Source organism: Maricaulis sp. B-26 (genome assembly GCF_056857855.1).
Genome location: NZ_JBSXNX010000013.1, coordinates 57,672 through 106,188 on the forward strand (window position 1 = coordinate 57,672; position 48,517 = coordinate 106,188).

At 63.7% G+C, this 48,517-nt stretch carries 43 protein-coding genes, 1 tRNA gene and 1 riboswitch (1 of these 45 running past the window's edge); of the genes, 25 read left to right on the plus strand and 19 right to left on the minus strand.

What is annotated here, in order from left to right; translation table 11 throughout:
* Positions 1 to 468, plus strand: the final stretch of a protein-coding gene (gene gltB / locus AC13HB_RS02460; RefSeq protein ID WP_482948132.1) for a glutamate synthase large subunit. 4,062 nt of this gene lie to the left of the window's left edge; the window shows 468 of its 4,530 coding nt (coding positions 4,063-4,530); its start codon lies beyond the left edge, outside the window; the stop codon is at positions 466 to 468.
* 103 nt (positions 469 to 571) lie between these two features.
* A complete protein-coding gene (gene ppa / locus AC13HB_RS02465; RefSeq protein ID WP_482948133.1) occupies positions 572 to 1,099 on the plus strand; it encodes an inorganic diphosphatase in 528 nt (175 codons plus the stop codon).
* Between the two features lie 121 nt (positions 1,100 to 1,220).
* Here the strand turns inward: ppa and AC13HB_RS02470 are convergent, their stop codons facing one another.
* The 7 genes from AC13HB_RS02470 to AC13HB_RS02500 are packed head-to-tail and all read right to left on the minus strand — an operon-like array spanning position 1,221 to position 7,034.
* Positions 1,221 to 1,685: a nickel-binding protein gene (locus AC13HB_RS02470; RefSeq protein ID WP_482948134.1), complete on the minus strand. Its 465-nt coding sequence runs from the start codon at positions 1,683 to 1,685 to the stop codon at positions 1,221 to 1,223.
* Between the two features lie 11 nt (positions 1,686 to 1,696).
* On the minus strand, positions 1,697 to 3,322 hold the full coding sequence (locus AC13HB_RS02475; RefSeq protein WP_482948135.1) for a phytoene desaturase family protein: 1,626 nt from the start codon (positions 3,320 to 3,322) through the stop codon (positions 1,697 to 1,699).
* A gap of 54 nt (positions 3,323 to 3,376) precedes the next feature.
* On the minus strand, positions 3,377 to 3,757 hold the full coding sequence (locus AC13HB_RS02480; RefSeq protein ID WP_482948136.1) for a hotdog family protein: 381 nt from the start codon (positions 3,755 to 3,757) through the stop codon (positions 3,377 to 3,379).
* A complete protein-coding gene (locus AC13HB_RS02485) occupies positions 3,754 to 4,125 on the minus strand; it encodes a MaoC/PaaZ C-terminal domain-containing protein (RefSeq protein ID WP_482948137.1) in 372 nt (123 codons plus the stop codon). The genes AC13HB_RS02480 and AC13HB_RS02485 overlap by 4 nt, the downstream gene beginning before the upstream one ends.
* Positions 4,122 to 5,615, minus strand: coding sequence for an acyl-CoA synthetase (locus AC13HB_RS02490; RefSeq protein WP_482948138.1), 1,494 nt, complete (start codon positions 5,613 to 5,615; stop codon positions 4,122 to 4,124). Before AC13HB_RS02490 ends, AC13HB_RS02485 begins: the two co-directional genes overlap by 4 nt.
* A gap of 31 nt (positions 5,616 to 5,646) precedes the next feature.
* A complete protein-coding gene (locus AC13HB_RS02495; RefSeq protein WP_482948139.1) occupies positions 5,647 to 6,429 on the minus strand; it encodes an enoyl-CoA hydratase/isomerase family protein in 783 nt (260 codons plus the stop codon).
* Complete coding sequence (locus AC13HB_RS02500) at positions 6,426 to 7,034, minus strand: TetR/AcrR family transcriptional regulator (RefSeq protein ID WP_482948140.1); 609 nt, start codon at positions 7,032 to 7,034, stop codon at positions 6,426 to 6,428. The genes AC13HB_RS02495 and AC13HB_RS02500 overlap by 4 nt, the downstream gene beginning before the upstream one ends.
* 81 nt (positions 7,035 to 7,115) lie before the next feature.
* Between AC13HB_RS02500 and AC13HB_RS02505 the strand changes: the two genes are divergently transcribed.
* The 3 genes from AC13HB_RS02505 to AC13HB_RS02515 all read left to right on the plus strand — a co-directional run bounded on the left by AC13HB_RS02505 (position 7,116) and on the right by AC13HB_RS02515 (position 11,400).
* On the plus strand, positions 7,116 to 8,027 hold the full coding sequence (locus AC13HB_RS02505) for an alpha/beta fold hydrolase (RefSeq protein ID WP_482948141.1): 912 nt from the start codon (positions 7,116 to 7,118) through the stop codon (positions 8,025 to 8,027).
* Positions 8,024 to 10,342: a TonB-dependent receptor gene (locus AC13HB_RS02510; protein ID WP_482948142.1), complete on the plus strand. Its 2,319-nt coding sequence runs from the start codon at positions 8,024 to 8,026 to the stop codon at positions 10,340 to 10,342. The genes AC13HB_RS02505 and AC13HB_RS02510 overlap by 4 nt, the downstream gene beginning before the upstream one ends.
* Before the next feature lie 113 nt (positions 10,343 to 10,455).
* Positions 10,456 to 11,400, plus strand: coding sequence for an alpha/beta fold hydrolase (locus tag AC13HB_RS02515; protein WP_482948143.1), 945 nt, complete (start codon positions 10,456 to 10,458; stop codon positions 11,398 to 11,400).
* Positions 11,401 to 11,406: 6 nt separating this feature from the next.
* Here AC13HB_RS02515 and AC13HB_RS02520 read toward each other — a convergent pair whose 3' ends face one another.
* Positions 11,407 to 11,790, minus strand: coding sequence for a BlaI/MecI/CopY family transcriptional regulator (locus tag AC13HB_RS02520; protein ID WP_482948144.1), 384 nt, complete (start codon positions 11,788 to 11,790; stop codon positions 11,407 to 11,409).
* 163 nt (positions 11,791 to 11,953) lie between these two features.
* On the opposite strand from AC13HB_RS02520, the gene AC13HB_RS02525 reads away from it, so the two are divergent.
* On the plus strand, positions 11,954 to 12,733 hold the full coding sequence (locus AC13HB_RS02525; RefSeq protein WP_482948145.1) for a DUF1295 domain-containing protein: 780 nt from the start codon (positions 11,954 to 11,956) through the stop codon (positions 12,731 to 12,733).
* Positions 12,734 to 12,809: 76 nt separating this feature from the next.
* Here AC13HB_RS02525 and AC13HB_RS02530 read toward each other — a convergent pair whose 3' ends face one another.
* Complete coding sequence (locus AC13HB_RS02530; RefSeq protein WP_482948146.1) at positions 12,810 to 14,150, minus strand: MFS transporter; 1,341 nt, start codon at positions 14,148 to 14,150, stop codon at positions 12,810 to 12,812.
* A gap of 138 nt (positions 14,151 to 14,288) precedes the next feature.
* Between AC13HB_RS02530 and motA the strand changes: the two genes are divergently transcribed.
* The 3 genes from motA (at position 14,289) to mnmC2 (ending at position 17,589) form a co-directional block, all read left to right on the plus strand.
* Positions 14,289 to 15,161: a flagellar motor stator protein MotA gene (gene motA, locus AC13HB_RS02535; RefSeq protein ID WP_482948147.1), complete on the plus strand. Its 873-nt coding sequence runs from the start codon at positions 14,289 to 14,291 to the stop codon at positions 15,159 to 15,161.
* Between the two features lie 128 nt (positions 15,162 to 15,289).
* Positions 15,290 to 15,841: an RBBP9/YdeN family alpha/beta hydrolase gene (locus AC13HB_RS02540; protein WP_482948148.1), complete on the plus strand. Its 552-nt coding sequence runs from the start codon at positions 15,290 to 15,292 to the stop codon at positions 15,839 to 15,841.
* A complete protein-coding gene (gene mnmC2 / locus AC13HB_RS02545) occupies positions 15,841 to 17,589 on the plus strand; it encodes a tRNA (5-methylaminomethyl-2-thiouridine)(34)-methyltransferase MnmC2 (RefSeq protein ID WP_482948149.1) in 1,749 nt (582 codons plus the stop codon). Before AC13HB_RS02540 ends, mnmC2 begins: the two co-directional genes overlap by 1 nt.
* Positions 17,590 to 17,598: 9 nt before the next feature.
* Here the strand turns inward: mnmC2 and AC13HB_RS02550 are convergent, their stop codons facing one another.
* Positions 17,599 to 17,838 (minus strand): hypothetical protein, encoded by a 240-nt coding sequence (locus AC13HB_RS02550; protein WP_482948150.1) that lies wholly within the window; start codon positions 17,836 to 17,838, stop codon positions 17,599 to 17,601.
* 149 nt (positions 17,839 to 17,987) lie between these two features.
* Between AC13HB_RS02550 and AC13HB_RS02555 the strand changes: the two genes are divergently transcribed.
* The 5 genes from AC13HB_RS02555 to AC13HB_RS02575 all read left to right on the plus strand — a co-directional run bounded on the left by AC13HB_RS02555 (position 17,988) and on the right by AC13HB_RS02575 (position 23,688).
* Positions 17,988 to 18,872 carry a WecB/TagA/CpsF family glycosyltransferase gene (locus AC13HB_RS02555; RefSeq protein ID WP_482948151.1) on the plus strand — a complete coding sequence of 295 codons (885 nt, stop codon included), beginning with the start codon at positions 17,988 to 17,990 and terminating at the stop codon, positions 18,870 to 18,872.
* Between the two features lie 44 nt (positions 18,873 to 18,916).
* Positions 18,917 to 19,125, plus strand: a riboswitch (cobalamin riboswitch).
* Positions 19,126 to 19,234: 109 nt separating this feature from the next.
* A complete protein-coding gene (locus tag AC13HB_RS02560) occupies positions 19,235 to 21,130 on the plus strand; it encodes a TonB-dependent receptor plug domain-containing protein (protein ID WP_482948152.1) in 1,896 nt (631 codons plus the stop codon).
* A complete protein-coding gene (locus AC13HB_RS02565; RefSeq protein ID WP_482948153.1) occupies positions 21,066 to 21,947 on the plus strand; it encodes an ABC transporter substrate-binding protein in 882 nt (293 codons plus the stop codon). Before AC13HB_RS02560 ends, AC13HB_RS02565 begins: the two co-directional genes overlap by 65 nt.
* Positions 21,944 to 22,933 (plus strand): FecCD family ABC transporter permease, encoded by a 990-nt coding sequence (locus AC13HB_RS02570; RefSeq protein ID WP_482948154.1) that lies wholly within the window; start codon positions 21,944 to 21,946, stop codon positions 22,931 to 22,933. The genes AC13HB_RS02565 and AC13HB_RS02570 overlap by 4 nt, the downstream gene beginning before the upstream one ends.
* Positions 22,930 to 23,688 (plus strand): ABC transporter ATP-binding protein, encoded by a 759-nt coding sequence (locus AC13HB_RS02575; RefSeq protein ID WP_482948156.1) that lies wholly within the window; start codon positions 22,930 to 22,932, stop codon positions 23,686 to 23,688. Before AC13HB_RS02570 ends, AC13HB_RS02575 begins: the two co-directional genes overlap by 4 nt.
* Here AC13HB_RS02575 and AC13HB_RS02580 read toward each other — a convergent pair.
* The 3 genes from AC13HB_RS02580 to AC13HB_RS02590 form a co-directional block, all read right to left on the minus strand.
* On the minus strand, positions 23,685 to 24,773 hold the full coding sequence (locus tag AC13HB_RS02580; protein WP_482948157.1) for an Mrp/NBP35 family ATP-binding protein: 1,089 nt from the start codon (positions 24,771 to 24,773) through the stop codon (positions 23,685 to 23,687). The genes AC13HB_RS02575 and AC13HB_RS02580 overlap by 4 nt on opposite strands.
* An 84-nt stretch (positions 24,774 to 24,857) precedes the next feature.
* The gene (locus tag AC13HB_RS02585; protein ID WP_482948158.1) at positions 24,858 to 25,772 is read right to left on the minus strand and encodes a Stf0 family sulfotransferase; all 915 of its coding nucleotides are present in this window, start codon (positions 25,770 to 25,772) and stop codon (positions 24,858 to 24,860) included.
* 17 nt (positions 25,773 to 25,789) lie between these two features.
* Positions 25,790 to 25,864 (minus strand) — tRNA-Val (locus AC13HB_RS02590).
* 337 nt (positions 25,865 to 26,201) lie between these two features.
* Between AC13HB_RS02590 and AC13HB_RS02595 the strand changes: the two genes are divergently transcribed.
* On the plus strand, positions 26,202 to 29,231 hold the full coding sequence (locus tag AC13HB_RS02595; protein WP_482948159.1) for a TonB-dependent receptor domain-containing protein: 3,030 nt from the start codon (positions 26,202 to 26,204) through the stop codon (positions 29,229 to 29,231).
* A gap of 141 nt (positions 29,232 to 29,372) precedes the next feature.
* On the opposite strand, the gene cpdR is transcribed toward AC13HB_RS02595, so the two are convergent.
* Positions 29,373 to 29,738: a cell cycle two-component system response regulator CpdR gene (gene cpdR / locus AC13HB_RS02600; protein ID WP_482948160.1), complete on the minus strand. Its 366-nt coding sequence runs from the start codon at positions 29,736 to 29,738 to the stop codon at positions 29,373 to 29,375.
* 117 nt (positions 29,739 to 29,855) lie between these two features.
* On the opposite strand from cpdR, the gene AC13HB_RS02605 reads away from it, so the two are divergent.
* The 3 genes from AC13HB_RS02605 to hisN all read left to right on the plus strand — a co-directional run bounded on the left by AC13HB_RS02605 (position 29,856) and on the right by hisN (position 32,131).
* Positions 29,856 to 30,749, plus strand: coding sequence for an N-formylglutamate amidohydrolase (locus tag AC13HB_RS02605; protein ID WP_482948161.1), 894 nt, complete (start codon positions 29,856 to 29,858; stop codon positions 30,747 to 30,749).
* Positions 30,750 to 30,873: 124 nt separating this feature from the next.
* Entirely contained in the window at positions 30,874 to 31,260 is a 387-nt protein-coding gene (locus AC13HB_RS02610) for a helix-turn-helix domain-containing protein (RefSeq protein WP_482948162.1), read from the plus strand.
* Positions 31,261 to 31,330: 70 nt separating this feature from the next.
* Complete coding sequence (hisN, locus tag AC13HB_RS02615) at positions 31,331 to 32,131, plus strand: histidinol-phosphatase (protein WP_482948163.1); 801 nt, start codon at positions 31,331 to 31,333, stop codon at positions 32,129 to 32,131.
* On the opposite strand, the gene AC13HB_RS02620 is transcribed toward hisN, so the two are convergent.
* Both AC13HB_RS02620 and AC13HB_RS02625 read right to left on the minus strand, forming a co-directional pair.
* Positions 32,128 to 32,844, minus strand: a complete 717-nt coding sequence (locus tag AC13HB_RS02620) for a hypothetical protein (protein WP_482948164.1) — start codon at positions 32,842 to 32,844, stop codon at positions 32,128 to 32,130. The two genes, hisN and AC13HB_RS02620, sit on opposite strands and share 4 nt — an antisense overlap.
* The gene (locus AC13HB_RS02625; RefSeq protein WP_482948165.1) at positions 32,841 to 33,809 is read right to left on the minus strand and encodes a class I SAM-dependent methyltransferase; all 969 of its coding nucleotides are present in this window, start codon (positions 33,807 to 33,809) and stop codon (positions 32,841 to 32,843) included. Before AC13HB_RS02625 ends, AC13HB_RS02620 begins: the two co-directional genes overlap by 4 nt.
* A 220-nt stretch (positions 33,810 to 34,029) precedes the next feature.
* Here AC13HB_RS02625 and AC13HB_RS02630 point away from each other — a divergent pair, with 220 nt between their 5' ends.
* The gene (locus AC13HB_RS02630; RefSeq protein ID WP_482948166.1) at positions 34,030 to 34,506 is read left to right on the plus strand and encodes an Hsp20 family protein; all 477 of its coding nucleotides are present in this window, start codon (positions 34,030 to 34,032) and stop codon (positions 34,504 to 34,506) included.
* Positions 34,507 to 34,598: 92 nt separating this feature from the next.
* Here AC13HB_RS02630 and AC13HB_RS02635 read toward each other — a convergent pair whose 3' ends face one another.
* From AC13HB_RS02635 to gpmA, 3 genes are all read right to left on the minus strand, one after another.
* A complete protein-coding gene (locus tag AC13HB_RS02635) occupies positions 34,599 to 35,846 on the minus strand; it encodes a pentapeptide repeat-containing protein (protein WP_482948167.1) in 1,248 nt (415 codons plus the stop codon).
* 108 nt (positions 35,847 to 35,954) lie between these two features.
* Positions 35,955 to 36,608 (minus strand): bifunctional diaminohydroxyphosphoribosylaminopyrimidine deaminase/5-amino-6-(5-phosphoribosylamino)uracil reductase RibD, encoded by a 654-nt coding sequence (ribD, locus tag AC13HB_RS02640; protein WP_482948168.1) that lies wholly within the window; start codon positions 36,606 to 36,608, stop codon positions 35,955 to 35,957.
* Positions 36,609 to 36,617: 9 nt separating this feature from the next.
* A complete protein-coding gene (gpmA, locus tag AC13HB_RS02645; RefSeq protein ID WP_482948169.1) occupies positions 36,618 to 37,343 on the minus strand; it encodes a 2,3-diphosphoglycerate-dependent phosphoglycerate mutase in 726 nt (241 codons plus the stop codon).
* A gap of 415 nt (positions 37,344 to 37,758) precedes the next feature.
* Between gpmA and AC13HB_RS02650 the strand changes: the two genes are divergently transcribed.
* From AC13HB_RS02650 to AC13HB_RS02675, 6 genes are all read left to right on the plus strand, one after another.
* Positions 37,759 to 38,727 carry a KpsF/GutQ family sugar-phosphate isomerase gene (locus AC13HB_RS02650; protein ID WP_482948170.1) on the plus strand — a complete coding sequence of 323 codons (969 nt, stop codon included), beginning with the start codon at positions 37,759 to 37,761 and terminating at the stop codon, positions 38,725 to 38,727.
* Positions 38,728 to 38,910: 183 nt separating this feature from the next.
* Complete coding sequence (locus AC13HB_RS02655; protein WP_482948171.1) at positions 38,911 to 40,599, plus strand: type I secretion system permease/ATPase; 1,689 nt, start codon at positions 38,911 to 38,913, stop codon at positions 40,597 to 40,599.
* Complete coding sequence (locus AC13HB_RS02660) at positions 40,596 to 41,918, plus strand: HlyD family type I secretion periplasmic adaptor subunit (protein ID WP_482948172.1); 1,323 nt, start codon at positions 40,596 to 40,598, stop codon at positions 41,916 to 41,918. Before AC13HB_RS02655 ends, AC13HB_RS02660 begins: the two co-directional genes overlap by 4 nt.
* A gap of 11 nt (positions 41,919 to 41,929) precedes the next feature.
* Positions 41,930 to 43,273 (plus strand): TolC family protein, encoded by a 1,344-nt coding sequence (locus tag AC13HB_RS02665; RefSeq protein ID WP_482948173.1) that lies wholly within the window; start codon positions 41,930 to 41,932, stop codon positions 43,271 to 43,273.
* A 189-nt stretch (positions 43,274 to 43,462) separates the two neighbouring features.
* On the plus strand, positions 43,463 to 47,128 hold the full coding sequence (locus AC13HB_RS02670; RefSeq protein WP_482948174.1) for a cadherin domain-containing protein: 3,666 nt from the start codon (positions 43,463 to 43,465) through the stop codon (positions 47,126 to 47,128).
* Positions 47,129 to 47,250: 122 nt separating this feature from the next.
* Positions 47,251 to 48,225: an NAD-dependent epimerase/dehydratase family protein gene (locus AC13HB_RS02675; RefSeq protein WP_482948175.1), complete on the plus strand. Its 975-nt coding sequence runs from the start codon at positions 47,251 to 47,253 to the stop codon at positions 48,223 to 48,225.
* Positions 48,226 to 48,517 lie beyond the last annotated feature (292 nt).

A 48,517-nucleotide genomic window follows, 5' to 3' on the forward strand; every position in this document is an offset into this window, starting at 1 on the left:
GGCAATACCTGTCTTTACGGGGCGACGTCGGGCCGGCTCTACGCCGCCGGACGCGCCGGTCAGCGCTTCGCGGTCCGCAATTCCGGTGCGGAGACCGTGATCGAGGGTTGCGGCACGAATGGCTGCGAATACATGACTGGCGGCGCTGCGGTGATCCTCGGTGCTGTCGGCGACAATTTCGCGGCGGGCATGACCGGCGGCGATGTTTTCGTCTATGATCCCGATCGACGTCTCGATGCCCGGCTCAATCGGGAAAGCGTGCTGGCCTTCGATCTCGAGGGCGAGGCCGAGCGCCGCTGCCTCGACATGATCGAGGCCCATGCATCCGTGACGGGCTCCGTCGTGGCCCGGCGCCTGCTGGCATCATGGGCAGTGGAGCGAGCCCATTTCGTGCACCTTCGCGGTGCCGAACTCGTACAGCGTGAACGGACCATTCCGGAGCCGGCCAACGAGTCCCGTTCGGCCTGAGCGGGATCGACCGCAAAATCGCATATTGCGGTGCAGCAAGGCGATTGGCGGAACGGGCGGAAACGCGTAAGAGGGCGCAGGTCTCAGCCGGAAGGAGCGCATCATGCGGATCGACAGAATTTCCGCGGGTGAAAACCCGCCCGAAGACATCAATGTCATCATCGAGGTTCCGGTGGGCGGCCAGCCGGTCAAGTACGAGATGGACAAGGATGCCGGCACGCTCTTCGTCGACCGCTATCTGCACACGCCGATGAGCTATCCCTGCAATTACGGCTTTACGCCGCATACGCTGTCCGAGGACGGCGATCCGATCGACGTCATGATTATCGGCCACACCACGCTGGTACCGGGATGCGTCGTGCGCGCCCGCCCGATCGGCGTGCTGCTGATGGAAGACGAGAGCGGCATGGACGAGAAAATCCTCGCCGTGCCCCATCACAAGCTCTCGCCGCTCTATGACGAGATCAGGGAATATGGCGATGTCGCCCAACCGCAGCTAATGCGCATCAAGCACTTCTTCGAGCACTACAAGGATCTTGAGCCCAACAAGTGGGTGAAGGTCACCGGCTGGGGCGACAGCGCCAAGGCTCGCGAACTGATCCAGGAATCGATCGAGCGCGTGAACAAGTAGGCGCCAAGTTCCTGCTGACTAACAAAAAGACCGGTGGAAATCTCCACCGGTCTTTTTTGTCGGCTACGGCCGGCGCATTTTAGTGCGAGTTGTGGATTCGCCGATCGAAACGGCGCTGACTCTAGACGTCTGCCGGCTCGCGGGTTCGGGTTTTCGACGTTCCTGAGGCCCTAGCAGGGTCGCGGGTGGAATCGACTTCAAGCACGAACTCGCAATCGATGCCGGCCTTTTTGTGGTGCTTGTGAACGGCTTCGATGTTCGGTGCGTCAAGCACGCAATAAATCCTGTCTTCCTTCTCGTTGTACAGGATATCGTGATGCGTTACCCCGAATTCGTCCGGCGGCGCGGATTGCAGGCTTTGCAACAGCTCGGCGGAAAAGGGCTGCATCGGGTGGGAATCAATAAACTTCGGCACGGTGTCACCTCCTCCCGTCAGAATAACGGGTGTTGCCGGGCGATCTCTCGATTTGCCCGGTCCATGGCCTGAAATGTTTGAACTGACTTTCCCGAAGCGCATGACGATGGGCGCTTCAGTCACCCAGTATAGGCCCGAACGGCCGGTTTTGCCATTCGTGACGTCTGGCATCGGCCATCAGTCTAGCGCTTGCGGAAATCCTTCAGGATTTCCCGCGCCGCATTGTGTCCGGGTGCGCCGGTTACGCCGCCGCCCGGATGCGTCCCCGATCCGCACTGGTAAAGCCGCTTGAGCGGGCTGCGGTGATCCGCGTGGCCGAGAACTGGCCGTGCGGAAAAAAGCTGGTCCAGGCTCAGCGCGCCGTGGAAGATGTCGCCTCCGACCAGGCCGAATGTTCGCTCGAGGTCTTTGGGGGTCAGGGCCTGGTAACCGAGCACCAGGTCCGAGAAGCCCGGCGCCCATTTCTCCATTGTTGCGATCATGTGCCGGGCGACTTCGTCGCGATGATCGTCCCAGTCCCTCCCGCGCGGCAGTTCCGGCGCCACGTGCTGACAGAAGAGGCTGGCGACGTGCTGGCCCGGTGGGGCGAGGGTGTCGTCCAATGTCGACGGGATCAGCATTTCGATAATGGGCTCGCGCGACCAGCCGTCCCGCCGCGCATCGGCATAGGCACGCTCCATATAGTCGAGGCTTGGCGCGATAATGATACCTGCGGTGAGATGGTCGCCTGGATCGGGCAGGCAGGTGAAGCGCGGCAAATCCTTCAGGGCGAGATTCATCCGGAAAGTGCCAGACCCGCAGCGATACTGGCGGATGCGCTCGCGGAAATCCTCGGGCAGCACATCCGGCTCCACGAGATGTTCGAACAGGAGCTTCGGGTTGAGGTTGGACACGACCGCGCGCGCGGTCAGCGTTTCGCCGCTTTCCAGAACGACGCCGGTTGCGGCTCCCTTTTCGGTCAGGACGTGACCGACGGGAGCGCCTGTCCGCAGGTCCACGCCGCGTTCGCGGCAGCAGGCCGCCATGGCCTGGGTGATCGCGCCCATGCCGCCGATCGCATGACCCCAGGCGCCCTTCTTGCCGTTTACCTCGCCAAAGAGATGATGGAGCAGGACATAGGCGCTACCAGGCGTGTAGGGGCTGGCATAATTGCCGACCACCCCGTCGAAGCCGAACAGCGCCTTGACCGGGTCGCTCTCGAACCAGCCGTCGAGCCAGTCGCCGGCAGATTTGGAGAAAAGATCGAGCAGATCGCGCTTGGCGGTCATTGACATGCCGCCCAGCTTCCCGCCCAGCGACATCGCCTTGAAGAGGTCGGGAAGGGCGCCCGCCAGGCCGCCTTCACGCAAATTGGGGGGTGTTTCCAGAACGAGCTTGCGCAGCGTGTCCGCTACGGCTTCGAGCCTTTCCTCATAGGCGTCAAGCCGTTCCGCGTCGCGCTCGGAGAATTTGGCGGTCTGGGCTTTGGTGAGCCCCTCCCCAGCCAGCAGATATCCATCCTCGAGCGGCAGAAAATTGCCGATCCTGCGCTCGACGATCTTGAGGCCGTGCCGCGCCAGCTCGAGGTCGGCGATCACTTTCGGATTGAGGAGGGAGACGGTGTAGGACGCGACCGAATTACGGAAGCCAGGATGGAATTCCTCGGTAACGGCGGCACCGCCGAGCACGTCCCGCCGTTCCAGAACCGTGACGTCGAGCCCGGCCGCGGCGAGGTAGGCCGCGCAGACGAGGCCGTTATGGCCGCCACCGATGATAACGATGTCCCGTTCGGGATCTCCGGCCCTTGCCGGTCTGCTCCGTGCATTCATAGCGTGGATTCTCCACGCCTTTTCAGAAAGGTAAATGGATACCCGAGATTGTAATCATGAAAATGCGTCCGCCACGTCGCGGGCGAGCACAAGGGCGCGCCCCCGGGCGATGAGGCTTCCGAGGCTGTCCAGGCAGGTGGTTTCGAGGTCGACCAGGTGCTTTTCCGGGCGCAGGCGCGTGATCCGTACCCTGGCTGTCAATTCTTCTCCGAGCGGCGCGTCCTGCAGGAATTCCGTCTCCTGCTTGAGATAATTCGTACCCTGACCCGGCAGGTCGACTCCGAGCAGATAGGAGAACATTCCGTTGATAAGCGCTTCCGGCACCATGCCGCTGGCGCGCGGCGCACCGGTGAGCGTGTGCAGGGCGTCGACATCGGCCTGGGTGAAGGTCCTGTGCGTCTCGGCGGTCTGCTCGAGTGCGAGGGGCGTGCTCATCGCGTCACCTCAGTTTCACCGGTACAGGTAACAGTGTCGTCGGCGAGCTGCCGAACCTCCAGCCTGATAACGGCTCGGTCTTCTTGTTCTTCAATGATTTCCGCATCGAAACGCAGCGGCGTGCCGGCGGGAGAAGGGGCTGGATACATGGTTGATTGTCGGATCTGCCTGCCGCCCGGAGCGAGCTGGGCGACCAGTCCGCGCAGGACCGAGCAGAGCAGGGCGCCATGGGCGACGGTCTTGCCGAACCTGGTTCCGGCGGAGAATTCCGGGTCGACATGGATCGGGTTGTCGTCGCCGGACAGCGTGGCGAAGGCGTCGAAATCGGCCTGGGTGAAGCTGCGGACCAGGGTCGCGCGCCGGCTCATTGGGCGGTCTCCGGAACGGGCAGGAGATGTTTTTGTACCTTGCCGGCCGCGGTGCGAGGGAAATCTGCCGGGAAGAGGAAGTGGCGCGGCACCTTGTAGGCGGCGAGCCGTTCCCGGCACCAGGCGGTCAGGGTGGCGCTGTCGGCGGTCTCGCCCGGGTGCAGGATGATGTGGGCGCAGCCGACCTCGCCCCATTTCTCGTCCGGGACACCGCAGACGGCCGCTTCCTGGACGGCGGGATGATCGGAGAGAATATTCTCGACCTCGGCCGGATAGACGTTTTCCCCGCCGGAGATGTACATCTCCTTGATCCGGCCTGCGACGAAGCAATACCCGTCTGCGTCGAAGCGGCCGATATCGCCGCTCTTGAGCCAGCCATCCTTCGTATAGAGCTTGGCGGTTTCCTCCGGCTTGTTCCAGTAGCCGGGCGTGAGGCCCGGTCCGAAGAACTGGATTTCTCCCGTCTCGCCCGCACGAACGGGCCGGTCGTCGGGACCGGCAATGCGGGCCTCTATCAGCAATTGAGCCTTGCCGACCGACCCGATCTTCTCGATCGCGGCGGCCTCGTCCATCAGGAAGGCGGTCGGTCCGGTCTCGGTCATGCCGAAGCCGTTGCAGACTTTCACGCCGCGCTCGGCCATACGTTCGATCAGCACGTCGGGCAGGGCCGCACCGCCGCAGGACCAGTGGCGCAGACGCGTAAGGTCGGTGCGCTCGAATTCCGGGTGCAGGGTGAGTTCGCGATAGATGGCGGGCACGCCGATGAAGACATCCAGCTTGCCCGCATCGATCAGCGCCAGCGTCCGGGCCGGGTCGAAGCCGGGCAGGATGTGGATATGCCCGCCGGCCATCAACACCGGAAGTGTGTGCAGATTGATGCCGGCCGTGTGGAAGAGCGGCAGGAAGTTCAGTGTGGCGTCGCCCGGACGCAGGCCGATGGCCTGGCCGATATTGACGTAATTGACCAGCGCCATGCGGTAGGTCTGGATCACGCCTTTCGGCTTGCCGGTCGTGCCCGAGGTGTAGATCAGATACCAGGGCTCGTCGCCGGGCCAGGCCGTCCGCCCGGGATGCGGGGAGGCGGCGTCGCGGCGTTCGGAATAGTCGGTCTCGAGATCGAGAAGGCGGATTGCGGTGCTGCCGATCGCCTCGCCGGCCGTCACGATATCCTCCGACCCTGCCGCAAGCAGGACGGGCTCGCAATCGGCCATGAGGTCACGAAGCTCCGGCGCGGGCATGCGCCAGTTGAGCGGGACCAGGATCGCACCGAGTTTGCCGCAGGCGAAGAGGAGTTCGAAGAACTCGATGCGGTTCCGGCACAATACGGCCACGCGGTCGCCTTTCGCGACGCCTTCGGACGCCAGCAATGACGCAGCGCAGGCGCTGCGGCGATCGAGCTCGCCATAGCTGACCGTTTCGCCGGTCAGCACGTTTTCGAAAGCGGTCGCGTTTGGCGCCAGGGCCGCCCGGCGGGCCGTTATATCGGTCATCACATCCATCTGCGTCCTCCCGTGGATGCCCCTAGGCTGCGTGTCCGGCGAGGAATGTTTTCATTCTCTCCGCCGTCTCCGGTCTTGCGATGAGGTCCAGAAAAGCCAGGCGCTCGACATCGAGGCGCTCGGCAAGTCGGTCGCCGGTCAGGTCCGGCTGGACGAGACGGCGCGCGGTCCGGATCGTACCCGCGTCCTGGGCGGCCAGCTGGTGAGCTCGGTGGGCCAGCGCGGCCTCGAATGCTTCCGGCTCGGTGAGCTCGTCTGCGAGGCCGATCGCGAAAGCGTTGGTCGCATCGACACGGTCGTCCCGGGCAATCCAGGCCTGGGTGCGGGCCGGTCCGATCCGGTCTGGCAGCATGGCCGTCCAGCCGCCGTCCGGGGCGAACCCCATTCGCGCGTAATAGGGCTGGATGAAGGCCGACCGGCTCATGATTACGCAGTCGCAGGCCAGCATCAGACCCAGCGATCCGCCGGTCACCGGCCCGTTGACCCCCGCCAGGGTCGGGCAGGGCAGATCCCGCAAGGCCAGGATGACGCGATTGAGCGTGCCGACGATGCGGTCGCTATAGGCGGTCAGCATGTCCGGTGTGGCGGAATGGTCCCGGAAACCGGCGATATCGCCGCCGCTCGAAAAGGCCCGGCCTTCGCCGGTCACGACAACGGCACGGGCGCCACGGTTCTGCTCGACGGCCTCGAGCAGGGCCTCGAGCAGGTCCGGATTGAGGCTGTTGCCGCGGCCGGGCCGGTTGAGACCGAGCCGGACGATGCCGTCTCCGATGGGCGTGACAAGGACGAGTGGTGCGGGGCTCACGGCTGCAGTCCCTCTCCGATAAGGTCGGTCGCCGCGCGGGCGATGTCCTCGGCAGACTCGCTCTGGTCCCAGATGCCGAAGCGCAGGCCGAGGAAGACGCTGATCCCGATCAGGGCCCAGGCACGCGTTGCCTGGTCGCCGCCCCGGATCTCTCCGCGCTCCTCTGCGTCGGCGAGATTACGCTCATAACGCTGGGCGAAACTCTCATAGTGGGCCTTGTAGGCATCCGGCGCGACGAATTGGGATTCTTCGATGATGCGGTAGAGATTGGGGTGCGCGCGAGCGAACTCGATATAGGCGACGAGGCCGAGATGTTCGGCGTCCAGGCGGTCCTTGGCAGATTTCACGCGCTCGGCGATCCAGCTGCGGACCATCTCGCCCATATGAGCGACAAGTGCCCGGAATATCTCGTCTTTCGAGTCGAAATAAACGTAGAAAGTTCCCAGTGCCACCGATGCCCGACGGGTAATATCGCCGATCGAGGTGGTGTGGAATCCATTCTCCCCGAACGCCCCCTCCGCCGCTTCCAGAAGCTTGTTGCGCGTCCGGAGCCCGCGAGCGGTCTTGGGCTGTTTCGTCTGTGTTGTCGTTTCAGAAGTTGACATATGATTCAGTTTTCACAAAATGAGACCTAAAGCAATATGACATGAACGCATCGATTCCGGGCGTTCAAGGGGAGAAAAGACGTGCTGGGGGTTCTTGCAAACCAGTCTGGGTCGAACGGCGCCGCGGGACATGTCATCCTGCGCGACGGTACGCCCATGGCTTATAGCGAGAGCGGTACGGGACCTGTCACCATCGTGCTCGTGCATGGTTGGGCCGCCTCAGGCGCCTTTTTCAATGCTTTGCGCGAGGCCCTGTCACACGACTTCCGCGTCATCGCGCCGGACTTGCGTGCTCATGGCGTCACGCCGGCTGGCAGCGAACCGCTCACACTTCCCACGCTCGCTGACGACCTGCACGAATTACTTGTTGCGCTCGATCTTCGAACGGTCATCCTTCTCGGATGGTCGATGGGCGCCATGACGGTCTGGTCGATGCTCGAACGGCATGGCAACGACCGGGTCGCCGGCATGATCGTCGAGGATATGAGCCCGCGCATTCTCAACGGGGATGGCTGGACGCTCGGCATGTCAAACGGCATGAACGCCGCCTCGAGCGATCGGGCCATGGCCGCCATGCGCGCCGGCTGGCCGGCCTATGCCGCGGCTTTCGCACCCCAGATGTTTGCGCGCGACCGCGCGCGGAACGAGCCCGAACTCGTTGAGACGGCGCTCGAACAATTCGGCCTCCGCGAGGCCGATGCCATGGCCGACCTCTGGGAATCCATGGCCCAACAGGACCTTCGCCCCGCCTTGCCGGCAATGCACCTGCCTGCGCTCGTTACCTATGGCGAGAAGAGCGAGGCCTACGGACCGGAGACGAGCCGGTATCTCGTCGAAGCTCTGCCGCAGGCAGAGCGGAAAGGGTTTGCCCGATCCGGGCACGCACCACACCTGGAGCAGCCGCAAGAGTTCGCCCAGACGGTTATCGACTTTGCGCAGCGTGTTCAGGGCGCTGCAGATTCATCACAATCATCCGAGGGGAGTATCTCATGAAAACCACCCGATACATGACCCGCACGGCGCTCCTTCTGGGCTCCGTTGCGGCGACCGCGCTGATGTCGGCACCTGTCGTGGCACAGGACAACGGGACCAGCACCGACGAAGACGTTATCACCGTGACGGCTCGCCGCCGCGAGGAAACGCTTCAGGACGTTCCGATGTCCGTGACCGCTTTTGGCGGTGAACAGCTCGAAACGGCCGGTGCTGTCGACATCGTCTCGATCGGCGAGAGCACGCCGAACGTGACGCTGGAAGTGTCGCGCGGCACGAACTCGACCCTGACCGCCTTCATCCGCGGCGTGGGCCAGCAGGACCCGGTCGCCGGTTTCGAATCCGGTGTCGGCATCTATCTCGATGACGTCTATCTCAACCGTCCGCAGGCGGCCGTTCTCGACATCTTTGACGTCGAGCGCATCGAGGTGCTGCGCGGTCCCCAGGGCACGCTCTACGGGCGCAACACGATCGGTGGTGCCGTCAAATATGTGACGCGCCGTCTCGATCCCGACAGCCCGACCTTCCAGGCTCGCGTGAATGTCGGCAGCTACAACCAGTTCGACCAGATCATCTCGGGCTCGCTGCCGCTGGGCGACACTTTCCGTGTCGGCGCCGCCATCGCCAATCTCAACCGTGACGGCTTCGGCGAGAACCTGTTCACGGGCGAGGAAAACTACAACAAGGACGTGCTTGCCGGCCGTGTCTCCGCCGAATGGGAACCGAGCGACAATTTCTTCGTCCGTTTCAGCTATGACCGTACCGAAGACGAGTCGGCGCCGCGTCAGGGCCATCGCCTGATCCCCGACCAGTTCCCGACCTTCGACTTTCCGGTCCTCGACAATGTCTACGACACGCGTGCCGGTCTCGATGTGATCGACCAGAACGTCGAGTCTGAAGGCATGTCGCTCATGGCCGAGTGGCAGATCAACGACCAGTGGACCGCCCGCAACATCATCGCGGACCGTTCCGACGAGTCGACTACGCCGATCGATTTCGACAGCCTTCCGAGTGGCGATTTCGACGTTCCGGCCATTTACGAGAACGAGCAGTTCTCGGAAGAATTCCAGCTCCTTTATGAAGGCGATCGTCTCGCCGGCATCATGGGCTTCTACTATCTGGATGCGACGGCCAGCACCGTCTTTGACGTGCTTCTGGACGATCTCGGAACGCTGATCAGCCTGCCGGGTCTCAACGCCCAGACTTTCGGCGATGTCGAGACTGAAACCTGGTCGGTATTCGCCAATTTCACCTACGACATCAATGATGAGTGGGCGGTGACGCTGGGTGGCCGCTACACCGAGGACGAGCGGTCGTCTCGTGTCCTGCGCCGTACCTATATCGGCGGCTTCTCCGAATTCTTCGGCGGGTCTCCGACGCTGATTGCGACGACGTCGGATTTCGAGGGGACGAATTCCTGGGATGATTTCAGCCCGACCGTGACCCTCGCCTGGCAGCCCAACGCGTCGAACAATTTCTACGCAACCTACAGCCAGGGCTTCAAGGGCGGCGGTTTCGACCCGCGTGGTCAGACATCCGCTGCGCCGGACCTCGACGGTTCCGGTACGGTCGATGCCGGTGACATTTTCGCGTTCATGTCCTTCGAACCCGAAACGGTCGACAGTTTCGAACTCGGCTGGAAGTTCGAGGGTGATCGCTATCGTCACAGCCTTGCCCTCTTCCACATGGACTATTCGGACGTCCAGATTCCCGGCTCGGTCGGTGTCGATACCAATAATGATGGCGTCAACGACACCTTCACCGGTGTGACCACCAACGCGGCGGCAGCCACCATTCAGGGCATCGAATATGAAGGCATGCTCGAAATGGCTGAAGATATGTTCCGCCAGGGCGACCAGCTCGATCTGAGCTGGGCCATCGGTCTGCTGGACGGTGAGTACGACCAGTTCATCAACGCGTTCGGTGTCGATATCTCCGATGATGTTGTCATCCAGAACACGCCGGACGTTACGGCCAGCGCTACGCTGAGCTATGTCGCACCGCTCGGCGAAGGTGATCTGACCGTGCTCAACACGATCAGCCACCGCGGCGACTCCAGCCAGTTCGAGATCCCGTTCGCACAGCTCGACCAGAACGCCTACACGCTCTGGAATGCTTCGTTCGTGTGGGACAGCGCCGACGGCCATTGGCAGCTCGGCGTGCATGGCCGCAATCTGACCGATGAGCGTTACAAGGTCGCCGGCTATGATTTCGTCGATAACGCCACGCTGGCGCCGGAGCTCGGCCTCGAGGGCGTGCTCACGGCCTTCTACGGCAATCCGCGCACGGTGACCGGTACGATCCGTTACCGCTACTAGGTCCGGAACAGCGCGGACCAGAACCTCCCTGGCCCGCGCAATCCTGCTAGTCTCAGCCGGCGGTGTCCCTGGACCCGCCGGCTGTTTTCTGTCCGAAAGGGAATATCTCCGCCATGTCGCGCTTCATCCTGATCCTTCTTGCCGGCCTGCTCCTGCTCGCCGGTATCGCCTGGTTCACACTCGGCCGTTCCGGTCAGGAACCGTCCGACCCCTACGAATCCGCAGCCGTCATGGCGTCGCCCTGGTGGCAGGCGGAGGACCGTCTGATCGTTCTGGACGGGTTTGAGGCGCGCGTGCGCATCGAAGGCCCGCAGGATGCGCCCGCCATCGTCATGGTGCACGGCTTTTCGCATTCGCTGGAGAGCTGGGATGACTGGGCCGCCGGCTTGTCCGACGATTACCGCGTTATCCGCATGGATCTGCCGGGACACGGTCTGACGGGCCCCGACCCGCAAGAGCGCTACAGCGTTCCCGAAACGGTCGACTTCCTCGGACAGGTTCTGGATGCTCTCGCGGTGGAGGAAGTGGTTCTCGCCGGTAATTCGCTCGGCGGACTGGTTGCCTGGCGCTATGCGGCGGATAACCCGGAGCGCGTCAGCAAGCTCGTTCTTGTCTCGCCGGGTGGCTATTCGATCAATGGCGTGACCGAAGACCCGGTCGCCGTTCCGCTCGCTATCCGGCTCTTCATGAGCGATGCGCCGGAGGGCGTGGTCAATGCGGCGACGGCTTCGCTTTACGGCAATCCGGAGGCACTCGACCTGGCGGATGCGGAGCGGATATTCACCCTGATGCGCGGCGAGGGCATTCCCCAGGCGCTGATCCGGCGGCTGGAAGTTTTCACCCTGCCCGACCCCACGGACGATCTCGCGCGTGTCGATGTTCCGACCCTGATCCTCTGGGGCGAAGCCGACGCCATGGTGCCGGTCGAGCACGGCTCGCGCTTCGTTTCGGACATGCCCGATGCGCGGCTGATCACGTATGAGGGCGTCGGGCATCTCGCGCATGACGAAGCGTCCGAGGCAACGCTCTCGGACGTTCGCAGTTTCCTGGAGGAATAGGCGGGGTTAGCGACCGGCGCCTTGCCGGCGGGCGCGCTTCGCGGCGATCTCAGCCTGCAGATCGGCCCAGTCCTGGGGGTCGACATCGCTTTCGCGCAGGACCACGACGCCGAGGCCGTTATCCTCGACGCTGTCGCCACTGAGCAGACGGCCGAGCGCATGCGTGCGGGCGGTCTCGCGATTGAGACGCGGGCGGTAGATGACGTCGCGGGCGCCGTTCTGGTGTCGATCGACCGCTCCCTTGCGGCGCAGCCGGCGCAGCATGGTGAGGGTCTCGCCCGGTGCGCGCCGGGTGGCCACGGCCAGTTCGTTCACGGAGGCGCCCCCGCGATCCCACAGGATGCGCATGGTGGTGTTTTCTTCGTCCGTGAGCGTCTGAATGGCCGACATTATCCTCTCCCCTAGCATCGCCGCCGGGCTGCTTCATTTTGCAACAGAGCGGCGTCCTTAACAAATCCTTTGCAATCGGTGCGCCGTTTCGGACCCGTGCAGCCGTCACGGCCCTTTCCCTTGCCCGCCATTGCGCTAGCTTGCGCGGGAGGAGGCGTGCGACGTGCTGATCGTTTACCTGCTCAATCTGGGTTTCATCCTTCTGGTCATGACGGGGCTGTGGACGCTGTCCATCCCGCGCCGGGACCCGTCATTCATCGACAGCGTCTGGCCGCTCGGTTTCGTGCTGCTCGCCGTTTCGAGCGCACTTCTGGCCGGATGGCCGCTGTTCGGCAGCAGTCTGGTCCTGCCTCTGGTCACGCTGTGGGGGCTGCGCCTGGCGACGCATCTTTTCCTGCGCTGGCGCAAGGAGGGACTCGACCGGCGCTATGCCGACCTGATGGCGAAGGCGCCGGGCGGGCGTGTCCATCTGTTCAATCTCGTCGCCGTCTTCCTGCTTCAGGGCAGCCTGCTCTGGCTGGTCGCCCTGCCGGTCCAGCATGCGGTAATGGAGGGTGCGAGACCGCTGACGGGGCTGGCCTGGGCCGCGATCGGCCTCTTCGCCCTCGGCTTTCTGTTCGAGACCATTGGCGATTGGCAGCTGGCGCGCTTCAAGGCGGACCCGGCGAACAAGGGCCAGGTCATGGACCGGGGGCTGTGGCGCTATACGCGGCACCCCAATTACTTTGGCGATGCCTGCGTTTTCTGGGGACTGTGGCTGATCGCGGTTTCCGACGGGACCGGCTGGTGGACGGCGATCGGTCCGGCCTTCCTGACCTGGACCCTGGTCAAATGGTCGGGTGCGGCCCTCCTCGAGAAAAACCTCCACGAAAGCCGGCCGGGCTATGCGGATTATGTAAGACGCACAAGCGGCTTCATTCCGTGGTTTCCGAAACGGGACTGACCGACGGCTCAATGAAAGTCCCGGCTTTTCGGCAGGATGTCCTCCAGCCGTTCGCCCTGCATACGCCTCTGGGTGATCAGGGCTCCGGCTCGGGCTCCAGCGTCACCACTTCGACCGCTTTCTTGATGCGCGGGTGGAACCAGGCGATCGCGGCCGCGATGACCGAAAGCACGGCACCGAGCATGTAAGGGCTCAGATGGCCGGCCTGGTTGTAGAGGAAGAGACCGCCGACCGGACCGATGATGAAACCGAGCCCCGCCGTCGCAGTGGTCAGACCGGCGACGCGTCCCTGTTCTTCCGGCGTCACCGCGATCGAGGCGCCCGCCGTGAAGCCGGACCGCGCCAGGCCGAAGGCGAAGCTCACCAGGATGTAGGCCGAAACGATGCCGGCATAGTTCGGCACGACCGTCATCAGCGCGCTGCCCACCAGGGTGACGACCGCACCGATCGCCATCAGGACACGCGGGCTGGCCTTGAGGGCCGGGATCACGACGAGTTGTCCGATGATCAGGGCACCCGCGCCCGCGGCGAGCGCGATAGACGACATCTGCAGCCCGGCCCGGTCGTCCAGACCCAGAGAATCCATGATGAAGAAGGCGAGAGTGGACAGGCTCATCGACTGAACCACCCAGATCACGCAACCATAGACGACGAAGGCGAAGATACGCGGATCGGCGCCGAAGGCGAACTGGGTGAAGGGATTGAGCGGGCGCTGCTGGACGCGCGGCGGGCTCTGCTCCGGCAGTTTCCAGGCCACGGCTGCGGCGCATCCCGCGACCGCTGCTGAGATCATGACCATGAAAGCGGCGACGCCGATCATCTCGACGAAGGTGGCGGCCAGGGTCGGGCCGATCACGGCGCCAAGACCGAAGGCTGCGGAGAGGCCGGCCAGGGCCTCGGTCCGTTCGGCGGGACTGGTCCGGTCGGCGACATAGGCTTGGGCGGATGGATTGCTGGCCGAGCCCAGCGAACCAAAAAGGGTCCGAGCCAGTGCCATGGCGAGGATAGCGGCCATGGGGGGCACCCAGCCATTCTCGCCGGCCCAGGCGGCGGCGGCGAAGATCAGGGTGGAGCAGGCAAAGGCCGAGAGGCCGAATATGATCAGCGGCTTGCGTCCGCGGCGGTCCGACAGTGCGCCCCAGATCGGCGTCATGGTCATAAAAAGAACGGCGGAGACAGTATAGATCGCGCCGACCCAGTATTCCTGCACGGCCAGCCGGCGGGCCAGCGGCGGGAGGATCGCGAAGAGCATGTTATTGCCGATCCCGGTCACCATAAGACATAGGAAAAGAAGGCGGAATGCGTCGCGGCGGTCGGCTCGGCTGGTCGGTGCGGGGCTGTCGGGCAGGGTGATCATCGGCCAAGATGTAGACGCGGCCGTCGAGGGCGTCCAATGCGATTTCGCGATTGCCGCCATGCAGTTCCGGCGGCTGTGGGTCAGCGCGTATTCCGTAAACGCCTCAATAACAAGCGTTCAACCGGACATTAAGCTTACCCGGTCATAGTGCCCCCAAACGGGTGGAGAAACCGCCCGGCAGATGTGGTGGACGGGTAGATGTTCCAGATTATCGGCATTGTTGTCGTGTTTGTGATGGTGTTCGGCGGCTTTAAGCTCGCGAATGGCCATTTCGACGTCATTCTCAAGGCCATGCCGTTCGAAATGATGATGATCGGCGGTGCCGCGGTGGGTTCGTTCCTGATCGGCAACAAGCCGAAGACGGTGATGAAGACGCTGGGTGATCTCTCCAAAATCTTCACCGGGCCGAAATGGAAAGGGCAGGACTACAAGGACCTGCTCTCACTCCTGTTCCTTCTTACGAAAACGATGAAAACAAAAGGGGTTATTGCGCTCGAAAGCCATATCGAAAACCCCACGGAAAGTGCAATTTTCACGCGCTATCCGAAGATCATGAAGGACCATTTCGCGGTCGACTTCATCTGCGACACGTTGCGCATGATGACGATGAATCTGGAGGATCCCCATCAGGTCGAAGACGCGATGGAAAAGCAGCTGGAAAAGCACCATCACGAAGCGGCCGATCCGGCGCACGCCATGCAGACCATGGCCGATGGCCTGCCGGCGCTCGGTATCGTTGCGGCCGTGCTGGGCGTGATCAAGACGATGGGCGCGATCGAAAGTCCGCCTGCCGTGCTTGGCGGTTATATCGGCGGCGCGCTGGTCGGCACTTTCCTGGGCGTGTTCCTCGCCTATGGCTTCGTCGGCCCCTTCGCGGCTTACATGCAGGCGATCTATGATGAGGAACACCAGTTCTACAAGATCATCCAGGACGTGCTCGTGGCTCACCTCCACGGCAATGCAGCCCAGATCTCCGTCGAGATCGGCCGTGGTGGTATCCCCTCCAAGATGCAGCCCAGCTTCACCGAACTGGAAAGCGCACTAGACGAGATCCCGTCGGAAGTCGGCTGATCCGGTCGCAAGAATGATAAAGAGGGCGTCAGGCGGAAAGTCTGGCGCCCTTTTTCGTGGCGGGGCGCACGCTGGATATCAGTTTGGGCAGTATCCAATAGCGCAGTAAAAGCGCTAGAAGGACGCCCATGAAAATCAAGGACGCAGAACTCCTCATCGTGCCCGGTCTGGGCAATGCCTCGCCCTTCCACTGGCAATCGCGCTGGCAGGAGAAGATGTCGACGGCCCGCCGTGTTGAACAGGACAACTGGGACGCACCTCAGCGCGAAACCTGGGTGAATCGCTTGATCGATGCGGTCGATGCGGCGGAAAAGCCGGTCATCCTGATCGCTCACTCTGTCGGCGTTCTTACCGTTGCCCATGCCGCGCCTGCCATTGCTCATAAGGTCGCCGGCGCCTTCCTTGTCGGCGCATCCGACTGGGAACGTCCGGAAATCGCAGAAAAATACGGCGATCACGGCTTCGACCCCGTGCCGCGCACGCCGCTTGGTTTTCCCGGACTGATGCTGGCGAGCTCGAACGATCCGACCTGCAATATCACCAAGGCCGAGGCCTGGGCGCGTGACTGGGATGTGCGCTTCGGCAATGCCGGCGAAGCCGGACATTTCGAGCCCGAAAGCGGGCACGGTCCCTGGCCGGAAGGGCTGATGGCCTTCGCCAAGTTCACGCAGGGTCTCTAGTGGACGAGGCGAGCCTGGTCTGCGAGCCGGCCCGGCTCGACTGGTCGCAAGCCTCCGGTCCGCGTGCGTCGGACTATGGCGACGTCTATTTTTCAGCCGAGGACGGACTCGCGGAAACCGCCGCCGTTTTCCTGCGCGGCTGCGGCTTGCCCGAAGCCTGGGCAGGACGTTCGCGCTTCATTGTCGGCGAACTGGGTTTCGGCACCGGGCTCAACGCGCTCGCGCTCTGGCAGCTCTGGCGCGAGACTCGCGCGCCGGGCGCCTGGCTCGATTTCATCAGCCTCGAAAAACACCCCCTCTCCAGCGACGAGGCCGCACGCGCTTTCCGGGCCTGGCCACAGCTCGAGCCCCTGGCCGGGAAGCTGCTTGCGCAATGGCCGCCGCGGCTGAAAGGAGCGCACCGCCTCGTCTTTCCGGAAGACGGGTTCGCGATCACCGTCTTCCATGACGAGGCAGAGCTCGCCCTGGCGCAGATGGATTGCGAGGGACGCGTCGATGCCTGGTTCCTGGACGGTTTCGCACCGGACCGGAATGAAGCGATGTGGTCGCAGGCCGTGTTCGACCGGGTCGGCGCATTGTCGGCGCCGGGCGCGCGCGTCGGAACTTTCACGGTTGCTGGTGCCGTTCGCCGCGGGCTCGCTGCGGCCGGCTTCGACGTCTGCAAACAGCCAGGTTTCGGTCGCAAGCGGGAGCGTCTCGAGGCGGTCTGGCCCGGTGAGCCGGACCCTCCTGCCCCTGCGCCCGGGCGCATTGCCGTCGTCGGCGGCGGTATCGCCGGGGCCTCACTCTGCCGGTCGCTCAGGGCCCGGGGCTGCGATGTGATCCTCGTGGACCGGTCAGGACTTGCGGCTGGCGCGTCCGGCGCGCCTGCCGGCTTGCTCACGCCGCGGCTGGAGAAGGCCGACCGGCCACATGTCCGGGCGACGCTGGCCGCCTTCGCCTACGCGCGCGGCCTCTATGCCGGGCTCGACGGGTTTTTCCCTGAGGGGGTATCGCGTCGGGCAAAAGACGCGCGCGAAGCCGAACGCCTCGCGGCCATCGCGGCCATGATGGATGGTTCGGTCGTCTGGACGGGCGAGGCGCTCGACATGCCGGACGCCGGGCGCTTCGAACCGGCCCGCCTGGTCTCGGCGCTCGCTGGCGACACGCCGCTCGTACGCGCCTGCGTCGAAACGATCCGCGATGTCGGCGGTGCCGTGCGACTGTGCGACGAGACCGGTGAAGAGATACTCGCTGCCGATACGGTTATCCTGGCCGCAGGCGCCGGCGCGGCAAAGCTCCATGCCGATATCGCGCCCAGTGCAGGCCAGGTTGCTGTTTTCGAGGGTGAGGCGCCGGCGCGGCCCGTGACCTGGGGCGGATATGCCTGTCGGGCGCCGGGGGGTGTTCTTGTGGGCGCGACCCATGTGAAGGGTGAGCGCGCGGGCGACACGGAGGCTGCGGTGGCCCAGTTCCGCGAGGGGTTCGCCCGGCATCTTCCCGATCTGACGCTGGGAGGCCGCGTGACTGATATGTGGTCGGGCGTGCGGGCCTCGACGCCGGACCGGCTTCCTGTCGCGGGCCGCCTTGGACCGGGACGCTGGATTCTCGGAGGGCTCGGTTCGCGCGGTTTCGCCCATGCGCCTCTGCTTGCCGAGGCTGTCGCGAGCGAGATATGCGGCGGCGGGCCTGTTCTCGAGCGGGACGGTATGGACGCCTTCGACCCGGATCGTTTCGAACGCCGCCGGCAGCGCCGCGCACAGGGTTGACCGTCGCGGTCAGCGACCGGTCAGACGTACGGGCTCGGCCGTGTCACCAAAGGAAATCTGAGCTATCGGGCAGGTCTCGATGAAGCAGTCCGGGTCGAGATCCAGATCGATCCACTTGTCGCGATCGAAGGTCACGTCCACCGGCCCCAGTGATAGCGTGACCGGAATGCCCGAAACGGCAGGCAGCGCGACGGGCAGGCCCGCCATCGCGCAGACCGCACTGGCTACCATCAGCGTCTTTGCCACCATCGTTCTGTCCTCGAATTACACCCACTTCAAAGGCTAGATGCGTGAGCACCGCCGATCGGATGCACCGTCACCGGAAAATCCGGCGCGCCACTTGCAGACGACCCAATGTGAAGCGCCCTGTTGGCGCGTATCGGGACATGCGTTGAGTCATGAGTTTTGTATCGCAAGAGGGTTTTGTTGAACGGCGTACGGGATCCCGGCATGTCTGGTTCCTCAATTCCGCTTTCGACAAGATCGATTTCGACGTCGCATTGCGGCGCATCGTCGAGCGTGATGCGGACCGCCCGTTCGCCTTCGTGGTCACGCCGAATGTCGACCATCTCGTCAGGCTCGAGCGCGATACCGTTCTTGCAACCCTTTACGCCCAGGCCTGGCTGACCGTGTGCGACAGCCGCGTGCTGGAACTGATCGGCCGCATGTCGGGCGAGACGATCAAGGTCGCGCCGGGCTCGGACCTGACCGAGCGCCTGTTCGATACCGCGATCGATCCGGAGGAGCCGGTGACCATCGTCGGCGGAAGCGAAGACGTCATCACGGCCGTGCGCGAGCGCTATGGCTTGAAGGTGGTCAACTGGCACCAGCCGCCCATGGGGCTTCGCGACAAGCCCGAGGCGATCGCCGAGTGTGCCCGTTTCGTTGCGGAACATCCGGCCCGCTTCGTCTTCCTTTGCGTCGGGTCCCCGCAGCAGGAGCTGATCGCCGAGGCCTGTCTCGACCGGGGCGATTGTACCGGCCTGGGGCTATGCGTCGGAGCATCGCTCGACTTCCTCGCCGGCAAGGTCGCCCGCGCGCCGCGCTGGATGCAGACCGCACGTCTGGAATGGCTGCACCGCCTTGCCCAGGAACCGGCCCGCATGTGGCGCCGTTATCTGGTCGACGGCCCGAAAGTCCTGCTTCTCTGGCGCCGCTGGAGAAAAACCCGGCGCAATATGCGAAAGCTGGAACGGACGCTGTCGGAGCCGCAGCGCGTGCGCGAACGCCATCTCCACCTGCGCATCCGCAGTCTAGAGCGCCAGCTGGCTGCCCGCGACTGACATCCGCTCTCTCCTTGCCGCTTGCCCTTCCCGGCAAGCTCGCATAGCGTCCGCGCCGTGATGGTTCCCTCACGGGATCAATAGGGAAGTCGGTGCGGCCTGCAAGGCCAAGTCCGGCGCTGTCCCCGCAGCCGTAAGCGGCGAGCGGCGATGCACAAGGCCACTGGGCAAGGATCGCAAGATGCCGCCCGGGAAGGCGCATCGTCCGCAGTAACCCGCAAGCCGGAAGACCTGCCATCACTGTCGTCTGTCCGCTCGTGCGGGAGTTCACGAGACCGGCGCGGTGCATTTCCGTTTCTGACGACTCCTTGCAACCCGCTCGCCCGGCGAGGGCGGGCACACATGCTATGGAGACGTGGCACATGAAGTCATTTCACCGGCAGTCGCCCCTCGCGGCGGCGAGCCTTTTCCTGCTCTCATCAACGGCGTTCGCCCAGGATGAGGATGTCGAGACCGTCTACGTGACCGGCGCACGCGTCGCCTTGGCCACCGAGGATGCGACCGCCAGCATTACCCGCCTCGACGAAACGGCGATCGAAGCGCGGGGCGGCCTGTTCGTCGCGGACATCCTGCGCACCGTTCCGGGGCTGGCGGTATCGCGATCCGGGGCGCCCGGTGCCCTGACCCAGATCCGTGCGCGCGGATCCGAGGCCAATCATGTTCTGGTGCTTATTGATGGCGTGGAAGCGTCCAACCCTTTCACCGGCGAAGCGGATTTCGCGCACTTCGCCTTTGACGATCTCGGCGCGATCGAAGTCGCGCGGGGTGAGCAGAGCGCCGTGTGGGGTGCCGATGCGATCGGGGGCGTGATTCACCTGTCGACCGCCCGGCCAGACACGGGCCAGGAGATGCGGCTGCGGGCAGAAGCCGGGTCGCGTGAAACCCGTCGCCTGTCCGGCCGTATCGCCGGACGCGGCGAGCAGGGGTGGTGGTCCGCTTCGGCCGGCGCCTATGAGAGCGAGGGATTCGATGTGTCGGGGCAGGGCGGAGAAGCGGACGGCTACGCCAATCGCACCGCCTCGATCGCGGCAGCCCGCGACCTCGGCGACAACGTCACCTTCGACGCTGCTTTGCGCTGGGTCGGTTTCGAAAGCGACTATGACAGCGACACCGATTTCGATGGTCGTCTCAATGATGTCGACCGTTCGAGTGAGGGCGAGAACGTTTTCGCGCGTCTGTCCCTGACCGGGCTGCACGACATGGCGGGTATCGCGTTCGAACATGAAGGGGCCGTGCAGCTGACGGACACCCTGTCCGAGACCTATTCGGGCGGCGCACGAAACAGCCGCGCGCTGGGCCAGCGCCTTCAGGGGCATTATCAGATCACCGGGCGCTGGTCGCACGGCGCTGCGGAGCACCGGCTCACCGGCCTCGTCGAGCACGACCGCGACCGGATCAAGGCGTTCGATGGCGCCGGGGCCGGGTCGAACCAGACCCGCACGATCGAGACCGACGCCCTGGCGTTCGACTATGGTCTGGACTGGAGCCGAGCCGACCTCTCCCTGTCGGCCCGTCATGACGCCAATGAGCTGTTCGAGGATGCCACGACCTGGCGCGCCGGAGCCGGCTGGGCGTTCGAGACTGTCGGGGGGCGCCTCCGGGCGAGCTATGGCGAGGGCGTGAAAAACCCCGGCGTGTACGAATTGTTCGGCTTCTTCCCCGATTTCTTCGTCGGCAATCCCGATCTCGTACCGGAAAGCTCGAAAGGCTGGGAAATCGGCTGGGATCAGGAATTGGCCGGAGGCGATGCCGGGCTTTCCCTGGTTTATTTCAGCTCTGTGCTTGAAGATGAGATCTATACCGATTTCGGCGTTTTCCCGGCGACAGCAAGGAATGCCACATCGGACTCGGAACGTTCCGGTTTCGAGCTTGCCGGGCAGTGGCAGATCGACCCGGATCTGCGCCTCTTCGGCTCGCTCACCCTGTTGGACAGCGAACAGGACGGGGCGCCGGAAATCCGACGTCCGGAAGAGCTTGCGTCGCTGACCCTCGACTGGCGTCCGGAAGGCCGTGCGCTGTCGGGCGCGCTGACGGTCGATTATACCGGCGAACAGGGCGATACGGATTTCGGTACCTTCCAGCCGGTCGTGCTGGACGCATACACGCTTGTCGGCGGTCAGCTGCGATGGGCGGCGAATGAGAGTGTGGAGGTATATGTGCGCGCTGAGAACCTGTTCGACGAGGAGTATCAGGATGTGTTCGGCTATCACACGCCGGGCCGCGGGCTTTATCTCGGCCTGCGCCTGGGTGCTCGCTAGCGCCGCGGCGACGGCCCAGACACGGACAGAAGCGGTTCCGCCCTCAGGCGGGGCCGTCTCGGTCTCCCTCTGCGCTGATGCCTATCTTCTGGAACTGGCCGATCCCGACGCGATCGCGGCCCTGTCCTGGCAGGTCGATCAGCCCGTTTCCTCGGCCCCCGGATGGGCGCGGGAACGGCCGCTCGCCTGGGCGTCCGCCGAGCGGTTGCTGGTTCTGTCGCCCGATCTGACTGTGTTCGGCGCGGGCGAGGGCGGGCGTGCCGCCCGTCTGCTCGACCGGGCAGGTCTGGCGCACACGGAACTTGAATGGGTCAGCGATTTTGAGGGCGTCAGGCAGAACCTGTTGCGGCTGGGCGCCGATCTAGACCGCGGCGACGCGGCCCAAGCCGCCGTTGCACGTCTCGATTCCCGGTTGGCGACTCTGGCGTCGCGCACAGAGGGACGTGGTTCGCGGCCGCAGGTCGTCTATCTCAGTGCGTCCGGCGGTTCGAGCGGGGGCGGAACTTTCGTCGACGCGGCCATCACGGCAGCGGGCGGACGCAATGTCCTCGCGGAAGCGGGCATTCAAGGGTGGACGCGTGCCGACCCGGAGCTTGCGCTGACCGTCGAGGCCGACCTCGTCGTGACGAGTTTTTTCGAGCGCGGGTTTGCCAGTGCCGACAATCATGCACTTCATCATGCGGCCTACCGCCGGCTTCTCGGCTCTCTTCCGCGGGTCGAGATTCCCGCCGGAGACTGGCCCTGCGCCGGTCCGCGCCTGATCGAGGCGGCCGAGGCGATCGCCGATGCCATCGATTATCTGGAGGCGGGGCGATGACAGCGCTTCGGCTCAATCTCACTCTCGCAGTCCTGCTCCTCGGCGCTGGGGCGGCATCGCTTTTCCTTGGCGATGCGAGGCTTGGCATGGCCGATTTGGTTGGCGCACTTCGCGGTTCCGAGGAACTGGGCGCGCTGATTCTGCGCGAGTTGCGCCTGCCGCGGGTCGTGCTCGGTACTCTGGTCGGTGCCGGGCTCGGTGGAGCGGGGGCCGTTCTGCAGGGTTTCTTTCGAAACCCGCTGGCGGACCCGGGCATTGTCGGCGTTTCGGCGAGCGCCGGCCTTGGTGCAGTTTCGGCGCTCTATTTCGGCCTCTCGGCCAGCTTTGTCCTGGCGCTTCCGGTCAGCGGTGTCGCCGGTGCCGGCCTTGGCGTGGCGCTGCTTTTCCTGATCGCGGGACGCGGGGCAAGCGCGACAACGCTCATCCTGGCCGGCGTCGCCGTGAACGCCATGGCCGGAGCGCTCACCGCGCTGTTGATGAACCTGTCGCCCAATCCCTGGGCCCTGGCCGAGATCGCCTACTGGCTGATGGGCTCGCTCGAGGATGCGAGCTGGAATGAAGTGGTCTTCGCCGCGCCTCTGATCCTGCCCGGGCTTCTTCTGCTGGGCCTGACCGGACGCGGGCTCGATACATTGAGCCTCGGCGAGGAGACGGCCCGAAGTCTGGGAACGGATCTCGCGCGTCTGCGCATAACAGTGATCGGGGCGACGGCGCTCGCGGTCGGCGCGGGAGTCGCAGTGTCCGGCGCCATCGGATTCGTCGGGCTCGTCATTCCTCATCTCCTGCGCCCCCTGGTCGACTACCGCCCGGCGCGCCTGATCCTGCCGTCCATGCTGGGCGGGGCCTTGCTCCTGACCGTGGCCGACCTTGAAACGCGGCTGATTTCCGGACCAGGCATGCCGCTCTATCTCGGCGTGCTGACGGCCCTGCTCGGCGCGCCCTTCTTCCTCTGGCTCGTGCGATCCTCGCAGAGGCGAACGCCATGACCTGTCTGACACTCCAAACGGCCGGGTTCGGCTATGGCGGCGCGCCGGTGCTGGCTCCGCTGTCCCTGTCCCTGGAGGGGGCGAGTCTGATCGCCTTGGCCGGCCCGAACGGCGCCGGGAAATCCACTTTGCTCAAACTCGCAGCCGGGCTCGAGCATCCGGGCGAAGGCACGGTGGCGCTCGACGGAACGTCCCTCGCCAGCCTGTCGGCGCGGGAGCGCGCCCGGCAACTGGCCTATCTGCCGCCCGATGGACGCGCCGCCTGGCCGGTCAGCGTCCGGACCGTGGTGGAGCTGGGCCGGGCGCCCTACCTGAAGCCCTTGCGGACGCTGGCGGAAGCGGACGCCGCAGCAGTGGATCGCGCGATGGCGCGGACCGGCGTAACCGAACTGGCCGGGCGTCGTTTCGACACCCTGTCTTCAGGCGAGCGGGCCCGTGCCCTGATCGCTCGGGCTCTCGCGGTGGAGGCGCCTGTGCTCGTTCTCGACGAGCCGACAGCGGCGCTCGACCTGCGGCACCAGCTCTCGATCATGGACATTCTGCGGAGCGAAGCCGAGCGCGGTGTCGTTGTTCTCGTCGCGATCCACGCACTTGAGCTCGCGGCTGCGGCGGCCGATCGCGTGCTGCTACTCGAGAACGGGACGATCCGGGCGGACGGCCCGCCCTCGGATGCGCTCTGCGAAGAGAATGTGCGCGCGATCTTTGGCGTTGCGGCGCCGGGCGGGATTTCGGCCCACCCCTACAGCCCGCTCTAGTCGAACACGATCTCGGGGGCGGGCTTGGAAGCGGTCTCCGCGCTTTCCAGCGCAGACCGTGCGACCTCGCGGAATGCCTTTCCGACCGGTCCGTCTTCCAGCGCGGCCGGTTCGCCTTCGTCCGAGCGCTTTCGCAATTCGGGGTGGAGGGGAATGTCACCGAGCCAGGCAAGGCCGATCGCCTCGGCTTCGGCCCGGGCACCGCCTTCGCCGAAGATATGGCTCTCGCCGCCGCAATGGGGGCAGATGAAGACGCTCATATTCTGGACCATTCCGAGCAAGGGGATATGGGTCTGCTCGAAAAGCGCCATGGCTTTCCTGGCGTCGTCGAGGGCGAGATCCTGCGGCGTCGATACGATCACCGCGCCATCAACCGGCAGGTCCTGGGCGATGGCCAGCTGCGCATCGCCCGTACCCGGGGGCATGTCGATGATGATGACGTCCGCATTGCCCCAATTGGTTTCCGTGAGGAATTGGCGGATGGCACCCTGGACCATGGGGCCACGCCAGACGACGGGGGCGCCGGGCTTTACCACGAAGCCCATCGAGACCAGCTTGACACCATGGGCCTCGATCGGTTCGACGCCGGCGTCGGTCTTTCGCAGGCCCGGGACATCGTTCAAGCCGAAGAGGCGCGGCGCCGATGGACCGTAGATATCGGCGTCGAGCAGGCCGACCTTGAGCCCGTCACGGGTCAGCGCAACGGCGAGATTGGCGGCGACGGTCGATTTGCCGACGCCGCCCTTGCCCGATGCCACCGCGATAATGCGCTTGGCGGGTTTGGCCGGCGGTGTCGCGTTCTGACGTGCAGCAGGCTTCTGCGGCCGGGCCGGCTTGCTCCCGGCCTCGCGGTGCGCCGTCATTACCACGCGGACGCGTTCGATGCCGTCGATGGCGGAGACGGCCGCCTCGATTTCCGGCTTCAGCCGATCGAGATCGGGATTGCCGGCGACGGGCGGCGCGAGAACGACCGTGGCCGTGTCGCCCATGATCGCGGCGGATTCGATGCGGCCCGCATCCGGAAGAGGGCGGCCGGACTGCTTTTCGATGATCGTGCCGAGGGCGTCGCGAAGTTTCGGGTCCATTCCACTCACTCCCTGTGTTGAAGCAGAGTTAGGACATCATCCCGCTGGCCGGTAGGGGGCGCACGCAGTCTTTCGATGGTTCGGTCAACTTGCCGGGCCAGGGATGTGTACGAGGGGGCGATGGCGAGCCAGAGCCTCGAGAAAGCGCGCATCCTCTTCCCTGTACCGGGTTTCCCATTCATCAGTTCTCGAAGTGCCCACCCTTTCGATTGGGCTGTCTTTGACTGTCGGAGTGGCTGGCAGCCCGAGCACGTTCGAGAAGAGGCGCACGATCCGTTCGGGCCGGGCGATCAGATCTTCGTAGTAAATGCGGACGGGCTCAATGCCGAGTGAGCCGAACTCTCTTTCCCATTTCAGTTCTTCGTCCTGGAGGAATTTGATCCAGCTGCGGATTTCGCCGGCATCGTAGAGCACGGCATCTCGTACGGTCCGGGCGTCATCATTCATCTGGAAGGAGTGCAGGACGCCGGACTGATGGGCGACGTGCATGGATATGGCCTGACGAACGATATTACGGCGGCGCAGGTAGAAATACCGCATCTCCGGATCAAGCAGTTTCTGGCGCCCGGTCGCTTCCCGTCCCCATGTGATGTGCGCCAGCGCGAGTTCGACGCCGCTAACGCCGTTCGGCGATGCGTGACGGGACAGGATACGCTTCAGCAGCGAATCCCAGTCCGTTGCGCCGGTTTCGCGCGCCTGGGTCTCCGCTTCCGGCAGGCCCAACCATTCGTCAGGAAAGCCGAAACACTTCGTTTCCTTCAGCAGGTGCGTCAGGAACGTGCTGCCGGATCTCGGAACAAGGCAAATGGCGTATGGAGTCTCTGCCGCCTGTTCGGAAAGCCCGAGCGGGTCGCCACCAAAGTCCGTGCAGGCCCGCTCAAGATGGGCGAACATGCCGGACATGGTCTTGTAGGGCAGGTTCGCCGATTCCGGAATCACCGCGCTTGGAAGGGTGCTGCCGATGCGGACTTTCGGCACGGACGAGCTTTTCTCGGTCATGAAATCCTGAGACTTGATGGTGGGCGATACTGGGATTGAACCAGTGACCCCTTCGATGTCAACGAAGTGCTCTCCCGCTGAGCTAATCGCCCATCCGTCTCAAGAGAGCCGGGTTTCTAGCGCCCCAACCGACCGAGTGCAAGTCACCTTTAGCCGGGATGTGCAGCTGAATTGCAGCGCTCTGCCAGTACGGTGGGTATTGCCCGGAATATCGAAAATCCAGCAAAAAACGTGCGGATAAATTTTGTCTGCGGAAGGGGTTATGACTTTTTTGCAACTGTCGCGCTGGAAATGAGGCGAAACGGTGACTACCGCTTTTCTCTGGAAACCGCGTTCGACATAGTAGGTTTAGGCAGGAGTCTTCCTGACCAGTCCGATTCCGGAGAGTAAGTACCGGAACGGGTGACACGAAAACAAAGGGGTACAATCGTGAGCAATATCTGGGATCGTGAGCGCCTGTTGCGCTCGACTATCCTCGCTGGCTTCGCTGCCGCTGGCCTGACCATTTCGCCGGCTTACGCGCAAGACCAAGAGGACGACGAAGATGAGCGCGCCGAAGAGACTGAAGACGCAATTGTCGTCACCGGTTCTCGTATTCGCCGTGACGCCTTCGCTTCTGTGGCACCGCTTCAGGTGATCGACTCTGAGGAAATCCGCGATGCCGGTCTGATCGACACCGCGCAAATTCTGCAGACGTCGTCTGTTGCCCAGGGCGTTCAGCTCGACAACACCATTTCCGGCGCCTTCGTGACCGATGCCGGTCCGGGCTCCAACACCATTACGCTCCGCGGCCTGAACCCGGACCAGACGCTGCTGCTGATCAACGGCCGCCGTGTTGCTCCGTCGGGTGTGGAAGGCGCGCCGTCGCTGCCGAACCTGGACATCATCCCGGCTGACGCCATCCAGCGCGTCGACATCCTGCTGGACGGTGCCTCTTCGGTTTACGGTTCCGACGCTGTTGCCGGCGTTGTGAACGTCGTTCTGCGCGACCAGTTCGAAGGTTTCCAGGTTGGCGGTTTCGTCAACTCGCCGGAGCAAGACGGTGGCGGCTCGCACCGCTGGAATGCCATGGTTGGCGACTCATCGGAAAACGGCCGCTTCCTGTTCGCGATGGAATATTTCCACCAGGACAGCATGCAGGTCCAGGATCGCGACTGGAACTACGATCCGACCGATGGTCTGTACTGCTCGCGCGACATCGAGATCGCGGCTGACGGCTCGCTGCTGTCCGAGTGCGAAGGTTCGATCATCAACCGCGTCCGTACGTTCTCGTTCTTCGAAGATGGAGCGTTTACAGGCGATTTCTCCTTCCCTGGAGTAGACGTATACTCCACGCCGGGCACGACTAACACTACAGGCCTTCCGGTCGGTTGGTCCACGGGTGATTCCACGGACGAGCGCTATCGCTCTTCCTATCTGGATCAGCGCACGGACATCATTCCGGATTCGCAGCGCTTCAGCTTCCTGTTCACGGGCGACTACACGCTTGACCGTTTCCTCGGTCAGGAGAACGTCACCGTCTTCACCGAGCTGCTGCACACGAATACGCAGACGAACTACAAGGCTGGCTATCACGGCCAGATCTTCCCGACGGTTGCGGCCTCCAACCCGTTCAACCCGTTCGGTTTCGACGTCGTTCCGATTTTCGCCTCGCCGATCGAGCGTTCGAACATCAACACCGAGATTCAGTACACCCGCTTCATGAGCGGTCTGCAGGGCGACTGGAGCTTTGCTCCGTCCTGGTCCTACGAAATGTTCGGTGGCTACACGCGCTCTATGGGTTACTCCTCGCGTCCGGCCGTTGACGAGGATCGCCTGACGGCGGCCGTCGCGACGACCCGCGTCGAAGGCGGCGAAATCGTCTGCGGTTACGACAATTCCAACGTGACCCTGTTCGGCTTCCTGTCCCCGAACGAGTGTGTTCCGGTCAACCTGTTCGCGCCGAGCCTCTACCCGAATGACGGTGTAACGGCTCCGCATTTCGCGACTCAGGAAGAATACGACTTCCTGCGTATCGACCGCACCGCGACGACGGTCGTCGATCAGCTGATCTTCGGTGGCTTCACCACCGGTCCGCTGTTCGAAGTCCCGGCCGGCACGGTCAATGCGGTGTTCGGTATGGAATGGCGCCGTGACAGCCTCGACTCCGGTACGGATACGGTTGCTGCACAGGGTCGTGCGGCCGGCTTCTTCGCCGACCGTCGCTCCGTTGGTACCGTCGACCTGATGGAATATTATGGCGAACTTTCGGTTCCGATCGTCTCGGGCCGCCGTTTCGCCGAGGACATCACCGTGGAACTCGCCGGTCGTCTGACCGACCACGAGCTCTATGGTCAGAACTCGACCTACTCGGCGCGTGCGTCGTGGGTCGTGAACGATGCCCTCACGTTCAACGCGACGACGGGTACGTCCTTCCGGGCTCCGAACCTGCGTGAACTTTTCCTGGGTGGCCAGACCGGCTTCTCCAGCGGCTTCGCTGACCCCTGTGTGGTTCCGCCGGCCGCCAACAATTCCGGCACCTACGACCCGTCGGAAGAAACCCGCGACCCGGTCGTGCTGGCCAACTGTATCGCTGAAGGCGTCGACCCGACTGCGCTTGGTCTGACCGGCGTCTCGTCGATCGAGTCCTTCCGGGCTGGTAACCCGAACCTGGAGCCGGAAACGTCCGACGCGTACAGCATCGGTTTCGTCTTCGACCAGCCGTTCACCGACATGTTCGACGCCTCTGTCCGCGTGAGCTATTTCGGTATCGAAGTGGACGACTCCATCTCGATCCCGGGTACGGCTTTCTCGCTGGCTCAGTGCTACAACTCGAGCAACTTCCCGAACGACCCGTTCTGTGCACGCCGCGAGCGTGACCCGAACACCGGTCAGCTGCTCTTCGTTGACAATACGCCGTTCAACGTTGCCACGCAGGAGACCAACGGTTGGGACTTCAACGGTCGGTTCAACATGGACTTCGACTTCTTTGGCGGTTTCAACTACGACATGAACGCCACCTTCACGAAGTCGGAAGAAGTCCTGTCGCAGACCACGGCTGAGTCCGACGTCAACAACTTCGTTGGCGACTGGGGTAACCCGGAATGGCGCGGCACGATCAACAACCGCTTCACTCGCGGCGACTGGTCGATCCTTCTGCGTAACCGTTATCTTGGTGAGCAGGCGTCCATCCGTAACGTGGTTGGCGTCAACTACGGCGAGCGTATCGAAGCCCCGTCCGAGCTGGGTGGCGACGCCATCGATAGCTGGGATGCGGTCTGGTACCACGACCTCTCGGTCAGCTGGGATCAGGACACCTGGTCGGTTACGGCTGGTGTGAACAACCTGTTCAACGAAGAGCCGGCCATCGTCGACCAGAACGCTTCTGGTGCGGTGCAGGCCAATGGCAACGAAGTCCTGGGTTCGGGTTACGACATCCTGGGCCGTCGCTTCTTCGTCAACGTTCGCAAGGCCTGGTAAGACCGGACCGAACGAACGAATGTTTGGGGCCGCCCGTCGGGCGGCCCCTTTCATTTGCGCGCTGCGTTCGCGCGTCTGCCGCAAAAGAAAAGGCCCGCCGGATATCCGGCGGGCCTTTTCTGTGTCGGAATTTGCGCGCGATCAGGCGGCCATGACCCGGGCCACTTCATCGACGAGCTCGCGCAGGTGGAAGGGCTTCGACAGCACCTTGGCGTTGGTCGGTGCGCCTGATCCTGGATTAAGCGCCACAGCGGCAAAGCCTGTGATGAACATGATTTTCAGGGCCGGATCGATCTCGGCCGCCCGGCGCGCGAGCTCGATCCCGTCCACGCCCGGCATGACGATATCGGTCAGCAGAAGGTCGAATTGCGCCGGCTGGTCTCCGATCGCATCGAGGCCCTCTTCCCCGTCCGAACATACCAGCACCTCGTGCCCGGCGCGCTTGAGCGCCTTGGCGAGGAAGTCGCGCATCGAATCGTCGTCTTCCGCGAGAAGAATCTTAGCCATTCTGGGTCCCACCCTTACGAATACTCAAAGTGACCACATCCTCGCACGATCTGGTAAAAACCGGCTGAACACGCTGCCGCGCTTGACCGGCGACGTGCAGCTGATCACAGTTTTACCATGACCGCTCCGGACACATCATCGCTCGCCGCAGGCGTTTCGGCAAATGCGGTCGGCCAGGAAAATGTCGTCCGGGTGCAGCGCCCGACGGACGGTTCCGGAAAGCCGATCATTTTTGCCTCGCCTCATTCGGGCCGGAACTACCCCGACGACCTTTGCGATATGTGCGTCCTGCCTCTGGCCCAGCTGCGCCGATCCGAGGATGCCTATGTCGATCTCCTGATTGCGCAGGCACCGGAATTCGGAGCCTGCTCCGTATCCGCCCTGTTCCCGCGAGTCTTCGTCGACGTCAATCGCAGCGAATGGGAACTGGACCCGGGCATGTTCGCGGACCGGGTGCCGGACCATCCCGATTTGCGCTCGCAGCGTGCGACTTCGGGACTCGGTGTGATCCCGCGCGTCGGCGTGGAGGGGCGCCCGCTCTATCGGCGCCGCCTCCGCTTTGCCGAGGCCCGGGCGCGCCTGGCACGCTATTACGAGCCATACCACGATGCTCTCTCATCGCTTATCGGCGATATGCGGGCACAGTTCGGCGGTGTCGTCGTGATCGACATGCATTCCATGCCCGAACACAGTGCGGACGGTGCGGACTTCGTATTGGGGGACCGCTTCGGCACCTCCTGCATGCCGCAGCTCACCGATGCCGCGGAGGCTGCGATCGGGGCGGCCGGATGCGTTGCAGTTCGGAACACTCCTTATGCGGGCGGGTATACGACCCGTCATTACGGGCGTCCCGAAACGGGGGTGCATGTGCTCCAGATCGAGATAAATCGCAGCCTTTACCTGGATGAGACCCGTGTCGCCCTGTCCGATTCCTGCTCCACATTCTCGTCTAAATTAAACAGCATTATCAAAGCGTTGTCTGATGCTTCCCCGGAGTTGATCGGAGGGTGATTCTGATGCCCATCTAAGGCGAGCCGCCCGCCCATCGCTCGCCCGGCACGCGCTTTGCTCCCCTGTGAGGTGAGCGTCCCGCAACGGCGCAGATTGAAACGCGAAGATTAGGCGGCGAGTAGTTATGACGAACGATATCGACCTTCACGTGGGCAAGCGGCTGCGCCGTCGGCGCCGGCTCCTCGGCCTGACGCAACAGCAATTGGCGGAATCGGTGGGCATCCGTTTCCAGCAGATCCAGAAATACGAGTGCGGCGCCAATCGCGTCAGTGCGAGCCGGCTCTTCGAGCTGGCCGAATCCCTGGATGTGCCCGTGCAGTATTTCTATGAGGGCCTCTCACGGCGCGATGACGCAAACGGCGAGACCACGCTTGCGGCCGATATTCTCTCGCAGAAGGAAACGGTCGATCTGATCCGGGCCTATTACCGGCTTGGGGAGCGCCCGCGCAAACGCCTGCTGGAACTGGCCAAGTCGCTTGAGCCGGAAGAGGCGGCGAACGACGCAGCCTGAGCTGCGGGACAACGGGACGATTGAACGGGGCGTCTGGCGCGCGGGGTAACCGCGTGCTAGGCGCCTTTTCATGTCCGAACTCGACCACTCCGACGATCTGGCAATCGCTGCCGCCATGGCCGACGCAGCCCGAGAGGCTATCCGTCCCTATTTCCGCACGGCACTCGATGTCGACAACAAGCTGGGCCAGGGCTTCGACCCTGTCACAGCGGCCGACCGTGCATCCGAACAGGCGATGCGTGCCATTCTGGGGGAGCGGGCGCCGGAAGACGGCATTCTGGGCGAGGAATTCGGCGAGCAGGCCGGTCGGAACAGGCGCCGCTGGGTGCTCGATCCCATCGACGGAACGCGGGCCTTCATAAGCGGCCTGCCCAGCTGGACCGTGCTGATCGCGCTGGAAGTTTCCGGACGACCTCAGCTCGGCGTGATCGATCAGCCCCATCTCGGCGAACGCTTCATCGGGTGGCCGGGCGGAGGTCGGCTCGAGCGGGGCGCTGAAATCCGGTCATTGAAAACCCGGAGCGGTGTTTCCCTTGCCGACGCCACGCTTTCGACGACGGATCCTTATCTGTTCGACGGCGCTGAAGCGGAAGCGTTCGCGCATTTGCGCCGCCAGGCGCGCCTCTGCCGGTTCGGATATGATGCCTATGCCTACGCGATGCTGGCGCTGGGCGGTGTCGACCTCGTCGTCGAAAGCGGGCTGCAGGCCTATGACGTGCAGGCGCTTATCCCGGTGGTGGAGGGGGCTGGCGGGGTAGTCACGAATTGGAGGGGCGGGGATGCATCCCAGGGTGGCCAGATAGTCGCTGCGGCGTCCGGTGACCTCCTTGAGGAAACGCTCGCAGTGCTCGCACCGGCCGCGGAGTCCTAGGAATCCATCAGGACCCGCTGCGGGGCGCGTCCGAACTCGAGATAAGCCACATTGCGGTTTTCCCGGTCGCGCGGACGGAAGAAAGCGCGGTCTTCCTGAACCAGCAGAGCCGTGCGCTCGCCATCCTCGTCGACAGCCCAGGCCTCCGGAGCCGGGCCTTCGAAACGGAATTCCAGCGTTTTCATGTTCGGTGCGAACAGGGCGGCGACGCCGGCGGCATCACGAACGGCCCGATTGGCTTGCGCCAGCCCCGTGAGCAGGTCGTTGCGCTCGTAACGCGTATCTGCAGGAAGACTCAGCTCGAACTGCATGCTCAGGCTCATCCCGCCTTCGGGCTGATTGACCCAGACGGTCGGTGCCGCCTCGATTGCAGCGAGCGAGGGCGGGCTTTCGACCCGGCCACTCGGTGCCAACGCGATCGTGGTGACCGTGCCGTCTAAGTCGTACCAGAGCCGGATGTCTTCCGGCGGCACGCCGCGATCGGACCTGATTTCGTAGGCCAGCGTGAAATGGCTCCGGTTGGCCGCGTCCATTTCAAGATAGCGGTCCCAGTGCGGAAAGAGACGCGGCAGAGGTGCAGCGATCCGCTCGATATCGCTTTCCACTTCGAGACCGGCTTCATCGATCCCCGGGCTGGCATGACCATCCTGGGCCATGACCGGAAGCGGCCATGCCAGGATGGTCAGACAGGTCAGCGCAAGGCGCAGCATCAATCAGCGTCTCCGCTTTCCGGCGTGTCGGCGTCCGGCTTGCGGAAGAGCAGCGTCATGCGATCGCTCTCGCCGATGGCGTCATAGGCTTCGCGGTCGAAATCCGCGGCGGCTTCGCTGTCCGGCTGCGGGTTGCGGCGGACGGGCGGCAAGGTCCAGACACCGCGCGGATGATCGGCCGTGTCGGCCGGATTGGCGTTGATTTCCGAGGCAGCGACGAATTCGAAACCGGCCTCCTCGGCAAGCGCGATGACATAGTCCTGCTGGACGTAACCGGTGCCAGCCATGGGGTCCTGTTCGCGGGTCGAGGGCAGGCGGTGCTCAACTACGCCCAGCGTACCGCCAGGACGCAGGCCTTCGAACATTTCTGCGAACGCCGTCTCGGCCCAGCCGCCACCCATCCAGTTATGGACGTTGCGGAAGGTCAGAATGGTGTCGGCGCTGCCCGGCTCGATCTCGAGGCCGCCGGTTTCGGAAAACCCGGCCAGCTCGATATCACCATAAATGCCGGCATCGGCCGTGCGGTCGATGAAACTGGCACGCGAACGAGCCTGGTAGTCGCTCGCCGTGTCCGCCGGGAAATGGGCGGCGACGAAGGTTCCGCCATTGCCGTCGATCCAGGGCGCGAGAATGTCGGTATACCAGCCGCCACCGGGCCAGATTTCAACCACGGTCGAACTCGGGTCGACCTGCAGGAATTCGAGCGTCTGCGCGGGGTGGCGCCAGATATCGCGATCGGCACCATCACCACGCCATTCCGCGTCGAGGACCGCAGCGAGATCCGACCGGTCGGGGCCGGCATCTACCACCGCATCCGGAGCATTATTGCCGGCAGCCATGGTGCTTTCTTCCGTCGCGGCCGGATCGGCCTCCGTTTCGGACTCAGCTGGCGGCGTATCGCCGGAACCGCAGGCTGCCAGAAGGAAGAGGGCGCTGCCCATCATCGGGGCGAGAGCTGTCTTGCGCATGAACATGTCTCCGTTTCGGTTCGCTCCACTCCTAGCGAAGCCGGCTCTCATTCGCAATCGAAGCTTGGGGGTTGCGGAGCGAAAAACGGATACCCAAATACCTCCAGCAGGTCGCCGAAACGGGGCCTGCGAACCGGCTGCGGCATCTTGCGCAGCAGGGTTTCGTCCACCGTCCGGCGCAGCCGGACCTGTTTGTCGCTCTGAAGGAGGATAAGCTGAAATGCGTACTGTTGATTTTACCCCGCTCTACCGTTCCATCGTCGGTTTCGACCGGCTCGCGGACATGATGGATTCCGCGACCAAGACGGAGTCTCAGGGGTATCCGCCCTACAACATCCAGCACGTCGACGAAGATGAGTATCTCATCGAGCTGGCGGTTGCCGGTTTCGGCGAGGAGGACCTGACGGTCGAGGTTCAGGAAAGCGTCCTGACCGTCACCGGTCGTATCGCCGAGAAGCCGGAGGGTGACGAGCGTCGCTTTCTGCATCGCGGGATTGCCGAGCGCGCTTTCGAGCGCCGCTTCCATCTCGCCGATCATGTCGAAGTGGCCGATGCCGGTCTCAGGAACGGACTCCTGTCCATCCGCCTGATCCGGGAAATCCCGGAAGCGGCCAAGCCGAAGCGGATCGAGATCTCGTCCGGTTCCGGCAAGACCAAGGCCAAGCTTATCGAAGGCGGCAAGACCAAGGCCGCCTGAGCGAGCGCTCGCGATTAATCCCTCTCACACGACGCCTGGGGCGGTGGACGAAAGTCCGCCGCCTCTTTGTTTGTTCGCGATATGCAGGCGGATCAGGCCGCGTCGAGGTCGACAGCGCCTTCGATATCGTCGACCTGGTCGAGGAAGTCCGGACCGACATGGGCCCCGGTGAAGCATGAGCCCGTGAAGAGGCTGCGCCGGACATCGGCCCCGCTCATCCGGGCATAGGAGAAGTCGGCTCCGGTCGCCTTGACCTGGCGCAGGTCGCAGCCGCGCAGGTCGGCATAACGCACGCGGGCGCCGGCCAGCGATGCGGGCAGAACCCGGTTGCCATCCAGGAGAAGAGGGCCGAGCTGACAGTCGCGCAGATCTGCATTGGACAGGTTCGCGCCCGTCAGGTCCGCACCGCGCAGATCCGCGCCGCGCAGGCTGACCATGCGAAGGTCGGCATTTTCGAGCCGGGCACCCTGCAATTGCGCGCCTTCCATGTCGAGACCGTAAAGCGTCGCGCCGCGAGCGTGAAAGGCGGTGAGCGTTTTGCCCGACAGCGAATTGAGGCCCCGCAAATCCGTATTGTCGAACAGGGAGGGTTTGCCCTCGCGGCCGTCGGTCTCGCACCATTTCACGTGCGCGGCGATCTGTTCGGCGACCGGGTTCTCCAGATCGGACGGGTCGATGCCGACCGGGGCGCTCGTCAGGGCCCCCTCGGTGTTCATCCGGTCCTTCCGGGCCATCTGGGTCTTTACGCCGATCATCACGCTGTTGGAGAAGTCCGTGTCTGTCAGGTCCGCCCCGGAGAGGTCCGCTCCCTCGAGGTTGGCGCCCTGAAAGGACGATCCCCGCAGATTGGCGCGGATCATGCGCGCGCCGAGCAGCATGGCGTCGGTAAAGTCTGCGGTCTGGGCGGTCATGCCTGCCATTTTCGAGCGGGACAGATTGGCGCCGGTGAAATTCGCGGTATCGGCGTCGCTCTCCTGCGACTTGTGGGTCAGGATGGCGAGACCTTTTTCCTTGTCCATCTGGGCGATCGCGCCTTCGCGCAGATCGGCCTCCGTGAGATCGGCACCCGTCAGGTTCGCCCCCCGCATAACGGCCCCGCGCATGTCGGCCCGGCGCAGGCAGGCACCTTCCAGATTGGCGCGGCGCATGTCGGCGGCAAAGAAATTGGCGCTGTTCAGCGTGCAGCCCGACAGGTTGGTTCCCCGCAGGACCGCACCGCTGAAATCGGCGTCGGACAGATCGCGATTGGACAAGTCCAGGTCTTCGAGGATGCAGTAGGCGAAGTTTGCGCGGGCGCCGCCGGGCTGGGCCGACCAGAGTCGTTCATGGCGTTCGCACATGACGCTTACCTCAGCCTGGCTGAGGGGTTTGAACTCAATTTTCCGCCGGGTCATCGGCCGCCGCCTTATGGAAGGTAAATCCAGGCGGGCAAATTAGCGCAATGGGAGTTAATACTCGGTATGCCCTGTATGACAGGCCGTTTTGGCCTGCCCGGCGGCCAGCAGCTTCGCAGCAGCCTCGCTGCCGGGGCGGACGAAGATGCGATTGACCCCCTCGGCGCCGAGGCGTTCGAGCGCTGTGTCGATGTCCTCGCCGGGTTTGATACTGAGTTCGGCATCGTAGCGCGGGGCGCGGTCGTCGAGATAGACGGCAGGCCGACCGGCGTGAATGCGCGAGAAAAAGCCCTCGTACAGGTCTCGCGCCTCGCTTTCGCGCAACCCTGTTTCCACCGTTATGCCGGCCTCGCGCAGGCGCTCGATACCCGCGCCGTCGACCTGCGGATGGTCGTCGAGGCAGGCGATTACGACCCGGCCGACCTTCGCAGCGACGAGTGCATCGGCGCAGGGCGGGGTCTGACCGTGAAAGGCGCAGGGCTCCAGCGTGACATAGACGGTTGCGCCCGCCGCGCGATCGCCGGCCGCATCAAGCGCCACGCGCTCTGCATGCGGACGGCCACGGTCGGCGGTCGCGCCGGTCGCGACGATACCGGACTTGTCGGTGATCACGCATCCGACCGCAGGATTGGGGGCGGTGCGGCCTTGTTGTCCACGCGCCAGGGCGAGAGCTAGGTCCATATAGCGGCTGTCGCTGATCCGGTTCATACCTGACGGTCAGGGCAGAGGCGGGATTTCGGTCGCGCGGTCGGCATCGAGATAACGCGCGGCGATCGGGGTCATCCCGTCCTCGTCGAGGTCGATCAGGAGCGGATTGCCCGTCGGGATTTCGATACTGACGATATCGTCGTCATCCACCTTGAAGAGTAGCTTTACCAGGGCACGCAGGCTGTTCCCGTGGGCCGCGACTGCGATGGTCTCGCCGCGCGTGAGGTGAGGGGCGATTTCCGCGTTCCAGTAAGGCTCGACGCGGTCGAGCGTCGATTTGAGGGATTCCGAAGCGGGCAGGAGTTCGCGGGGGACGCTGGCATATCGCTCGTCGTTGAACGGGTGATATTCGTGCGTCTCCGGCAGGGCCGGCGGCGGAATATCAAAGGAGCGGCGCCAGGTCTTGACCTGTTCCGCTCCGTGCTTCGCGCGGGTCTCATCCTTGTCGTGGCCGGCGAGGGCGCCGTAATGACGCTCGTTCAGTCGCCAGGACTTCTCAACCGGAATCCAGAGCCGGTCGAGCGATTCCAGCGTGAAGTTGAGCGTCTTGATCGCGCGTTTCAGCATGGAGGTGTAGGCGTGAGACGGCTTGAAGCCTGCCTCGGCCAGGAGCGCCCCGGCGCGTTCGGCCTGCCGGACGCCCTCTTCCGTCAGATCCACATCTACCCAACCGGTAAACCTGTTCTGCAGATTCCACTCGCTCTGGCCGTGGCGGATAAGGGCGAGTTGGGGCATGACGGACCTCCGGAGCAGATAAAGTGCGGCAGCGATAGCCCGGCGGGGCCGCAGGAGCAAGTTCGACGGGCCGTGCGGACAGGTCCCGCCGTTTTCAATATGCAGTTTCAGCCCTTTGTGGTATAATTGTAGCGTTAAAGTACAGGATTGGCGCGCCCGAAGGGCGTGATCCGGCGGGTTGCAGACCCGATGGTCATGCGCACCCCTCCCGTCGGCTCCGGGGTTGCCCAAACGCCTCGACCGGTCTTCGCGCTTTGACCAGCACAGCGACGGACTATCGTACCGTCCCATCCGTCCCCCGATCGGGACGTCCAACGATCGTCGCCCTGGCCGCGCACGTCTCTTCCCCGGACGTGCGCGGTTCTGGTATGGGACCTCCACCGATATTCGCGATCGCCAAATTCAAGGAATTCGCATGCCCGATTTCGATCCCGCAGCCTCCGCACGCCGTGTCATTGCCACCGAACGCGACGGGCTCGACGCGCTGGCCGCGGCCGTAGGCCAGGATTTCAGCGATGCTGTCGGGTGCCTGTCCGCTATGAAGGGCCGCCTGATCTGTGCCGGTGTCGGCAAGTCGGGGCATGTCGCCCGAAAGATCGCGGCGACGCTCGCCTCGACGGGCACGCCGGCCTATTACGTTCACCCGACCGAGGCGAGCCACGGCGACCTGGGCATGATCGCGCCGACCGATGTCGTGATGGCACTGTCCAAGTCCGGCGAGACGAAAGAGCTGGGTGATCTGATCGCCTATTGCCGCCGTTTCGGCGTTCCGCTCATCGCCATGACCGCCGTTCCCGACAGCACGTTGGGACGGGCATCCGATTTCATGCTGGCGGTACCGAACGCGCCTGAAGCCTGCGGAGAGACCAGCGCGCCGACGACCTCGACCACGCTGATGATGGCACTGGGCGATGCCGTGGCGGTCGCCTTGCTTGAGTCGCGAGGCTTCACCGCATTCGATTTCAAGACCTTCCATCCCGGCGGTGCGCTTGGTGCGGCGCTGGCATCGGTCTCGGACATCATGCACACGGGCGATGCGGTACCGCTGATCGGCCGCGACGCCCCGATGAGCGATGTCCTGATCGAGATGACGACCAAGAGCTTCGGCTGTGCGGGTATCCTCGATGATGACGGTCGTCTCGACGGTATCATCACCGATGGCGATCTGCGCCGTCATATGGGTGACGAGCTCGTGCACCGATCCGCGTCCGAGGTAATGACGCGCGGCCCGCGGACTGGGGCGCCGGACATGCTGGCCGCGGACGCCTTGCGGCTCATGACGGCTGGCGAGCCGAAGATCATCCAGCTTTTCATCATCGACTCCAACGGACGTCCCGCGGGCATTCTTCACCTGCATGACCTATTGCGCGTCGGCCTCAAATAGGCCTGGCGCCCTGAATGACGCTGCCGGACGCGTCCCAGGACTGGCGAAGCAGGCCGTGCGGCGCTATGCTTTTGAAACTTGACGTTCGAACCCGTGCCGGCGGGCGCGAACCCCGGATGGTCCCCCGCTCGTTGCCGGGGCGATCCTCGTGAAGTCAGGCGAAGTGTGCCGGCGGGAGTGAGTATGCAACGACCTCTGACACTGCAGGTACGGGCGGCCTTGCGCCGCCACGTGGCTCTGCTTGCCGGTTTTTCGCTGGCGGTGAACCTGCTCCTGCTCGTTTCGCCGCTCTACATGCTCCAGGTCTATGACCGGGTGCTGACGTCCGGCTCCATCGATACGCTTGTCTGGTTGAGCGTGCTGGCGGTCTTCCTGCTGATCGTCTACGGCGCGGCGGAAGCCGGACGGCGGCGTGTGTGCGCGCTGGCGGCGGATGCGCTGGAAGCGACGCTGGTACCCAAGGTGTTCGCGCGTTTCGAGCTCGAGAGCGGCAGCGCGCCCCAATTGTCGCGCGAGCTCGGCGCTGTGGCGCGGATCCAGCAGGCGCTCCAGACGGGGGCCGCACTCCCCTTCGCGGACCTGCCCTTCACCCCCTTCTTCCTGGTGGTTCTCTTCCTCATCCACCCCGTGCTCGGGGTGATCGGCCTCGTCGGCGGCGCGATCGTGTTCGGTGTCGCGCTCTTTGCGGAATTGTCGACGCGTCAGTCCAACCAGTTCTCCCAGGCCGCCACCCGGTCCGCCATGGATTTCGCGACCGGTCTGGAACGCCAGCGTTCCGCCATGTCGGCCATGGGGATCGTGCCGGCAGCTTATGCCCGCTGGAAGGCGCAGCAGTCGACCGGCCGCGATTTCGCCATGCAGGCTGCCAAGCAGGATGGCAAGTACACCGCCATTTCCCGCTCCGCGCGGCAGACGCTCCAGATCATCGTGCTGGGTGGCGGTGCGGCACTGGCGCTGAGCCAGCAGATTTCGCCGGGCGCGATCGTCGCCTCGTCCATCATTCTGGCCCGAACCCTAGGTCCGATCGACCAGATCGTCGGTAGCTGGCGCAATACCGTTCAGGCCTGGGCTGCCTGGACCATGCTGCGCGACCAGCTCGACGGCATCGCGGATGCGGCGGACTACACGCCGCTCCCGCGGCCCGAGCCACGTCTGACCCTGGACCGGCTCTCCGTGACCATTCCGGGCAGCGAGCACCCGCTGATCCGGCCGTTTTCCTACAAGCTGGAGGACGGGCAGATCGTTGCCGTAGCCGGCGGTAATGGGGCGGGCAAGACGACTTTGCTGCAGACCCTGTCCGGCGCCTGGCCGCCCGGAAGCGGCGAGGTGCGGCTGGGCGGCCGCGTCCTGCACGACTGGCCGAGCGCCGATCGGGGCCGCTATGTCGGCTATGTGCCGCAGGATGTGGAATTGCTGCCCGCCAGCGTCACCGACAACATCGCCCGGCTCGGCGGCGCCGAGCCGGAGGCGGTCATGGCGGCGGCCAAGGCGGCCGGCGCTCACGAAATGATCCTCGGCCTGCCCGACGGATACGATACCAGGCTGGGGCCGGGCGGCGTGCATCTCTCCGCCGGTCAACGCCAGCTCATCGGCCTGGCGCGCGCGCTGTTCGGCAAGCCCGTACTTCTCCTGCTCGACGAGCCGACCGCCAATCTCGACGCAGCAGCGGCGCCGGTGCTGGTGAATGCGCTCTCGCGCGCCGCGGAGGGCGGCACAATCGTGATCGCCGCCACACATGATCGCCGCCTCATCGAGACTGCCCGGACGGTGCTGCTGGTCCGCAATGGCGAGGTGATGGCTGCGCCAGCGGACCAATTCCTCAAACTTGCGACCGGACCGGGTGCCGGAACGAACCGGGGAGCGGTCGGATGAGCGACGCCGCAGCCATCACCCGCCCCCCCGTCGACCCGTTCGCCGACCGTTTCGTGCGGCGTGCCGGACTGGTCTGTCTGATCGGACTGGGTGGATTTCTCGCCTGGGCAGGCTTCGTCCCGCTGGCCGAGGGTGTGCCGGCTGCCGGGCAGATCGTGGTGGAGGATGACCGCCAGGTCGTCCAGCATCTGGAGGGCGGAATCATCAGCGAGCTGCTGGTGCGTGACGGTGATCGGGTCGAAGCTGGGGAGCCGTTACTCGAACTGCAGGAGACGGCCTCGCTCGCTGTCCGCGACGAAATTCTCCAGGAGATCGCGACCCTGACCGGATCGCTACAGCGCCTCGAAGCCCTGCGTGACGGGCGTGACGAGCCGGATTTCTCGGCCCTGGAAGGGTTCGATATCTCGGAGGCGGAGCGCACAGAAATCCTGAACCGGCAACGTGACCTCTTTCGGCAACAGAAACAGGCTTTCGAAGCCGATCTCTCGGTACTGATCGCCCGGCGTGACGGCGCACGTTCGGCGCGCGCGCTGCACAATCAGCAAATCACCGTGACCCAGCGCGTGCTCGCGGCGGCCGAGGATCAGCTCGACCTGCTGCGCGAACGGGTTTCGCGCCAGATGGCCCGGCTCGACGAGCTGCGCGCGATGGAACGCGACGTCGCCGCCCTGGAGGCGGATATTTCGCGCTTGCGCACGGAGGCACAACAGGCGGCCACGCTGGAAACCGATCTGGAAGGCCAGATCGCCCAGACCGAAGCTAGCTTTACCCGGCAAGTCTCGACGGACCAGCTGGAAGTCCGCACGCGACTTCAGCAGGCGGAGGAGCGTTTGAATGCGGCACAGGACGTCCTCAACCGCTCGGTAATTTCCGCACCGAGAGCAGGTGAAGTCCTCAATTTGCGCTTCACCACAAGGGGTGGTGTCGTACGCCCCGGCGAGCCGATTCTCGAAATTGTCCCGGAAGTCGGCGAAGTGACCGCTTCTGTCAGGATACAGCCGGGAGACCGTGCGGCTGTCTATGAAGGACAGGCCGTTCGTACGCGTTTGACTGCGTTCAAGAGCTGGATGACACCGCGGCTCGACGGCGAGGTTGTCAGCGTCAGTGCCGATTTGAAGACTGACCAGAATACAGGGACGAATTATTACGAAGTCCGGGTTGCGATTCCGGCCTCGGAGACCGCGCGGCTGGGAGACCTGGCCATTATCCCAGGTATGCCGGTTGAAGTCTTTATCTTCTCGGGTAGCAGCCGGACGACTTTGGACTATCTTCTTGAGCCAGTCAGCGAGTCGCTTTTCCGCGGCGCGCGCCGCGGTTGAAGGAGTTTGTCGTGTCCTGCGTGAGATCCGTTTTCCTGGTTGCGGCATCGCTCACGGCGCTTGCTGGCGCTGCAGCGGACGCGCAGTCGGGCTCGGCGCGCGCATCTGCTGGCGAGGTCTGTCTCGGCTTTAGCGAAGGCATTCGACTCGCGGCCGATCGCGCCCCGGAAGTCAGCGCCGCCGAGGCCCGGCTCGATGCGGCCGAGGCCGATCTGAGGGAGGCGCGGTCACTGCGCCGTCCCCAGGTGTCCACATTCGGCCGGACCTCCTCAGGCGATACCGGCCTGACCTCGAACCGGCTGGAAAATCAAGTGGGAATCCAGGTCAGTCAGCGAGTGTATGATTTCGGCGATGCGCGACTGGCCATCGAAGCCGCACGCGGCGGCGTGGATCAGCGCGAATACGAGATCATTGCCCAGCGTCTGGCGGCGGCGACGACACTCGCGGACGCCTACCTCACGCGGCTCGAAGCGCTCTCCATGATTGAGGTGATCGGCGAGCGGCGGTCCTATTTTCAGCGTCAGCAGCGGGCGGTCGCGGCACTTCTCCAGCGCGGAGGAGCGACACGAGCTGACCGGGCGCAGATCGATGCACAGCTCGCCAGTGCGGACGCCGATGCCATGGAATTACGTTTCCTGGCCGACCGGGCGGAGACGCGTATCCGGGAATACTCCGGCCGGTCGGGCACGAATCTGTGCCCCGGCGACCAGGTCGAAACCGAACTTCGCCGGGCACTCGGCCCGCTGGACAGTATCGATGGTGTGATCTCTGCCGCCCTGAGCCATAATCCGGAAATCGCCGCCCGGACGAGCGCTGTCCGGAGTCTGGAAGCTCAGCGCGAGCGCCAGCGCCGTGCCCGGCTTCCCGTGGTCGAGGCAGTCGGCATCATGTCTTATGTCTATGACGACCTGAGCGAGGATTGGGATGCCCGCGACCGTGTGGGCGTGGACGTATCCGTGCCGCTCTATACCGGGGACGCCCTCGGTGCGCGCGTCGACCGGGCGCAGGCCGAACTCGAGCTAGAGGAAAGCACGCTTCGCGCCCTGCAGCGCGGCTTGCGCGAGGAAGCGGAGATCGCTTTTCGGCGCATGTTGTCCCTGCAGTCGCAACTGGTCCGTCGCGAGGCGGTCGAGGACAGTCAGCGTGAATATTTCGAGGCGATCGCGGGCGAATTCGAATTCGGCCTCGGCACTCTGCCTGATCTGATCGATGCCCGTCTGGCGTATGAAGAGGCACAGCTCGATGTGATCTCGGCGCGATACTCGATGCTGCGCCAGCAGCTCGCGCTTCTCCAGATCACGGCGCGAATGCCCGTTGGTCCGCTTCAGCAAGAATGGCGGGCTGAAGGCGAGTGAGATAGTCTCGAAATACCCGACTTGGCTTCGCACCTTGTTAAAGCTGGACGGGCTAGAGAATTGGCGGCAGCTTGGCGCGTCGGCGCTTTTATAACTGCCGAACATTAGGTTTCCCGATTGCGAAAGGGACCGCAATCGGTAGCGGGCACGACGGCGATGGGGCGTTGTCAGTCCAAGCGGTTCAGCCGGATGGACACCGGTTGGCCGAAGTTGATTTGGAAGGGGAGTAGCATGTTTAACCCGCAGTCCGAACGCCGAGGCGCTTTGCGCCGGAAATTCCTGACTTCTGCAGCGCTTGCCGCTGGAGGGGCTGCCATGCTGGCTGGAAAGGCCAGCGCTCAGGCGGAAGACGGCGTGCCTGACGGCTATGTCGCCTCTACCGAATTGCGTAATGTGGAGAGCATACGTATTGCCGCAGACGGCAGTGCCGAGCTGATCCTCAATAGCGGCCGTATTATCGAAATCCCGGCAGGCGATGTCCTGGTTATTGACGGGAAATACTATTTTGCCGAAGGCGTTATCGAGGCTGCCGGTCTAGGCGCTGGCAGTGCTGCTGCGGGTGGCGCTGCTGCCGGCGGCGGTGGTGCCGGTGTACTAGGAGCTCTCGGCGGTGTCGGCTTGCTCGGAGCTGCGGCCGGTGGTGGCGGCGGGGGCGGTGGAGGTAGCAGCACCCCCACACCACCGCCAAATTCGAATCCTCCCGTTTTCAGCTCTGCCAGTTCTGCTAGCGTTGCGGAGAATAGCAGCGGAGCCATCTATACGGCGACTGCGACTGATGCCGATGGTAATGCGATCAGCTATTCCATTTCCGGTGGTGATGATGCTGCTGATTTTTCCATAAATTCCTCGACGGGCGAGCTGAGCTTCAATTCGCCGCCCGACTTCGAAAATCCCGCTGACGCTGATGGCGATAATGTGTACGAGATCACGATCCGCGCTTCGGACGGTGCCAATACCACCGAGCAGACCGTGACAATCACTGTCACCGATGTGGACGAAGCTCCCGAGTTCACTTCCCCGAATTCCGCATCCGTCCAGGAGAATGCCACGGCGGTCATGACCGCACAGGCCACCGACCCGGAAGGGGGAGCGGTCACCTACTCGCTCAGCGGGACGGATGCTGCCCTGTTCTCGATTGATGCGAATACAGGAGAAGTCAGCTTCATCACGCCGCCCGATTTTGAAAATCCGGGCGATGACGATGGCGATAACGTCTATGAATTCAATGTGGTTGCTTCGGACGGAACGAACTCAACCCCGCAGGCTGTTTCGGTCACGGTCACCAACGTCAATGACAACACTCCAGTCATGACCTCCAGTGCCACGCAAAACGTGCCGGAGGGGAGTTCGGATGCGTTTACCGCGACGGCGACGGATGCCGACGGGGATATACTGACATTCGCATTATCCGGAACCGATGCGGGTCTTTTCACAATCAATGCCAATACCGGTGACGTAACCTTTGTGACCGCCCCCGATTTCGAAAGCCCGGACGATGCCAATGGCGACAATGTCTACGATCTGACGATCACCGCGTCGGACGGGGTAAATTCCGTCGTTCAGAACGTAACTCTCTCCGTCACCGACCAGGCGGAAACCGGGGCTCCCGTTTTCCAGTCTTCGGCGAGTGCGACGGTTTCGGAAATACAGACCTCGGCTTATGTCGCCCGTGCAATCGACAATGAGGGTGACGCAGTCGTCTATTCCCTCTCAGGAACCGATGCCAGCCTGTTCGCGATCAACGCCGACACCGGCGAGATCAGTTTCGTATCGTCGCCGGATTTTGAAACGCCTTTGGACAGCAATGGGGACAACGTCTACGAGCTGACTGTGACCGCGTCGGACGGAACACTATCCGACACGCTTGATATCACTGTGAATGTTGCCGATGTAACCGAGGGAGTCGACCTTCCGCAGGATGACACGACCGACATCCAGATGGTGTCCGGAGGCGACTATATCGGCAATCTCGAAACCGTGGGAGACCGGGACTGGATCGCGATCGAACTGGTCGCCGGGCAACGTTACCAGTTCGATCTGTTCGGTTCCGGAGCCGGTGCCCTCGAAGACCCGCTGATAAGGCTCTATGATTCCGCTGGTAATCTTCTGGCGGAAAACGACGATATCTCGCTCGGCGTCGAGCGAGATTCCCGGCTCGGATTTACGGCCCAGACGTCAGGTACCTATTACGTGTCGGTCGGGGCGTATGATGACGGGTATTCGGGGCAGTACACACTTCAGGTCCGGCATACCGACCCGCTTCGCGAGTGGTCCTACCAGGAAATCGCCGATTATCTTAACGAGAATGGTTTCGGCGGGCTCCAGTGGAACAAGACGAGCGGCGATACCATTACCGTGAACATCACGGCCTTGACCGCAGACGGGCAGACTCTGGCCCGTGCGGCGCTCCAGCTCTGGACAGATGTGACCGGCATCAATTTCCAGGAAGTCGCGACAGGCGGCGAGATTGTGTTCGACGACGATCAGGAGGGGGCGTTCGCAGGCCCGGACACTGTTTCGGGTGGGTTCATTACCTCCGCGAGTATCAATGTGAGTACCGATTGGCTGGCTACCTACGGCACCAATCTGGATGGTTATTCATTCCAGACATATATCCATGAAATCGGCCACGCGCTCGGTCTGGGCCATGGGGGACCCTATGACGGTTCGGCCGACTATGCGGTGGATGCGATCTATCTCAATGATTCCTGGCAGGCGTCCGTCATGTCGTATTTCTCGCAGAACGAGAACACCTATATTGACGCCTCTTTTGCGTATGTCATCGGCCCCCAGGTCGCCGACATCCTTGCAGTCCAGGACATGTATGGGGCGCCTGCGACAACCCGTTCGGGCGATACGGTGTACGGCTATAATTCGAATGCCGGTAATGTGATCTATGATGCGTCGGCATTCGGCAATCCGGTCAGCTACACCATCTTCGATGCTGGCGGGAACGATACTCTGGACTTCTCGGGCGAAACCGGAGCCCAGACTCTGGATTTGCGGGAAGGGCATTTTTCCAGCGTTCAGGGCCTGACCGGAAATATCGGTATCGCGATCGGTACGGTGATCGAGAACGCGATCGGCGGACTGGGTAACGATATCCTGATCGGCAATGATGCTGACAACGTTCTGACAGGCAATGCCGGTAACGACACATTCGTGGCCTCCGGCGGAAATGACGTTTTCGAAGGTGGCGCAGGCAATGACATTGCGCTCTTCTCAGGTTCCGCATCCGACTACACAGTCACGACAAACGGGTCCGGCAATACGGTCGTCACCGACGATCGAGCCGGTTCTCCGGACGGTTCTGTGGAATTGATCGGCGTCGAAACTATCCAGTATGACGGTTCCACGTCGGATCCGGATCTATTCGCCGAGCCGTTCGGGACGAAGGGGCGGTCCGAAGGCTGGGATGTGTCCGCGCAGCCGACCGCCGAAGGTGGAAGCCCCACGATGGACGGATATATCGACAAGGAGGAGGGGCCGCGGCTTTACCCGCATCTGAGCCCGGAAGATGTCGCGTATCTCCAATCGCTCAGCGATGACATGACGGACGCGGTGCGGGAGTTGCAGCTTTCCCTTCGCGATGATCTGGCTGTCTTGCGCAGCGGAGAATGGGGCGTATTCGACGAACTCGTCGAAATCGAAACGCTGCCGCAGGCTACAATTGGCCCGGATGGTTTCTCGCCGCTCTCGCATTCCTCCGCCGAAGCGGTCGTCTTCGAAAAGCTACCGACCATGGACGCGTCAGGTTCGCCGGAAGAGGTTTCGCCCGAAAATCTAGGCCTGACAGTCGCTCAGGGCGATGACGGCTTCCTTACCATCGCCCCGACGGAAGAGGGCTGGCTCTAGGGGCGGACCGCTCGCGAGCGGCAGTCTTCCATTGAGTGCGATGCGCGAACGCGTGTAGCACTGACACTCGGTAACGCGGGCCGTGCCGTCACGGACCGCGAATTGGGTGAGGAGAGCGTGCCGTGACAGTATTGGTGACCGGAGCTGCCGGATTTATCGGTTTCCATGCGTGTGCGGCCCTGCTCGATGCCGGCGAGACCGTTGTCGGGATCGACAATCTCAATGCCTATTATCCGCCCGAACTCAAAAAGGCCCGGCTGGCCGAGATATCGGGCAATCCGCGCTTTCGTTTCGAGAAGCTCGACCTTGCCAATCACGAGGCGGTCAAGGCGCTGGTGCTCGAGGTCCGTCCCGACCGGATCCTGCATCTCGGCGCCCAGGCCGGCGTGCGCTATTCGATCGAGAACCCTTTCGCCTACTGCGCGTCCAATCTGACCGGGCATCTCGCCATGCTGGAAGCGGCGCGCGCGCTCGGGGACGATCTGCGCCATTTCGTCTATGCGTCCTCAAGCTCTGTCTATGGCGAGCGCTCGAACGTCCCCTTCCGCGAGGATGACGCCGCTGATACGCCCGCCTCGCTCTACGCAGCGACGAAGCGATCGGACGAGCTGATGTCGGCTTCCTATGCCAGCCTCTACGGCATCCCGGCGACGGGGCTGCGTTTCTTCACGGTCTACGGGCCCTGGGGCCGGCCCGACATGGCCTACTGGCTGTTCGCGGACGCCATGCTCGAGGGGCGTCCGATCAAGGTCTTCAACAATGGCGAGATGGAGCGCGATTTTACCTATATCGACGACATCGTCGCGCCGCTCCTGCGGATCCTCGACGACCGTCCGTCGGCGGGCCGTCACGAAGTCTACAATATCGGCGGCTCTTCGCCGGTCCGGCTGATGGACATGATCGCCACGCTCGAAAAGGCGCTCGGCCGGCCGGCCGAGAAAATCATGCTGCCCATGCAGCCGGGCGATGTGACCCGCACCTATGCCGACACGTCCAAGCTGGAGCGGGACTATGACTACAAGCCCTCCATCCGGCTCGAGGACGGTCTGGAACGCTTCGCCGCATGGTTTCTCGGCTGGCGTGCGCGCGCCGACTGAGCGGGTAGGCATCGCGCAGACCGACGTGTGAAGCCCGGGTGTGCAATGTCCCGTTAAAAATGCGTTTTACCGCGAGAAATTCGTGGCTTGCCGGGCGCACTTGCTATAACTTCCCACCGAAGGTTGCGGCGGCATTTCCGGGGGGACGACATGTGGCCTGCCCCACCCAAGTGGCCCAGTTTTAAAGTTAGGGCCCGGCGGGTTATGTGCGGCGGTCATGCCGGCACGCCCTCAACGTAGGGCGGCAGACAAGTCGCTGGCAAGAGCGCTTCAGGAGCTGGTGGTCTGTAGC

What these genes read in the sequence shown, in the direction of transcription:
- AC13HB_RS02540 (WP_482948148.1), top strand. Translation starts at nt 15,290, where the DNA reads ATGAAAATCAAGGACGCAGAACTCCTCATCGTGCCCGGTCTGGGCAAT.
- cpdR (WP_482948160.1), bottom strand. Translation starts at nt 29,738, where the DNA reads ATGGCTAAGATTCTTCTCGCGGAAGACGACGATTCGATGCGCGACTTC.
- AC13HB_RS02530 (WP_482948146.1), bottom strand. Translation starts at nt 14,150, where the DNA reads ATGGCGGCAATCGCGAAATCGCATTGGACGCCCTCGACGGCCGCGTCT.
- AC13HB_RS02490 (WP_482948138.1), bottom strand. Translation starts at nt 5,615, where the DNA reads ATGACCGATATAACGGCCCGCCGGGCGGCCCTGGCGCCAAACGCGACC.
- AC13HB_RS02625 (WP_482948165.1), bottom strand. Translation starts at nt 33,809, where the DNA reads ATGCGCAAGACAGCTCTCGCCCCGATGATGGGCAGCGCCCTCTTCCTT.
- AC13HB_RS02560 (WP_482948152.1), top strand. Translation starts at nt 19,235, where the DNA reads ATGAAGTCATTTCACCGGCAGTCGCCCCTCGCGGCGGCGAGCCTTTTC.
- AC13HB_RS02660 (WP_482948172.1), top strand. Translation starts at nt 40,596, where the DNA reads ATGAGCGACGCCGCAGCCATCACCCGCCCCCCCGTCGACCCGTTCGCC.
- AC13HB_RS02485 (WP_482948137.1), bottom strand. Translation starts at nt 4,125, where the DNA reads ATGAGCCGGCGCGCGACCCTGGTCCGCAGCTTCACCCAGGCCGATTTC.
- AC13HB_RS02480 (WP_482948136.1), bottom strand. Translation starts at nt 3,757, where the DNA reads ATGAGCACGCCCCTCGCACTCGAGCAGACCGCCGAGACGCACAGGACC.
- AC13HB_RS02575 (WP_482948156.1), top strand. Translation starts at nt 22,930, where the DNA reads ATGACCTGTCTGACACTCCAAACGGCCGGGTTCGGCTATGGCGGCGCG.
- AC13HB_RS02475 (WP_482948135.1), bottom strand. Translation starts at nt 3,322, where the DNA reads ATGAATGCACGGAGCAGACCGGCAAGGGCCGGAGATCCCGAACGGGAC.
- AC13HB_RS02650 (WP_482948170.1), top strand. Translation starts at nt 37,759, where the DNA reads ATGCCCGATTTCGATCCCGCAGCCTCCGCACGCCGTGTCATTGCCACC.
- AC13HB_RS02630 (WP_482948166.1), top strand. Translation starts at nt 34,030, where the DNA reads ATGCGTACTGTTGATTTTACCCCGCTCTACCGTTCCATCGTCGGTTTC.
- AC13HB_RS02470 (WP_482948134.1), bottom strand. Translation starts at nt 1,685, where the DNA reads ATGCCAGACGTCACGAATGGCAAAACCGGCCGTTCGGGCCTATACTGG.
- AC13HB_RS02555 (WP_482948151.1), top strand. Translation starts at nt 17,988, where the DNA reads ATGAGTTTTGTATCGCAAGAGGGTTTTGTTGAACGGCGTACGGGATCC.
- AC13HB_RS02580 (WP_482948157.1), bottom strand. Translation starts at nt 24,773, where the DNA reads ATGGACCCGAAACTTCGCGACGCCCTCGGCACGATCATCGAAAAGCAG.
- AC13HB_RS02570 (WP_482948154.1), top strand. Translation starts at nt 21,944, where the DNA reads ATGACAGCGCTTCGGCTCAATCTCACTCTCGCAGTCCTGCTCCTCGGC.
- AC13HB_RS02655 (WP_482948171.1), top strand. Translation starts at nt 38,911, where the DNA reads ATGCAACGACCTCTGACACTGCAGGTACGGGCGGCCTTGCGCCGCCAC.
- AC13HB_RS02610 (WP_482948162.1), top strand. Translation starts at nt 30,874, where the DNA reads ATGACGAACGATATCGACCTTCACGTGGGCAAGCGGCTGCGCCGTCGG.
- ribD (WP_482948168.1), bottom strand. Translation starts at nt 36,608, where the DNA reads ATGAACCGGATCAGCGACAGCCGCTATATGGACCTAGCTCTCGCCCTG.
- AC13HB_RS02510 (WP_482948142.1), top strand. Translation starts at nt 8,024, where the DNA reads ATGAAAACCACCCGATACATGACCCGCACGGCGCTCCTTCTGGGCTCC.
- AC13HB_RS02585 (WP_482948158.1), bottom strand. Translation starts at nt 25,772, where the DNA reads ATGACCGAGAAAAGCTCGTCCGTGCCGAAAGTCCGCATCGGCAGCACC.
- AC13HB_RS02565 (WP_482948153.1), top strand. Translation starts at nt 21,066, where the DNA reads ATGTGTTCGGCTATCACACGCCGGGCCGCGGGCTTTATCTCGGCCTGC.
- AC13HB_RS02550 (WP_482948150.1), bottom strand. Translation starts at nt 17,838, where the DNA reads ATGGTGGCAAAGACGCTGATGGTAGCCAGTGCGGTCTGCGCGATGGCG.
- AC13HB_RS02605 (WP_482948161.1), top strand. Translation starts at nt 29,856, where the DNA reads ATGACCGCTCCGGACACATCATCGCTCGCCGCAGGCGTTTCGGCAAAT.
- AC13HB_RS02635 (WP_482948167.1), bottom strand. Translation starts at nt 35,846, where the DNA reads ATGTGCGAACGCCATGAACGACTCTGGTCGGCCCAGCCCGGCGGCGCC.
- motA (WP_482948147.1), top strand. Translation starts at nt 14,289, where the DNA reads ATGTTCCAGATTATCGGCATTGTTGTCGTGTTTGTGATGGTGTTCGGC.
- hisN (WP_482948163.1), top strand. Translation starts at nt 31,331, where the DNA reads ATGTCCGAACTCGACCACTCCGACGATCTGGCAATCGCTGCCGCCATG.
- AC13HB_RS02500 (WP_482948140.1), bottom strand. Translation starts at nt 7,034, where the DNA reads ATGTCAACTTCTGAAACGACAACACAGACGAAACAGCCCAAGACCGCT.
- AC13HB_RS02515 (WP_482948143.1), top strand. Translation starts at nt 10,456, where the DNA reads ATGTCGCGCTTCATCCTGATCCTTCTTGCCGGCCTGCTCCTGCTCGCC.
- AC13HB_RS02520 (WP_482948144.1), bottom strand. Translation starts at nt 11,790, where the DNA reads ATGTCGGCCATTCAGACGCTCACGGACGAAGAAAACACCACCATGCGC.
- gpmA (WP_482948169.1), bottom strand. Translation starts at nt 37,343, where the DNA reads ATGCCCCAACTCGCCCTTATCCGCCACGGCCAGAGCGAGTGGAATCTG.
- AC13HB_RS02670 (WP_482948174.1), top strand. Translation starts at nt 43,463, where the DNA reads ATGGACACCGGTTGGCCGAAGTTGATTTGGAAGGGGAGTAGCATGTTT.
- ppa (WP_482948133.1), top strand. Translation starts at nt 572, where the DNA reads ATGCGGATCGACAGAATTTCCGCGGGTGAAAACCCGCCCGAAGACATC.